The sequence below is a fragment of the Vibrio splendidus genome (assembly GCF_002873455.1).
GTDB classification, from domain to species: Bacteria; Pseudomonadota; Gammaproteobacteria; order Enterobacterales; family Vibrionaceae; genus Vibrio; species Vibrio splendidus_J.
Window position 1 is genome coordinate 1 of the sequence record NZ_MCUN01000015.1, and the last position, 56,875, is coordinate 56,875.

Genomic DNA, 56,875 nt, shown 5'->3' on the forward strand with positions numbered 1-56,875 from the left:
GAGGTTTTTTCGAATCTGAAGTAATAAAAAGTTTTAGGGGTGTAGCTCCAATTGGCAGAGCAGCGGATTCCAAATCCGCGTGTTGGGAGTTCGAATCTCTCCACCCCTGCCACATCTTCCCTTAGGGGATATGAAAAGCCTCAACTTCGGTTGAGGCTTTTTGCCATCTAGTATTATGAAAAATAGAGATTTTCAGATCTCCTACCTATCAACCCCATCAAAAGTTCATCGGAAACGTTCATAAAGCCTCTCCAAAACACTTCCGGTACATATCCTGCACTTACAGCTTCAACCTCGTGGTGAGCTATACAGCTATGAATAGCGCTTGCGGCTACCTAGGGCGAATATTGCCAACAAACACCTCTCATAGAAATTCGACAACGGTATGGTCCATATCCGGTCATGTAGCTGGAATCGGTGGTCGATATAATATTTATGGTTTGGTAGGAAATACGATTACATTATCTGGTATGCATCCTGACTGATTTTTGATATCCCACTCTTCGTTTACGGTATTCATCTCTAAGGTGGTGATATCTCCCGACATAGACTGCTTAAGTTGTCGTATACGCTCAGAGATACTTCTAACTTGCTTTTCATCGTATCCACAGTAGTTTTGTAACCAATGAAACAACATCTGGTTCGCAGGATAAATCATGTATTTAAGCCCTTTATATTGCTTAGGCATGCTATTCATATCCGCATCAAAGCACATAACTTGTTCAGTATCAGGCAAGCATCCGGAGTTTTCAGCTGTATCCTTAAAGAACCAAGTTATTTCGTTGAGATGTGACTGTAAACTTCTGTCCGAACGAGTAAAGAAGCGGTACTCGTTATTCAACCTTAAGAATTTCTTCAACATCGGGTCAAAAGTATCATCATTCATGATCATTAGATCTTCGCCAAAATACTGTACTAAGTTGGCTATACGTTCAATAAAGTCAGTGATAAATCGTTGGTGCTCACCTTTCTTCAGGTCTACGAAGGTCATTACATAGCGAGTATTTTTCTCTATAGCAAAGATAATAGGTTTACGCTGGACTCTGATCACATGTACTAACCATTCGCTGATTTCTTTGGGCGTATTGCCGTCGTTATCTTTTAGATGGTAGATATCATCTGATATCAATTTACAGGGAGTAGGATTGATTGGTGATATCTTTTCTCCTTGTCGAGTTACGGTGAAGAAATCACTAGCAGCTTTAGTACAGTTGAAAATCAGCATGGTATGTTTTTTCTAGTTGTTTAAGTTGTATCAGATTAAAGGCTGTTTCAATAAAAGCCAACCTGTAGATAGTACGTAAACGACCATGGAGTTATGATTTTCGTCATTAGTATATGCTGTAACCTTTGTCTGTACTGACCACCAACGATAAATCTCAGTCCTTGTTATAGCAATGTAGGAGTGTTGCCGATGTTCGTTTATTCATGCTGTGGTGATGATTAGAAGTGAGATTACAACGCTGAGCAAAACGAGAATGACGGCAATATACTATTGCTAAAGACGGCTTCTGAAATTTACCCCTGAGTCCCACCATAACAATCTACCTCAACGGCTTCCACATACGACCTCCCTCACATTCGAGTATAAGTGTCCCTTCAAACATATATAAAAATTAAGTGACTGATAGAAATAGGAGTATTTTGTCATGACGCTTAATAGAACAATCAACCTGACCAATTTGATAATGAAAACCTTATCTGGTCCCAGTGCTGATTCTCGCTCTAACGATTTGGAGTGGTCTGACGGTGGAGGAGATAATAGTGTAATTGGTTTGAAGGTGCTCGTTGGACGTACTCAAAATCGACGATTCCATTTACGTTATGTATCACCAGTGAGCCGGAAGAAATCAAGCATCACCATTGCTAGGTGGCCTGATCTCACGGTAGAAGAAGCAAGAGCTAAAGCGCGTAAGCTCAAGGTACAAATCGCTGAGGGTATTGATCCAAAGATTGAACGAGATTCTCGCTCTGCCGTTGTGATGCCTGATGTTTTCACATTCTTCCACGAGACCTATTTACCGTGGGCTAAAACCCGTAAGAAGTCATGGAAAGATGATGAAACACGGTTCTTGCGATGTAAGTCAATCTATAAAATTCCCATGGATAGGCTCTCAGCACACGCAATCATGAAGCTTCAATCCCACCTCACGACTGAAACTTACAAGGGTAAACCTTACTCTGTTGGGACAAATAATCATGTTATCGCGTTAGTTAAGGTGATTTGCTCACTGTCTTCTAAGGTTCTTGATACCCCAAACCATGCGACTAAGGTTTCTTTGATGCCTGTTAATAATGCTCGGACTCGTTTTCTCGATGTGAACGAGACAGCTCTACTGATAAAGGTTGCTCGTACCTACTACTGTAAGGTGAAGGGCAATCTGATTGCGCTGTTGTGGCTAACAGGTTGTCGAATATCTGAATTGATGGAGAGGCAGTGGGGTGACGTTTCGTTTGAGGATAGGACACTATTCATCAAAATGACCAAGAATAAGAAACCACATTTGGTGTATCTATCGCCATTAATGTTGGAGTTGTTTTCTGAGCTTTGGAAGTTGAAGCAGCCCGGTAATCCGCATGTCTTTCCCGGTAGTCGAGAAGGGACTCATATCTCACCCCCACGTAAAGCGTTGAAGTTGATACTGGATCACGCTGGTATCGATCCTGAAGGTGTTGTTTTCCACACTGCGAGGCATTCGGTAGCGAGTAATCTACTGAACTCTGGGATGGATGTTACGTCGGTTCAGCGTGTTTTAAACCATTCAGATATGTCGAGTACCTTAATTTACCGACATTTTGATAAAACAGCATTAGAACGTGGAGCGAATGCCTTGTCTGATATGGTCGAGAGAGCAAGTGAGAATCTAGTGTTACCCGAAGCTAAAGTAGTTTGACCTATATATTCTATTAACGATAGCCCCTGAATAGTTAGTTCTATTCAGGGGCTTTTTCATATCTGGAATTTAGATGGAGAGATCGAATGAAAATTGTGAAAAGTCTTATTGATGCTGAACAGTTGGAGTTGCCCTTACCGATTAAAGAGCAATTGATGTATCAGCTATTGCTTCCTTGGTCTGGTGATCGTGATGAGGCTGAGAAATTTTGGGAGGAAGTTTCCACCTGCCTGATCTTGATTGAGCGAGGTGATACCGATCAAGACTTAGCTGACGTAGATGAAGATACCGAGGTCATTCTGTCATATGCGATAGAAAACCCCGAGTTTGTCATTTTGCTACCAGATGAGACTGAACCCTATGTCTTTGCGTGCTGTGTCCATGCTGACGATGGGAGTGGCAGTTTTGTTATGGGTTCCACGAGTAACGCTACCCAAGCGATTAAAACGTTAATTGAACTGGCTGAATAAGGAGAATTTTGTATGAGCCAAAAAGTTGAAAAGGAGAACGAGGTCGATTCGTTCACCATTGTTAAAGAAGGTCAGAGTCCAAAGCTTAGCCCTAAGTCTGAGAGCTTTCTAGAGTATCAGATTGCCTACAAGGAAGATGATCAGGAGTTCTATATACGTGTTTCTAAAAACTCGTCGTCGGGGTTGTTCTCGAACTGCTGGGTGCGTCTTGAAGCTATCTTTACACTGCTCGATGATCAGGTAGGTAAAACCCTCAAGTCAGCAGCGTTGAAGCCAGTAATAACAGGTGGAAGTAGTAATTCGTGTGGGTTCTTAGCGGCTATCCTGCGAACTATCTCTATCCTCGATCCTGTACCCGATAATGTGTTCTTACATCAGGTGTCTGAGCGCTATGAAGTGGTGAAGACTGAGCTTCGAGCACTAGCCTCTAACCCTGACTAATCTTTCATACCTAGCCTCGTCCTGAGGCGGTTTACTTAATTATTACAACGAGAATTTATTATGAACTTAACTCTTCAATTTGATGTTGAGCGATTTTTGCTACCGATTAGCATAGACCTTCAAAATGCTTTAAACCGTATTTGTAACGAGTCGGGAAAGGTGTCGTCCTCAACTCAAGCTGTAACCATCAACTTTCGAGAGCGTGCTTACTGTCCTGAAAATGGAGGATACCACCCTGTCGAGATTCGTATCACTAGGCTTAATGACCAATGGGTTTTCGATTACATCACGGATTTTAGTTACTGTGGGTTGATGCCTGAACTTGAGAAAGAAATCGACTTTGATTTTGGTCATGGTGTGGCTTACATCCGTTACATGGGTGAAGTTCCCATCACTGAATCCAGTGTCGCTGAGTTCTATTCGATGTGGGAGAGTAATTTTCTGTCGTATTTATCGATGGACTGCTTCGATGAAATTAAGGTAATGGCGGAAGATGTATAGTGCTTATTAGTGTTGTGATGAACAGGAACTTGACCGGAGCGAGTAAAGGAAAAATGCTCTGTGGTTTTGTCCTGTTCATCAGTTCATGTGGGTGAATGTGTGATGGGGTATGAGCTCTTAATTGATAAACCTAACACAAGGATTGTACATCCGTTGTACCGTGTTGGAACGTTTATGTACTGATGGAAACTCCCATTGCGTCGGGGGCAATGGGAGGGAATTTGGTGGTGCTAATTTGAAAAGTGTTATCTAGCGGATAATGATTTGGTGAGATCTTATCGGTGCCTCAGCTATAAAATTACTGATAAATATGTCATTAATAGTACCCAGCCCGGTGGCAGGTTATTATTCTGTTTAGTTACGTTTGGCGAAAAACAGCATCGTTTTGAGTCTTCCCTTAACTGGTATCGGTTCCAAGTTAGGTAAAATACCCCAGTACCCATACCTAACATAGAAAGCTTAAAAAGCGCTGTATAGTGGTATCTTTATGACATGGAGCGACTACAACAGAGAGCAGAAACAACATTATGTATTGGTGGTTGCATTCCATCTCAACGAACCATCAACAAACCCAACGACGTACTTCAATTAGCTCACTGCCTTCTACTTGGTTGAGTCCAGATACGCTTGGAGCTCTTGCTTCAACAAGTAACGTATCCAGTCAGGTGAGAGCACCTCTGCATGAGGTAGCCACGTTTTGAGTTTGCGTAGTAATTCTGGAATGTTCTTGGTTTTGTGACTAACCAACACATCACCGGAATCTAGTTCTTTCAACACCCTGAAGTCATCGGCATTACCTTCATTTAAGAAAGCTCCCACGCCTTTAGCACTCATCTGTATAAGAACTTCAACGGGATTGAGTCGTTCATCTTCATATCCACAACCATTCAGCTTCAGCTCAACGCTAGGGTCAGGAGAGTATTTATCCTCGTAACGCATTAACTCACGAATTTTAGCCACTCTGAGTGACTCTAGGCGGTTTCTGTGTGTCCCGACAATGAACCACAATCCGCGTTCATTCAACAGTTTGTAGCTGTGGAACTCATCGTAGGTTTTCCCTTCATGGCTAAAGCTAATCACGTTTCGTCGTTGTATCGATTCGATAAGCTTCTCGAACACCGAAGCACATTCACTAATGTCCTCGACTTGTGGGTTCTTGAAGAGAAAGGGTGGGGTGGTTTTGTTGTTCAATACGCCATTGCTTAGATAGTGCTTACCTGAAAACAAAGTATCGAATCCCATGTTTAACAGCAGGAGAGATAGCTCGTTATTGGTCTGTCTGCCTAAGAACTTAGGGTCTAACGAGTAACAAGCACCGTCACGTTGTATAGGTAGGTAATTTAACCGTTCATTGAAGTCACGATTTAGCGTCCTTCTTGCTACCCCAAATTCACGACTTAAATCTTCTAGATGCAATTTCTCACCTGTATTTAAACGGGTAAGGATAATGCCAAGTCGTTTCGCTAGTTTGTCATGCTCTTTCATTCTACGCATTGTAGATAGGTCGCTCGTCAGGTGGTGTCGCACTGAGAAAGAACCTGATTATTTCTAGCTAATTTTCATAAGGTTACTGATATTGCTATAGCTTTCATTAGCTACCTCTAGGTATGCCTTACAAGGCATTCATCAATCATTTCAATATTTCTACACCTGAGCGACACACCCTGTCGTTCACCCTCTTTAAACTAATCATCAATCACGTTAACGCCGTCTCTTATAAGCGGCGTCATTACGTATTTAAGGAAAAACAAAAATGAAAACATCAATCATCCTGCTAGGTTTAACTTCGCTTTTCGCATCTTCAGTATTCGCAGGTGGCACGTTCGGAGGGAATCCGGGCGATATCTCGAAAATGAAAGAACTACTAGAGCCACAATGGAATGGTAAAGCAGGTATTCAGAACACATCATCTTACGGTGTCATCGTGCAATGGAAAGCCGATGTCTGCGGAACAATGAATGGTCATGTTACTGATGTGACTCAATGCGGCTCAGATACCCCGAAAGGTAAAGCACAATAAGTTTTGTTGCGGAGCTTGGCTCTAGATATCTCAGTTTCGAAATTGGAACTCTCTAGGCTGAGGTATCAATGAGCTCCGCAACACTCTAATCAACCAACAAGAAGGAGCCTTTACATGGCGATTAAATCAATTACAACACTCGTTACAACCTGTCCTGCATGTGGTGAACGTGCTTATGATGATGGTAGCTGTCAGGTGTGCGGTCACTCTCACTAAAGTTGTATTGGTAAAAATCTATGGGGCGTATTCTTAATTGAGTACGCCCCTTTTTCATATCTATAGGAAAGGAGAATCGTGATGAAAGCATATGATCGAGTCATGCCTCAACAACGATGGTTTAAGCCTAGCGTTTCAACTGGATTGAAGGGAGCACAGTACGGGACTGCACTGGGAGCGAGGTTTGGGGCTCAAGGCGTTGTCCTCGGTGGTGCAATCGGGTTTGTCAGTGGAGCCTTAATCGGTGGTGTTCTGGATGAGCTAGACGTTCTCTAGCTATTGAAGGAGTGGGGGTAACTCTGCTTCTTTTTTCTTACGTTGATGATTCAGAGTTCGTATTGACGACGGCTTCGATATGTCGAGTTCAGCTGACATTAGAGATAAATTTCACAACTAGTGTTAGCAATGTAGAAGTGTTGCTGATGTTCGTTTCTTTATCTAGTCACGATGATTCACTTTGTCATTGCTGCGATCATTCCGTTCTAAATTCAGCACTGTCCCATTGCACTAAAAACAATGTGTGAAATTTAGTGTAACAGGGTTTGGTTTTGTTGCTTCTAAGTAGTACAGCTTTACGTTGTTCAGACGTATCCAGTCTATAAGAAGAGATTTGTTGGTTAATATTTGTTCGATCAGATAAGGAAGAGAAATTATTTTAACAAATGGAGTCTTGTTTATGCATTCAGAATTATTTCGTATGTTTTTTGTTCGAGGAAGTTTTACGGCAAGAAGAAGGCGCAAACCGTCTTCATTAAAATATCGCTATTCACCATTTTGGTTTTTTAGTCATTTCAAATTTAAATAGTCATTGTTTATCAGTAACTTGCGTTTATTTGTGTGTTGATCATATATGTTTGATAGGGGTATGCTAAGCATTCTTTAAACAACAGAGGTACTGAAAAAATGACACGTAAGACTAAGAAAAAGGGGGTCATCTTGACACTTGATAAACATACTTTGGCATTGAAGCTGATCGCTTCGATTATCCGATTGAAAGATTTATACATCCTTCTGGATGGCAAGGGACGTCAAATCTCCTATGTCAAACTGACGGGTGAAGAAGGTAAGGCGGTTGCTGATGCCGACGTATGTACCCAAGAGATTATTAAATCAGACAGTTTTATTGAGCTAGGTAACGGTAATCACGTTCGTTGCTCTACTATCGAGGCGGTCGAGACTTGTAATGGCCGAGAGCACAAGGGCATTCTGATCAGAGGTGAGGGTGATGCGATATTGAATTTCTTACCTATCCCTCAATCGGAAATCCGCGAGAAGGTAGCTGATGCATTGCATGATGCGCTGGTTTCTTATGAAGCGGGTAAGTTTGTACAACCAGATCTAACTAAAATTCTATCAACTCACTAATCGTAAACAGGTAAATGATATGAACACTCTAAAACTGAAAGACTTAATCGAAATGATCAAAAAATGTGGTGAAGACTGCCCACGAGGGAATAGCAAAACTATGGGCGGGCTACTTACTCACTGTATCGAGAGTTGCGAATATGAACATGGAACAATGCAGCAATCTGCTTATTTAATGAAGTATGTGCGTACCTGTATGAATAACAACGTTGAAAAGAAAGGTGTCGATACCATTGGTTATGTGCAACTAATCAAGTTTGTTAAGTCATGGGCTCGTACAGCAAAGTTTAAGTAAGAACTGCCTCGCTGTAACACTGTCTAGCAAACCACTGCCTTCGTGCGCACCATTCTATACCAGTCTTTTCTAAACTAGTCTCATCTCCGAGCACCTCTTTATTACCAATCTTTCTATATCCGATAACCGACGAAGTGTGTCCGGTCATGGATGTACTTCGTCTTTTTTTATTTTAACGAATGGATAAACAAAAGATGAAAAAGTTAGAAACGTTTCCGAAAACAGCCTATGAATTGATGCGAGAAACTGAGCGTGAGTTAGAAGACTTCCTGCAGTCCACATTCTTCGATACCAAATCATTGCTTTTAGATGATCAAGTTAGCAAGTTCGAAGCCGAGCTGCGAGGGCGTGAAGAAGCTAAAAAAGAAATAGATGAACGTATTAACCAATACTTAGAGGGTATCAAATCTGCTCCTTGGGCGGCAATACGTGGTGAAGGTAAAGCTATCCACATATCGATAGATTCCGAGTGGGTCTTTAACCATGAGACGGGTAAGAACGATATTCTTTGCTACTCATACAGTGTTCGCATTGGTGATAAGTCGTTTAGCGGTGTGAAACATACCGACATGGCGAAACTGATTAAGCAGTGTCGTGATCAAGGTCTGTCGAAAGAAGATGAAATGGATAAGCGTAAGCAGCTTACCAAGAAAGGTTACAAGATCGGCTTTGACAAATTCATCCAAGAATTACTGATAAAAGCTAAAGCACGTGGTTTCATCGATGAATGGCCTGAGCATACCTTTATCTACGCCCACTTCTTACGTGCCGATATCGCTTCTTTCGAAGAGTTTTGGAACATTGGTAAAAATAACAAGAACCATAAGAACGCACTGACAACGGTTCAAGGTACTGTCACATCTGGTCGTGGTGCTTACGGTATCGCTCTGGACTCCATCGGGCGCAGTAAATACAAAATAGAAAACACCAAGTTCTACTCTTCATCAAATAACGCTTTCGAAACCAAAGTTCGCTTCGTAGATACCATGTTGCTGAGTAGCAAGGCGTCGCTTGATGAGATCGGTGAGTTGGTTGGTTTTCCTAAGATGACGCTACCGGGCAACATGATAGAGCGAATGGATGACCTGTATTGTAAGGATACTAGTCTGTTTAATCGGTACGCTATTCGCGATTCTTATCTTGCTTTGGAATATGGTTTACGGATGCAGAAATTCGCGTTGGTTGATCTTCGTGAAGATATTGGTCTGGAGCTGAATAGCCTGCCTTCGACATTAGGCAATCTTGGTGTGTCGTTGTTCCGTGATTCATGTGGTGGTGCGGCTGAGATGCATCAGTTCTTAGGGTATGAGAAGCGCAAGAATCAGTACTACCATGCTAAAAGTAATTCTATCCGCAATTCCGTTGAACTGGCGAAGACTGTGAGCCGTGAGTATACCGATGCACTAGCTGTGTCCGCATTTTATGGTGGCGCTAATTTTGGCGCGTACTTTGGCCCCACGGAGGTCGGTGATTACAACGATTTCGACCTTTCCGGAGCTTACACCACGGCTCTCGTCGATATTCTCGAAGCAGACTATTTGAATTCGTTTGAGTCTAAGGATATTGAAGATTATCTCGGTCATAAGATGGGCTTTGCTTATGTTCGCTTCAAGCATGATGACAAGGAAAATTTTGGACTTTTGCCTTGTCGCACTTCACTTCGAGGGATCTACTATCCACTTGAAGGTGAAACGTACGTAACAGCGCCGGAACTACAATTAGCTCATGATGCTGGCGTAGAGATCGAGATACTCCATGGTCAGGTGATCCCGTGGAAGAATGGCTCTACATCTAAGTTTAAAGAGTTTACCAAGACGATTCGTAAGCAACGAGCTAAGTATAAAGAAAAGGGCAATGAGTTGTACGAGAAGCTTTGGAAGCTCATTGGTAACACTCTTTACGGAAAGGTTGGGCAAGGCTTACGTGATAAGTCTGGTTTCGATTTAGCCTCAGGTTTAAGTAGTAAAATTCCGTATTCACCAGTGACTAATGCACACGCAGCGGCACATGCGACGGGTTTTGTTCGCGGAACCATGTTAGAAGTTATGCGCAAGCTTAACGAGCGTTACGGGGATGATATAAAGATAATTTCAGCGACCACCGACGGCTGGCTTTGCAATGCTACAGAAGAGCAATTAGAGCAATGCTTAGATGGTCCATTAGCGCGTCGGTTCCAGCAGATCTGTACCGAAGTCAGTGGCGAAGACATGATGCAACTAAAGCACCATGCTAAACAGATTATCTCTATGAAGACTCGTGGACAATTGACTGCTGAATTGGGTGATACAAAACCGGTATGTGCTAAAGCAGGGATAAAAGCACCGAAAGGCGTAGATGAAAATGAGTGGATGGTTGAGCTGTTCTTAGATCGTTATCCGGGTCAGAAGGTTGCACGTAAACATTTAGCATCAGCACGTGACCAATGGTTAAAAGAGCTCGATCTTATTTCTATCCATACCGAACAGACACTTAACCTCGAATATGACTTTAAGCGTCGTCCTGTAAACCCTCGTATGGTGGAAGTTCGCCACCCTGCTAGCGGTGAAATGGTAGAGCACCTATCTTTCGATACGGTTCCATGGAATACCGTTGATGAGGGTTTAGATGCTCGTACTTACTTCGACGAGTGGCGTGTAAACAACTGCTTAAAGAAAATGGAAGATTGGGACAATTGGATGGACTTCTATAAGGTTCGTAGTTATCTCAAGGGAACTGGTGTTAAATACCTAGAAGATGGCTCAGAGGGCATTTTCAAGGTACAGATGTTACGAGCTATCACTCAAGGTAAATGGGGGCTACCAGAGGCTCCAAAACGCGCTCCACGAGGTCATTACGATAAGATGGTCGCTATGTTTGAAGTTGACGGTATTGAAGGTGTCACTAAACAAGATTTGGCTAATTCGAAGGGACGTAAACTACTGGAATCTAAACTGCCTGTAACGCCACGTATGTTGCCACTCCTATCATGGTTAGTGCGTAAGTACCCAATGGTCGATATGACATTGATTTTCCATCCTATCGAGGCTGATGAAGCGGTTTCCATGCTAGAAGAGTACAACCGAGAACATACTGAAAAACTAGTAGCGTAGTATCGCGTAACACTTACAGAGCCAGATTCCGAAAGGGGTCTGGCTTTCTATTTCAGAACTGGTGGTAGCAGTGAGTGGAACGATTGCTGTCATTCTTTGGTGATATTTCGATGCTTTAGCTGATTTGATTAGACTAGTGATGCTGTGGTAATAACGACAGCAATATACATTGCTAAAGACTTAGTCTGATATTTAGCTCTTAACCCCTCAACAACAGGAGTTATAGACTCTACCTCATAACTATGAACCCTATTTCCCTCGTTACACTTCTATGTCATTACCTTTCACTTTTTGTACTGTAACGCTTTAAAATACTTCTCAAGGTAAGTCACAAGCATCTTGTCTAGAAAATTGCCTATTCGATATCTTAGAAAAGGTATCTTTCTCTATCTATGTGGATGAGCAATGCACTACAATTGTGACAATTTTTGATATGAATATTAGCGTAGTTTGAAGCGATGGTCTGTCTTCATTACTCGCAGCTACTTTGAGCTGACTAAGAGCGTAGGATTTTAAAATGACAATGATTAACCAAGATGAAATTAATAAAGCGGTCTGGGCTGCTTGTGATACGTTTCGAGGTACGGTAGACCCTTCAATTTATAAAGACTTTGTCTTAACCATGTTGTTCTTGAAGTACATTTCAGACGTTCACCAAGATAAGGTTGATGAACTCACTGGGCAATTTGGTGATAACCCTGAAATGATTGAAGCGATGCTATCGAGTCAGTCGTTTAAGATCCCATCAGGTTCGACATTTTGGGACTTGTACGCACAGCGTCATGAAGCTGGTAACGGCTCTCGTATTGATAAAGCTTTACATGCTATTGAAGAAGCTAACGGTACTAAGCTGAAAAATGTCTTCCAAGATATCAGCTTTAACACCGACAAGCTGGGTGATGAGAAGCAGAAGAACAGCATCTTACGTCATATCTTAGAGGACTTTGGTAAGGAGACACTTAACTTACGCCCTAGTCGAGTGGGTTCTCTAGACGTTATTGGTAACGCATATGAGTACCTGATTAAACACTTTGCGGCTGGTAGCGGTAAATCGGCTGGTGAGTTCTACACACCACCAGAAGTGTCAGACTTGCTCTCTATCATCCTAGAGCCTCAAGAAGGGGATACTATTTGTGATCCTGCTTGTGGTTCTGGTTCTCTATTGATGAAGTGTGGTAAGCAAGTCCAGAAGAACTTTAATGGCTCTAAGCAGTACGCTTTATTCGGTCAGGAAGCGATTGGTTCTACTTGGTCTTTAGCTAAGATGAACATGTTCCTACATGGTGAAGATAATCACCGTATCGAATGGGGTGATACCATCCGTAACCCGAAACTCCAAGAGAGTTCTGGTGGATTGATGCACTTTGATGTGGTGACGGCTAACCCTCCATTTTCATTGGATAAGTGGGGTCATGAAGATGCTGCTAATGATGAATTTGGTCGTTTCCGTCGTGGTATCCCACCTAAGACTAAAGGTGATTACGCGTTTATTTCGCATATGATTGAGACGTTGAAACCTCAGTCAGGTCGTATGGGGGTAGTGGTGCCTCATGGTGTGTTATTCCGCGCATCATCGGAAGGTAAGATCCGTACGCAGTTAATTGATGAGAACTTACTCGATACCGTCATTGGTCTGCCTGAAAAGCTATTCTTCGGTACAGGTATCCCTGCTGCAATCTTGTTATTTAAGAAGAACAAGACAGACAACAAAGTATTGTTTATCGATGCTTCACGTGAGTTTAAGTCGGGTAAGAACCAGAACCAGTTAACGCCTGAGAACATCCGGAAGATTGTAGATACCTATAAAGCGCGAGAGTCGACAGATAAGTATTCTTACCTAGCTACTTTGGAAGAGATTGCCGAGAACGACTACAACCTGAATATTCCTCGTTATGTCGATACCTTTGAGGAAGAAGAAGATATTGATTTAGTTGCGGTACGTACTGAACGTTTAGCATTGCAGAATGAACTGGCTGACCTTGAAGCTGAAATGGCAGGTTACCTAGAGGAGTTGGGTTATGGTGCCTAATGGTTGGTCGATTAAAATACTAGAAGATCTTGCCTCTGTAGAGCGAGGGAAGTTTTCAGCTCGTCCTCGTAATGATCCGAAATATTATGGTGGTGAAATACCTTTCGTTCAAACTGGTGATATTGCGTCAGCTAACACTTATCTTTCTTCATTCAGCCAAACCCTGAATGAAGAAGGTTTAAAAGTGAGTCGTCTATTTCCTAACAATTCAATATTAATTACCATCGCAGCTAATATCGGAGATACGGCAATCACTTCATTCGAAGTAGCGTGTCCCGATAGTTTGGTAGGAATACAACCAAAGCAAGATGTAGATTGCTTTTGGCTCAACTCTTTTTTAGAAACCTGTAAAGATGAGCTAGATGGAAAGGCGACTCAAAACGCACAGAAAAACATTAACCTTCAAGTTCTAAAGCCTTTAGAGATTTTAACTCCACCATACGAAGAACAACGAAAAATCGCCAAAATCCTCTCAATATGGGACAAAGCTATTGCCAGTACTGGAAAGCTGATTGAAACCAGCAAGCAACAGAAAAAAGCCCTGATGCAGCAGTTGTTGACGGGTAAGAAGCGTTTGGTGAACCCAGAGACAGGTAATGTGTTTGAGGGGGATTGGGTTCAAGAAGAAATTGATAATTTACTTAGAGAAGTTAAGCGTCCCGTAGAGTGGGATGATGATGCTGATTATCATTTACTTAGTGTGAAGCGCCGCTCCGAAGGGGTTGTTTTAAGGGAAGTTTTGAATGGTCACAAGATTCTCACCAAGAAAATGAATCTAGCCAAAGAGGGCGACTTCCTTATTTCCAAAATGCAGGTTGTTCATGGAGCTTCAGGCTTAGTTACGAGTGAATTTGATAATTGCCATATATCAGGCTCTTACATTTCCCTAGTACCAAAGAATTCTGACTCATTGGATATAGAGTTTTTCTCGTGGTTAAGTAAACAAAAGAAAATGTACCATCAAGCATTTCTTTGTAGCTACGGTGTACATATCGAAAAGATGACGTTCAATTTCAAGTTGTACTTGAAGGAGAAAATTTCATTACCTAGTAATGTCTCTGAACAACAAAAAATCGCCTCAGTCCTAACTGCTGCCGATAGAGACATTGAAGTTTTAGAAGCGAAACTTTCTCATCTAAAACAAGAAAAGAAAGCACTGATGCAGCAATTGCTAACAGGTAAAAGACGGGTTCAAGTTGAAGAATCCGTAGCAGCATAACTTATCCAATCAAGCGTAGTCAGTCATGACTACGCTTTTACTTATTACGTCTATCCCCATGCTCCCCTCAGGCTTAAAAGGAATAACACGGCATGTCACAACCTATTGCGAATTTTAAAGAAGAGCAGAGTGCGAAAATCCCTGCTTTAGCCTTGCTGACTCACTTAGGGTATCAATTCATACCACCAAGTGAATGTTCGATTCAGCGAGGTCGGTTGTCTACCGTTATTCTACCCAAGGTATTGAGGGAAGTTTTATCTAAGAAAACCTTCTCGTTCATGGGGAAAGACCACCCTCTATCAGTAGCGTCTATCGATAAAATAGTGCATGAGTTAGCCTCTCCTGCGATGAATGAAGGGTTAAAAGCTGCTAATGAGAAGATCTATAACATCTTGACGTATGGTATTGGTGTTACTGAGTTCATTGATGGGAAAAAAGCGAATCCTACCATTCAAATTATCGAGTGGGAGAAGCCAGAGCGTAACGTCTTCCACTTTACCGAAGAGTTAAAGGTAGAAAATACCCACGGCACCGATCATCGTATTCCAGACATCGTATGTTTCGTTAATGGATTACCGTGGGTTGTCATCGAAGCTAAGCGTCCTGATTCCTCTAAGGAAGGTAAGCCGACGGTAGCAGAAGGTATTTCCCAAAATATCCGTAACCAAAAGGTCGATGAAATCCCTCACTTGTTTGCTTACAGTCAGTTACTGCTTTCTATCAATGGTCACGATGGACAGTACGCGACATGTGGTACGCCTGAGAAGTTTTGGGCTAAATGGAAAGAAGAAGAAATCGTTGAAGCTGAGTTCGCTAGGTTGAAGAATAAACCGTTATCACCGACTCAATTTGAGGCTATTTTTAAGTATCGTTCAGCGAAAGTAGCCGACGAATACTTAACTCTTATCGCAGGCGGTGAGTTGGTCGTGACTGACCAAGACCATTTACTCGTGAGTTTATTACGTCATGACCGACTATTAGAGATGACAAGGTTATATACGCTATTCGATAAGAAAGCAGGGAAGATAGTCGCTCGATACCAACAGGTTTTCGGGATCAAGGCATTGGTTGAGCGAATTACTACCTTTGATGATAACGGAGCTCGTAATGGTGGCGTGATATGGCACACCACAGGCTCAGGTAAGTCATTTACGATGGTGTTTCTCTCTAAGGCACTCATATGGATAAAAGAACTTGCTAAGTGTCGTGTTGTCGTTGTTACAGACAGGGTTGACTTAGAAGGGCAACTTGCTCGTACTTTTGCATCTGGCGGTGCTTTATCGGATAGAGATAAAAAAGACGCGATGGCAACGACAGGTAAGCGGTTAGCGGAACAAATAGGTAAAGGTAATGAACGAATTATCTTTTCTATTATTAATAAGTTTGGTACCGCTGTTGAGATGACCGAGTGTTACAACGACAGTCCAGATATGATCGTGCTGGTGGATGAAGGGCATCGAAGCCAGAACGGTGAAAACAACATCAGAATGCAGCAAGCGCTACCCAACGCAGCATTCGTCGCGTTTACAGGGACTCCGTTACTTCAAGATGATAAGACAGAGAATAAGTTCGGTAAAATCATCCACTCTTACACCATGCAACAAGCTGTTGAGGACGAAACGGTAACCCCTCTTTTATACGAGGAACGTATTCCTGAACTGAGCACCAATGATAAAGCGATAGACGCTTGGTTTGATCGAATCACAGATAAGTTAACGGAAAACCAGCGTACTGACTTAAAGAAAAAGTTCGCACAGAAGGGACAGATATATCAATCGGAAGGTCGTTTAGAACTTATCGCGCATGATATCTCAGACCATTTTCAGAACTTTAAACAACAAGGTTTAAAGGGACAGTTAGCTTGTGACTCTAAAGCCTCTGCAATCCAATATAAGCAGTTACTCGATCAAATCGGTAAGGTGAGTTCCGTCGTTGCAATGTCGCCTCCTGATTCTCGTGAGGGGCATGATGATGTTGATACAGAGAGCAAAGACCTAGTACAGAATTGGTGGAAACAGAACGTAGGAAATCAAGACGAGAAAGCGTATACCCAAAGCATTATCGATGACTTCAGTAAGGATGATGGACCTGATTTAATGATAGTAGTCGATAAGCTACTAACGGGGTTCGATGAGCCTAAGAATACGGTTATCTATATCGATAAACCGTTAAAACAACACAATCTAATTCAAGCAATCGCACGAGTTAACCGTCTCCATAGTAAGAAGCAGTTCGGTTACTTAATCGATTATCGAGGTATCTTGAAAGAGCTGGATGCCACTATTGAGAAGTACCAAGACCTAGCGGAACGCACATTAGGTGGGTTCGATATTGATGATCTGCAAGGTTTGTACAACCGAATGGATACCGAGTACAAAAAACTTCCAGGTTTATACTCAGACCTGTGGGCTATCTTTGACAGTGTGGTGAATAAACAAGACGGTCCAGCGTTACGTCAGGTACTTACACCTAAGATGCAAGATATCGAGGGTCAAGTTACCGATACCAACCTTAAAAAGCGTAACGACTTCTATACGGCACTGACTCTCTTTACTAACTGCATGAAAGTTGCTCTACAGTCGGCAACTTACTTCGAAGATAAAAGCTTCGATAACAAGCGTCAATTGTACAAAGACACGTTAAAAATGATGTCTCAGCTTCGAAAACAAGTACGTGAAGATGCAGAAGAAACCATTGATTATGACGCTTATGCTGATGACATTAGAACGTTGCTCGATAAGCATATTGGTGGTGTTGAGATTGAAGAGTCTAAGGGGGCTTACCTCGTAGGTAATATGGGTAAAGATGCGAAACCAGAGCAGATGACCGACGATGAAGCTCGAAATCAAAAAGATAAAATCACAGGTCGCATCACTAAGATGATTGACCAAGATTTAGCTGATGATCCTTATGCTCAAGAATATTTCTCTAAGCTGCTCAAACAAGCAATAGAGAAAACGAAAGAGATGTTCGACGCACCTGTTAAACAATACATGCTGTTCGCTGATTTTGAAGAGCAAGTCAAAGAACGAAAGGTCGAGGGTCTTCCAACGGATCGCTTTAGTGCTTTAGACCCCAAGATTAAGCGTCATGTACAAGCTTATTATGGGTTATTCCTGAAACAATTAGGTGAACCACTACCATTGACTGAAGACCAGTGCTTTGATTACGCGATTAAAATTGATGAGATTGTAAGGAAGTCAGTTGCCGAGTTTTCTATCAATCCGCAAGAGATAGAGAAGCAAATCACGTTAGGCTTACTCCCACTACTCTTTAGTGATTTGGGGATAGATAAAGCGCAAGCATTGGTTAATGAGGTGATCAAAATTACTCGACTAGGTTTATCAGGACTGAATCAGTAATGGCTGAGACTCACTCTAAAGAGCATGTTAAAGAAGAGTACAGCTTTATCTACGGGGATGAAGCTGTTACTTATTCTGTGGTGCGTAAGCCGCATATTGAGGGGAAGAAACGTAAGGTGTCGATAAAAGTACACCCCAATTGCGAGGTGGTCGTTTTCACTCCTGAAGATGCTGATAAAACCGATATCCATGAAGCGGTAATGAAACGTTCTAAATGGATATTCGATGCGCTTACCGAGTTTCGTCACCATTTAGAGTATGTACAGACAAAGCATTACGTCAGTGGTGAAATGCAGTTTTATCTTGGTCGTCGCTATGTTCTCAAAGTTGTTGAAGATAAAGAAGCTCTAAATACAGTAAAAATGGGGCGTGGTAAGTTACTCGTCACGTTAACTAGGTTTAATGAGGATAAGCCAGCGATGGTGAAAGCCTTGGTGAACAACTGGTATAAGGTTCGAGCTGAACGAATTTTCCATGAACGTTTAAGTCATCTACTACCTCAAGCTACATGGGTAACGGGTATCCCAAATTTTCGTATTATGGCAATGCAGAAGCAGTGGGGAAGTTGTTCAGCGAAAGGTACGCTGATACTTAATCCTCATTTAGTGAAAGCACCTAAAGAATGTATAGACTACGTGATATTGCATGAACTCTGTCATATCGCAGAGCACAATCACAGTGAACGGTTTTGGCGGTTATTGACTCAGGTAATGCCAAACTGGAAAGAAGTAAAGAGTCGTTTAGATGGTATGGCGGAGCTGTATCTTAATACATAACCGAGTGACAAATCATTTATCTCCAATACCCTCTAACACCCTTTCGTTTTCCATACCAGTTTAGGTACTTGTTTTTATTAGTGGTTTAAGAACTAAATCAGAAGCTGTTGTTAGCAGTGAGTGGAACGATTGCTGTCATTCTCTGGTGATGTGCTGAAGATTTGATGCACTTGGTTGTGTTGCTAAACCCTGTTGAGAATGACGGCAATATACATTGCTAAAGACTGCATCTGATATTTACTTAAAATGTACTTACATTCAATGGTTTACGTTTTTACTTTTGGAGTGTTTTGGATTTTTTAAGTACTACGCTGATAGTATTTTGAGATGATTTTGTCTAGTTCTGACGGATTAGTGGCGTGATAACTCGAAAAAAAGTAGAGCTCTACTGTTGACGTGGTGTGATGATCTGACTAATATTGTCGGTAGAAGTTGAAAAGAGTAGAGCTCTACTCTTTTCAACTAAATAAGAAGATATGAGAAGAGTTGGCGCTATTGCTCATATCAAGACCTGATAACTATGAGAGGAAATCAAGATCATGAATACAGAATATCAACAGACAGACCCTAAAGCTAGTGCATTCAAGTATAAGGTTTCAGTCTTTATACTTATTGCATCTTCCATTATCGGAGGGAAAAGCCCTATCGATATGAGTTTTGATGTGAAATTTAACTTTAATAACAATACGATAGGTAATGCAGTGTCGATGGTTACTGAGGCGCCTTCTACTACTACAAAGGAAGATGTCCATGAATAAGACAGTAATGCTTAAAGATATTGCCCAAGTTAGAGTTGGTAAGTCGTTTAAAACAGCCGTAGTAGATGACAAGGTTAATGGTGATGTTCTTTATTTGTCTATAGGGGATATCAATGCTGGTAAGTCTGTATCTGAAAGCTCACTCGATCGGCTTGTTAGTGAAGAAGGGGATGAGCGGTATCAGCTTAAACCTTCTAGTATTTTACTTCCAATGAGAGGGTTAGCTATGACCCCTTTTTTGCTGAAGGACGACTTTAGTTTACCTGTGATTACTTCTAGTCATGTTGCGATTATTGATTGTGATAGAAGTATTGCAGACCCTTACTACATCCGATGGTTCTTGAGTAGCCGTGCTGTTAAAAGGTATTTTGATACCCTCAATGAGGGCTCGAATATAAAGAAAATAACGAAAGCATACCTTGGAAACGCCCCGGTTGAACTTCCTAGCTTAGCGGTTCAAAAGCAGATAGGTCAGGTGCAGGAAAATTGGTTGCTACAGAAGAAAGCGCATGAAAAGCTCATTGATAATGGGGATGTGTATTTTAATGAAATTTGTTGGAAGTTGGCGACTGGGTCTGTGGTGTAATTTCTGTGGTGGAAATTTCTTAGATTATTAGCTTGCGAGTTTCCCATATGTGACCTGCCAACATAGTCAGAGTAGTGGTTTGGTTATGTCTTTAATGCAGCGAAATATTATGTTCCAAATCCGCGGTTCTATCATAGGCAAGGGCTAATGAATTATTGGTGGTGATAGGTTTTAGCTATTAGCTTGCGAAATTCCCATATGTGATCTGCCAACATAGTCAGAGCAGTGGTTTGGTTATGTCTTTAATGCAGCGAAACATTATGTTCCAAATCCGCGTGTTGGGAGTTCGAATCTCTCCACCCCTGCCATATTTAAAGCTCCAGCAGAAATGCTGGAGCTTTTTTGTATCTGTCACTTTTTCAAAGTGACGTTGAGGATCAGAGTGTCAGCTAAGTCGACTATATTGATCCCCATCGAAGCAGAAATTCTTGAGTCTTTTTGATTTATATTTGTTCGATTTTTAATCGATAATTGCCTACTTTGAATAGAATATCCTCTTAGAAATGTAAGTGCTTACTTACTTCAGTCTCTTTTATAAACAGTCAACAGCACAATCTATACTTCTTTGTGAGAATTATTCTCAATATTTTGTTACATTTTGGTCGTTATTATTAAAAGGCAACAAATATGGATATTTCCCGTCGTAAGTTTATTCAATCATCTTTTGCTATATCAGCACTAACAGTCCTACCTGCTTGCTCAATGAAGCGGTCATTTGATGAGCAAGGAAAGTATGTTTATGACTTAACTGCTGAGCCCTCTACAGCAGAGTTAGTGAAGGGATTTAATACCAATATTTTGGGTTTCAATGGGCAGGTTCCTGCTCCGACGATTCGGTGTCGACAGGGTGAGAAGGTAACGATCCGCTTTACGAATAAGCTATCAGAGCCGACAACGATTCATTGGCATGGCCTTAGAATTCCAATCGGAATGGATGGGGTTCCCTTCCTAAGCCAACCACCGATCATGCCAGGTGAAACATTCATTTATGAATTTACGCCGCCAGATGCTGGTACGTTTTGGTATCACCCACATATGAATAGCGTTAAACAGCTTGGTATGGGCTTGGTCGGTCTTATTATCGTAGAAGAAAGCACTCCCGTGCAGTTTGATGAAGAGCATGCACTGATGCTTAAGCATTGGCACATCGATAAACAGGGTCAATGGAAAGACTTAATGATTCCACGACTAAGTGCTCGTATGGGTACTCCAGGAGAGTGGAGTAGCGTCAATGGTGTTCATGAACCTGTATACCAGTTAAAGCAGCACGCAACAACTCGACTGCGTATCGCGAATGTCGATAATACGATCACTTATCCTATTGCTGTCGAAGGGGCTGAGGCATGGGTGATTGCCATTGATGGTAATCCTGTAAAGACGCCATATAAACTGACTCAACATAAAATCGGCCCAGGGATGCGCGTGGATATTGGACTGATAGCGCCCAAAGTGGGCGGGCGAGTTAATGTTCTTCAAATGAAGGGCCGCTTTCCTTTCTCTTTATGTGAGTTCGAGGTAGTAGATTCCCCCCTTATTGAAGGGCGTTTATTGCCATTGTTGCCTCTTAACCCTGTACCTAATCTAGATCTTGCTAATGCTGAAGAGATCGATTTTGTGTTCGAGTGGGAAGGTGCGGTATCACCAGTTTCTAAAGATGGGAAATCGATGCCTAAGTTTTGGCTTACTAATAAAAGAGCATGGGAAGGAATGAGCAAAGACAATATTCCTGAACCGTTGACGACTTTAGAGTTAGGTAATACTTACATATTCGATCTAAAGAACGTCACCCAATACCATCACCCGATCCATATTCACGGTCATACATTCACTGTATTGGAACTTGATGGTAAAAAAATTGAAGAACCTTTCCATACCGATACAATGCTACTTGGAAAAAACGGCCGAGCTAAAGCTGCATTTGTTGCAGACAACCCAGGACGCTGGATGTATCACTGCCATGTTATAGAACACATGAAAACGGGTTTAATGGGATATATCGAAGTTAAGTGACACCTGTAACGTTTAATATTTGCGCGTGCATTCTTAGTTTCTACCCTCGCTTTTATCGGCGGTAAAGCTAGAATATAGGGACTATTGTTTGGGAGGATTCATGGGTCAGTTATCTATTTTAGGTTTTATTGCCATTGGTGGCGCATTTGGTGCTTGTTCGCGTTATTTGATTTCAGAGTTATGTGTGGTGATACTAGGGCGTGGTTTTCCTTATGGTACACTGACCGTTAACGTAATTGGCTCTTTAATTATGGGTTTACTCATTGCCGCGTTTGAGAATGAGATGGTTGCGACAGAGCCATGGAGACAGATCATCGGTCTTGGTTTCCTTGGAGCACTGACTACATTTTCTACATTTTCGATGGATAATGTGCTTCTCATGCAGCAGGGCGCTTTCTTTAAGATGGGGCTCAATGTGCTACTCAATGTGGTTCTCAGCATCTCAGCCGCATGGATCGGCTTCCAACTTTTGATAAAGTCTTAAAACTTTCTTACGATTTGTTAACAACTCGGCTTGGTTTATCCAAGCCGTTTTTATATACTCGATCGAACTTGTCGGAGTGCCATATGGCTGAGACCGTTAACTCGGGATCCGTTGAACCTGATCAGGCTAATACCTGCGAAGGGAACAAGAGTAGATATCTAACTAGAATCCTTCTAGAGATCTATCTCCAGATCACAACTGTATTTTCTTGTTGTAATCCCTCTTGTAGCATCAAATCCGTCAAGCATTTTTATCCCTATAAATAATGGCTAAAAGCCAAGGAAAAATGCTATGTCGAGTCGTAAACAATCAAGACTGGAAGCGAAGAATTTCATAGATTCTTTATCCGTACAACCTTATCCAAATTCAACAAAAGCTTATATCCAAGGATCCCGAGAGGACATTCAAGTCCCTGTCCGAGAAATATCATTAGCAGATAGTCTTGTTGGTGGTACCAAAAAAGAGCCTGTATTCGAACCTAATGTACCCATTCAAGTTTATGATACCTCTGGTGTTTATACAGACCCTACACATCAAATAGATCTGTATAACGGTCTTCCTAAGTTGCGAGAGCAGTGGATTGATGAGCGTGGTGATACGGAACTGTTAGACGACGTAAGCTCTGTTTACACCAAAGAACGTTTAGAAGATGAAACTCTAGACGACCTTCGCTACGGCAACCTGCCTAGAATTCGTCGCGCGACAGACAACCAATGTGTTACTCAGCTGCACTATGCTCGTCAGGGTATTATCACACCTGAAATGGAGTACATTGCCATACGTGAGAATATGGGCCGTCAGAAGTTTGCTGATGAGCAGCTTAATCATCAACACCCTGGCCATAACTTCGGTGCCAACCTACCGAAAGAAATTACCCCTGAGTTCGTGCGTAAAGAGGTTGCTGAAGGTCGAGCTATTATCCCTTCAAACATCAACCACCCAGAATCAGAACCGATGATTATTGGTCGAAACTTCTTGGTGAAGGTGAACGCTAATATCGGTAACTCTTCAGTAAGCTCTTCGATTGAAGAGGAAGTTGAGAAGCTAGTATGGTCAACTCGTTGGGGTGGCGATACCGTAATGGACCTTTCTACCGGCCGTAATATCCACGAGACTCGCGAATGGATTTTACGCAACAGTCCAGTGCCTATTGGTACGGTTCCTATGTATCAAGCGCTTGAAAAAGTGAATGGCGTTGCGGAAGACCTTAACTGGGAAGTGATACGTGATACCTTGATTGAACAAGCCGAGCAAGGTGTTGATTACTTCACTATCCACGCAGGCTTACTGCTTCGTTACGTACCAATGACCGCTAAGCGTGTGACTGGCATTGTTTCTCGTGGTGGTTCTATTATCGCGAAATGGTGTCTTGCTCATCACCAAGAAAGCTTCCTTTATACCCACTTCCGGGAGATCTGTGAGATCTGTGCGAAGTACGATGTCGCACTGTCATTGGGGGACGGCCTACGTCCGGGTTCTATTGCAGATGCTAATGATGAGGCTCAATTCTCGGAGTTACGGACTCTAGGTGAGTTGACTAAAGTGGCTTGGGAATACAACGTTCAGGTGATCATTGAAGGCCCAGGACATGTGCCAATGCACCTAATCAAAGAGAATATGGACGAACAGTTAGAACACTGTCATGAAGCGCCTTTCTATACTTTAGGTCCACTGACGACAGATATTGCCCCTGGTTACGACCATATTACCTCTGGTATTGGCGCGGCCATGATTGGTTGGTACGGTTGTGCGATGCTGTGTTATGTCACTCCTAAAGAACACTTAGGCTTACCAAACAAAGAAGACGTGAAGACTGGCTTGATTACTTACAAGCTGGCAGCACATGCAGCAGACTTGGCAAAAGGACACCCAGGCGCACAAATCCGAGATAATGCATTATCTAAAGCACGTTTTGAATTCCGTTGGGAAGACCAATTTAATCTAGCTTTAGACCCTGAAACAGCCCGTTCTTTCCATGATGAAACTCTGCCACAAGAATCCGGTAAGGTTGCTCACTTCTGCTCAATGTGTGGACCTAAATTCTGCTCGATGAAGATCTCTCAGGAAGTCCGAGAGTATGCGAAAGATACAGAACAAGTAGCCGCGGATCAGGCTATCGAGATTAAGATGCTAGATAACCCGTTGGAAGGGATGCGTCAGAAATCACAAGAGTTCCGTGATACTGGCTCTGAACTTTACCACCCTGCAGTAGGTGCAAAAGAAGCTCAATTAGAGGAATAATGACAGTGAAGATACTCATCCCATCTCAAAATATTGAGTTAACGGGAGAGGTGCAGAACTGTCTATTGGTTGCTAAGCGACAAGGCTTGGCAACCGATGCAGTTGAGTTGGGTGTAAGCCCAACTCAATACTTCTCTATCGTTGACACTCAGCAGGCGTTATCTATTGGCTTTGCTCATGATGTTGATTCATTGGCGGAGTGTCAGCTAGCGGAACTGAACCACGTTGTTGATTACAGTAGTTCAGTCGCGCTAACTGACGTTTGTGATGCCTTTACACAAACTCTGAATACCATCTACATCGGTGTCTCAGATGCTTCAGCTGTACTGGATATCTGGTCACACCGGGGTGCTAATCGTGCTATCAAGAGTGAAACTACAGCTCATCAGGAGTTAGATAATCACGGCCACTTTGCTTGGTTGCTTACTTTGTTGGCACTGGAATTCCCATTAGAGGACGCATTGGTTTTAGCTCGCGCATCGTCCAATGTTTCACGTGGAACATGGCCAGCACATTACCAAAACTTTCCAATTCCAACTCTTGAAGATCAACGATTGAATATAAGCGTTGGTTGGGCTAATCAAGGGACAGTGCTTTCTTTTCCTGAGCTGAGTAAGAATAGTCTAGGTTTATACCCCGTAGTTGATGATGTCGAGTGGATCGAAAGATTACTCAAGCTTGGAATCAACACTGTCCAACTACGTATTAAGAACCCGCTGCAAGCGGACTTAGAACAACAAATCACACGATCTATCGAGCTTGGTCGAGAGCATAACGCTCAAGTTTTTATCAATGATTACTGGCAGCTTGCACTCAAGCATGACGCTTTTGGTGTTCATCTGGGGCAAGAGGATATTGAAGAATCAAACCTCTCACAGTTGAGCCAAGCGGGTATAAAGATTGGTTTATCGACTCATGGCTATTACGAGTTGCTCCGCATTGTTCAAATCAACCCAAGCTATATTGCGCTAGGGCATATCTTTCCAACAACAACTAAACAGATGCCATCGAAACCTCAGGGTTTAGTTCGTTTATCTCTGTATCAACAGTTGATTGATACTATCCCATACACAGAAGAACTTACTGGTTATCCGACGGTTGCTATTGGCGGTATTGACCAATCGACAGCTGAGCAGGTGTGGGAGTGTGGGGTATCGAGTTTGGCGGTGGTACGTGCGATTACATTGGCGGAAGACCCACAGAAAGTGATCGAATTTTTCGAAAAACTGATGGTACCTAAATCTCCAACTATCAAGGAAGAGGTTATACAGGAGCCTAGCTATGTTGAGTGACTTTGAATTCATTCGTTATCAACGACAAATTGCGTTACCTGAAGTGGGTGAGCAAGGGCAACGCAACCTACTAAATAGTCATGTGTTGATCATCGGTTGTGGTGGCTTAGGTAATGCTACGGCTCTTTACCTGGCTGCTTCTGGTGTTGGAAAGATCGTGCTGGTCGATGATGATTGTGTCGATTCATCGAACCTGCAACGACAGGTCGCGTTCAGGGAAAATCAGTTAGGTTCGCCTAAGGTTGAAGCGTTGAAGCAACAACTGAGTGAGCTCAATGGTCGCAGCCAAGTAAGAACCATCAATCAACGAATGAGTGAAAGTCAGCTTGAGCTTGAAGTGATGTTAGCTGACTTAGTGTTGGATTGTACTGACAACTTCGAGTCACGCCAGCAGGTTAACCAAGCATGTTTCAGCACGAAGACCCCTTTGATTTCGGGTTCTGCAATTGGCTGGAAAGGCCAGTTTATTGTATTTGATTATCAGAATCAGAAAGGGTGCTATCACTGCTTGTTCCCGTTCAGACATCATCCACAAACGACTCGTTGTAGCGATAGCGGCATCATAGGCCCAGTTGTTGGCACCATAGGTAACCTTCAAGCTTTGGCTGCTATTCAACGTCTAACTCGTGGTGAGTTTCAGGTCGCAACACACCAACTCAAACTGTTCGATGGCCAGACGATGAATTGGCAAAACCTTATGGTCACTCAAGATAGTGAATGTCCTGTGTGCAGTGCGTCTGTAGTTAAGCATTTAGAAGAAGAAATCCAATGAGCCATATAACGATCTCGATAAACGAACAATCAGAACAAGTAGCACACTCATCGTCTCTAGCGGACATTATCCAAGTTCTAGCATTACCCGATCTAGGTTGTGTATTTGCTATCAATAATGCGGTTGTCCCGCGTAGCCAGTGGCAACAAACGGTCGTTAATGAAGGCGACGCTATATCTCTTTTCCAAGCTATTGCAGGGGGCTAACCATGTTAACCATCGCAGATAAAACGTTTCAATCACGTCTGTTCACTGGAACCGGCAAGTTCGCAAATAAGCATTTGATGGCGAGTGCTATCGAAGCGTCAGGTTCTCAACTGGCGACCATGGCACTAAAGAGAGTTGATATTCGCTCTGAGCAAGACGACATTTTACAACCCATCATTGATGCTGGCGTGAACTTACTACCGAATACGTCAGGTGCTAAGAATGCAAAAGACGCCGTCTTTGCTGCGCATTTGGCTCGTGAAGCACTGGGTACAAATTGGCTCAAACTGGAAATTCACCCAGATCCAAAGTACTTGATGCCAGACCCAATTGAAACGCTTAAAGCCGCTGAGCAACTGGTTAAAGATGGCTTTGTTGTGTTGCCTTACTGCCATGCCGACCCAGTATTGTGTAAGCGCTTGGAAGAGGTGGGTTGTGCTGCGGTTATGCCGTTAGGTGCGCCGATTGGTTCAAACAAGGGTATTGCGTCTGCAGACTTCTTAGAGATCATTATCGACCAAGCGAATGTCCCTGTGATTGTTGATGCGGGGATTGGTGCGCCATCTCATGCTGCTCGTGCAATGGAAATGGGCGCAGACGCTGTGTTAGTGAATACGGCTATAGCTGCATCTCAACAGCCTGTTGAGATGGCGATTGCTTTTAAGCTGGCGGTTGAGGCGGGTCGAATGGCTTACCTTGCTGGACTTGCAGGAAAAGTATCTCACGCGGTTGCTTCGAGCCCGTTAACTTCATTCCTAGACGAGTAGTATTGCTATGACGTTTGTTGATCGATTTAAACAGCTCAACTGGGATGACATTGGTATGTCTATCTTCAGTAAAACGGCAGCGGATGTTGAACGTGCTCTGAGTAAATCCAAATGCGACTTAGAAGACTTTAAGGCTCTGATCTCTCCGGCGGCAGAACCTTACTTAGAGCAGATGGCACAACAATCGTTGGCGCTAACTCGCAAGCGGTTTGGCAATACGATGTCGCTTTATATTCCCTTATACCTATCTAACCTGTGCGCTAACGCGTGCACGTATTGTGGTTTCTCAATGGAGAACCGTATCAAGCGCCGCACGCTTACTTTGGATGAAATCGATGCCGAAAGTGCGGCTATCAAAAAGATGAAGTTCGATAGTGTTTTGTTGGTCACCGGTGAACACGAAACTAAGGTCGGGATGAATTACTTTCGACAGGTGTTGCCGAATATCAAAAAGCAATTTAACTACCTTGCGATGGAAGTGCAGCCGCTTGATCAACATGATTACGCCGAGCTTAAAACGTTAGGTTTAGATGCGGTGATGGTTTATCAGGAGACTTATCAGCCACGAACCTACGCTGAGCATCACTTACGCGGTAATAAAATGGACTTTGAATATCGTCTTGAAACCCCCGATCGCTTGGCAAAGGCGGGGATCGATAAGATAGGGATTGGTGCCTTGATTGGTTTGGAAGATTGGCGAACCGACTGCTTCTTTGTTGCTGCTCATTTAGATTACCTAGAGCGTACTTATTGGCAGACACGTTACTCGATTTCATTCCCACGTCTTCGCCCGTGTGAAGGTGGGGAGTCTAGTGGAGGCTTACAGCCTAAGTCGGTCATGAATGATAAACAGTTGGTTCAGCTTATCTGCGCATATCGACTCTTGAATCCTGAGGTCGAGCTATCCCTTTCTACTCGCGAATCGGCAACCTTCCGCGACAATGTGTTGCCATTGGGAATCACCAGTATGTCGGCAGCTTCTAAAACCCAACCTGGTGGTTATGCTTCCGGTGAAGAAGAGCTCGAACAATTTGAGATAAGCGACGAGAGAAGTGCTGCCGATGTTGAGTCAATGATTCGTCAGCGAGGTTTCGACCCAGTGTGGCGTGATTGGCACAGCGCCTATTCTGGTTAATCAACGTTTGGTTTATGTTCCACGTGAAACATCTTAATGATACAGGCAAATAAAAACGGCTACCCTTGGGTAGCCGTTTTGCTATTTGCTATTTAACTTATTAACCTAGCAAGCTCGTTTTGGTTCAGTTAATAGCTTAACGAAGCATTATGCGTGAGCTAATGGTGTAGTTGATTGGCGTAGCCATTCCAGCGTATCACCTTCAACTAATGGGCTAACATCGTTCCATACTTTTTGATGGTAGTCGTTCAGCCACGCCAGTTCAGGTCGTGTTAGCAAATCAACATTGATGTTGCGCTTATCGATAGGGCAACGTGTTAGCGACTCAAACGTTAGTACTGAAAAATCACCTTGAGTTGGAAGTTCAACAACCAGTTCTAGGTTTTCGATACGGATACCAAATTCATCAGCACGGTAGTAACCCGGCTCGTTTGATAACACCATACCTTTAACAAGAGGTACGTCGATTAGCTTCTTAGAGATGCTTTGCGGTCCTTCATGAACACTTAGGAAATGACCAACACCATGACCAGTACCGTGGTCGTAGTCGAAGCCTTCTGCCCATAAGTGCTGACGCGCTAGGATATCAAGTTGGAAACCACGAGTGCCTTGTGGGAAACGAGCTCGTGCGATTCCGATATGACCTTTAAGTGCGAGAGTGAACTGTTGAATCATTTCGTCGCTTGGTTGGCCAATCGCGATAGTACGAGTGATGTCGGTTGTACCATCTAAGTACTGACCGCCTGAATCGACTAGGTACAGAGTATTCAGTTCTAGCTGACCTGGTTCAGGCTGGTTCTCATGGTTGTAGTGACACATTGCAGCGTTGCCGCCTGCCGCAGAAATGGTATCAAAACTTAGATCCATCAGCGTCGGGTCTTGCTCGCGGAATGATTGTACTTTGTCTGCTAGTACAGCTTCGTTGTGCAGGTTACCTTGCGCGACTTCTGCATCAATCCAAGACAGGAATTTCGCCATCGCCACGCCATCTCGAATGTGACACGCTTTCATACCTGCAATCTCAGTTGCGTTTTTAGCAGCTTTTGGCATTAGGCATGGGTCTGCTGCTTCAATGATGTGAGCGCCAGCGTTTTGCAGAACAAGCGTGTACCAAGCATTACTCGTGCCTGAATCGACAGACACATTGTTACCTTCTAAAGACTGAAGGCGCGCTTCAAGCTCTGATGGGTGAGAAACGCGAATACCATTACCAACGTGTGCTTCAAAGCCTGCTGGGATGCGTGCTGGGTCTAGGAAGAAATCGACGCTTTCATCAGCGTGAATGATTGCATTAGACAGTACAACAGGTAGGCGAGATACGTCTAAACCACGAATGTTAAGCAACCAACAGATTGAGTCTAGCTCGGTAAGGATAGCGGCGTCCGCCCCTTTTGCTTTTAGTAAGCTAGCAATCTCCGCACGTTTACTTTCACTTGATTGACCTACGGCGTCTGTTGCCATTAGGCGAACATCAGATACAACAGGCTCAGGACGGTCAGACCAAAGCTCATCAATCGGGTTTGCTGATAGCGTTGTTAGCTCAACTTTCTCTGCTAGTTTTGCTTGTGCGCCTTTCAACCAAGCGGCGGTGTGCATGCGTGGGTCGAATGCAACCTTACTGCCTTGTGGCAATGAATTGATGATCCAATCTAAAGCCGGTTCTTCAATAAGGTGGCGATACTCAAATAACTCTGCTGGTACCTGCTTACGAACCTGAACGGTGTAGCGACCATCTACAAAAATAGCAGCAGTTTCACGAGTGATAACAGCGGCACCTGCAGAGCCAGTGAAACCTGTTAACCAGTGAAGTCGCTCGTTATGAGCGGGAACGTATTCACCTAGATATTCGTCTTCATGTGGAATGATAACGGCATCTAGGTTGTTTGTTTCAAGCCAAGCTCGAACCGCAGCAACGCGTTCAGCAGTGATATTGTGCATTTGTGTTTATCCTTATTGTTAGGGTCCTTGTTAACACTCACAATCGATATACATGCGAGGGGACTTATTAGGTCAATAAGCTAGCGCTTTTGTTCGTTTGCTGCAAACGCTGTACGCCATTTTTATCTAAGGTGCAGAGTTTTTTCTTTGATGATATCTCGCAACCAAGTTAACGCAGGGTCATTTTCTCTGTCACGGTGCCAAAACAGAGTGTATGCCATCGGTGGAAATTCCATCGGTAAAGGCACTACCACTAAGTCGAGCTGCTTGGCGACGAGGTAAGTAAAGTGGCTTGGTGCGGTAAACACAAAGTCGGTGTAGGTACACAAGCTTGCTGCGCTATTGAAGTCTGGAACAGAAATAGCGATATCGCGTTGATGGCCAAGATCGGCAAGCTTGTAGTCGAGCAACCAGCGGTCGTTACCATCACACCTTACTTGTACATGACGCTGGGCAAGGTAGGTTTCCAGATCCCACTTACCGTTCAGAGCAGGGTGGTTACGCCTTAACACGCACATCTGTGCATCGCGGTAGATCTCTTGTTCACAGATGTCGTCTGGCGGCAGCATAGTTAAGCGCGCATCGTTGATGTCGATATCTTTGCCTGTGAGTCCGATATCTAACTCACCAAGCTGCAGCTTCTTAAAGGTTTGTTCTGTCCACGCGTGGGTGTTGATATTGACCTTAGGTGCTTGTCGAAATATCGCCGGTAAGAAGTGCGGAAGAATCAGCGGGTACACACTCTCAACGGCTGCAATGTGAAAGCTGTGGTCACTATTATTGGGAATGAATGTCTCTGGTTGAGTAAGCACATCAAGTTGATTGATCAACGTTTCTAACCGAGGCTTAAGGAAAACAGCTTTCGGTGTTGGTCGTAATCCATGAGCACTTCGTGTGAAAAGGGGATCATTAAATTGCTCACGAAGCTTGGCTAGCGACTTACTCACAGCCGATTGACTCAAGCACAATCGATGCGCAGTGCGCGTGACACTCAGCTCTTCCATCAGTACCTGCAAGCAAACCAATAGATTGAGGTCGAGGCGTGATAGTTTCTCGATATTCATGTGAGTTTCCTATTTGGAATAATGCTAATGAGTATATGCCATTTTTGTTCATATCTTTAGTTGGTTATTATGCACCTAAATTAACTCATTCGGAGAGTCTTGTGCCTTCTAACGCGCTTCCAACCCCTAGTAAACTGCAGGTTGCTTTATTGGCAATGCTGGTTCTATTTAGCCCTTTGGCTATTGATATCTACCTACCAGCTCTGCCACAAATTTCAACAGCGTTTCACGTGGAACACGCACTAGCACAAGATACGATTACTTGGTTTTTATTCGCCATGGGTGTCGGGCAGTTATTTGCAGGCCCTTTGGCTGATAAGTTAGGACGTCGAACCGTTGCATTGGGAGGTGTTAGCATCTATGCATTGAGTGCTTGCTTGGCGTGGGCAGCTCAATCGATTGATATGATGCTAATAGCTCGGCTGCTACAAGGCTTAGGAGCTTGTGCGACTTCTGTAGCCGCCTTTGCGACGGTTCGCGATCTATTTGGCCCGCAGAAGAGCGGCCGAATGATCAGTTACCTTAATGGTGCGATCTGTTTTATCCCTGCACTGGCACCGATTCTTGGGGCTTGGTTGACTCAACAGTTTGGCTGGCGCTCGAACTTCAGCTTTATGGCTGTGTTTGCTGTAGTGGTTGGCACTATTTTGTTTTTCCAAATGAAAGAGTCTAATCCGGCGACAGAAAAGGTCGCGGTGTTCAAATTAGAGCGTTACTGGTCGGTATTGAAAACACCGTCTTTCATCTTTCACGCAACCTTATGCTTGATGGCGATGGCGGTCATTCTTGCTTACGTTACCTCTGCACCTGTTGTGCTGATGGAAAACCTAGGTTTGTCGATGAATGAGTTTACGTTCTGGTTTGGTATTAACGCGGCTATCAACATCATAGCTGCATTCACTGCACCGAAATTTATGGACCGTTTTGGTACCTATAAAGCGCTAGTCGTCGGCATTTCAACATTGGGTCTAGCTGGCGTTATTATGTTGGTGCTTGCTGAGCATGCTAGCGCGATCGCATTCATGCTGCCGATTTTCCTATCTTCAGTTGGCTTCGCTTGGATTCTTGGTGCCGCAGCCGGTAAGGCACTTGAACCTTTTGGTGACCGCGCAGGTACCGCAGCTGCGTTGCTTGGCTTGTTCCAAATGAGCGGTTCAGGACTACTTGTTGGTACGATGCAACGTCTTGATTTAACGTCGCAAGTGATGATTGCGCTGCAAATGTTCCTCATTGTTCCGGCATTGTTAGTACTTGCGAGCAAAGCAGGTAAGTCGTGGCACACGACGTTTGCTAAGGCATAAGTCTCAAGGGTGACAAAATATACAAATGGCGGTTTGCGAAACGTTAAAACATGGTATATTTGTCACTCATTGAAACGTTAGTCCCCAACGGAAAATACTGTAATGTCATTAACAACCTACGAAATGGCGCGCATCTTAGAACAAATGGAAGATGCACCTGAAAAGGTCATGTTTGGTAAATTGCTTAAAGAGCTAGGAAACCAAAGTGAAGAGCGTATTCGCAGTGCGGCAAAACAAGTTCCAATCGACACTTTGCGAGATATCATTTACCAATTTCAACGCGTGGTTGAATCTCGTAAAGGTGAACAAGTTCAGCTATTAGCAAAAGAGCTGGCAGAGCAAGGTATTTCAGCTGAGGAATTACAAGCTTTTCTGAGCAAGTAGTTTTTCACCAGTTAAAAAGAAACCACTCAATTGAGTGGTTTTTTGCGTTTTGGATTTGCGAGGAGGACTAGTTGCTAAATTGCTTCTTCAAGATTCTATCCAACGAAAATGGTCCAGCTCCCCATACCACGACGATAAGAATCATTAATCCCCAAAGCTGATGATCGTAGAAGCCTTGCGCCCACAATACAGGGTATGACACGACGGCCATGATATTGAAAACGAATAGTGCTGCAGCCATAGGTCGTGTTAATAAGCCAAGTGCTAAGAATACCGGCAGAATCAATTCAGCAGCGGTACCCATGTAAGCAGCTAATTCCCACGGCAAAAGCGGCACTTGGTATTCCAATTCAAATAAGTAAAGAGTGCTATCCCAAGTGGCTATTTTAGTCAGCCCTGAATTAAAGAATACCCATGCCACCCAAAGGCGACAAAATAGCAGCAGCACTGGAACAAAAAGTGCCTGTGATTTCTCAATCAAACTGTCGTATTGAGCCATCATGTTCGTGACTGTGTTGTTATCCATATTATGTCTCCAATTCGGCATTGATTGAAAAGCCTGAGATGACGTTAAGCGTCATGACAGTATTCAGATGTTGTAAGAGTAAAGGGTCTATCGCTGAGAGCGTTTGACCCGATTGCAATTCAGTTAATAGTTGGTGGCTTTCTTCCGTCAAACGATGCCTTTCAATCTGTGAATTCTCGGCTCGGATTAACACCCCAAATTCAGGTTGGTTGATGTCTAACCCATCGAGTTGTTGCTGATAGATGGCGTGTTCAAGAGCGATAATCGTATAGCTAGAATTGACCAGAGTTATTGAATCTCTGAGATGAAAGACTAAAGCGCCTTGTTGTTCTTGTGGTACCTCAGCTAAACGAGAAAGAGGACGTTGGTCGACATGTGATTCTGAAACGCATCTCACCAAGCTATCTTTTTTCCATTCATACAAAGCCATTTCACCGAGATAAGGTGCAGCCTCGATAACCGCAGGAAAGGCTTGGATAGTGTGTCCAAAGTGTTCACCGTAGCCGCTGACATCTCCAGAGGTTGATGGATAACTTAATACATGCTGACGAGCCATCTGTTGGAAGCACTCTTCACCAACCAGCATTTCAGTGAGTGGGTAGGTTGCTGCCAGTACCTCACTCAAGCCAATCACAAAGTTATTGCGGTAAATCTGTATGCGCTGTTCATCCGTAAAATGGTCGCTCACTATACCGCAGTGCTCACCACTGTTTTGGTAGCATAGGGCGTTAGCAAACTCCAATTGAACATCTGCTAGGGAGTGGCTCATGATGCGCGACTCCTTTGGTTGAACTTGTCGTGTTGATACAAGATATCACTGGCTTTGGTTGCTTCAGCCAATAAGATTTGTGGTTCTGGGATATCTAGATCCCATTCAATCAAGGTATGGCGCAAACCATGTTGTGCTATCCAGTCAGTATAGAGTTTCCACACTTCGTCACAAACAGGCTTGCTGTGTGTGTCTATCCAGATCTCACCTTGTTCAAGCTTCTTCTTGGTAAAACCTGCCAAGTGAATCTCTTCCACTTTGTCTGCAGGTATCCCACTGAGATACTTTTCACAGCTGAAGCCGTGATTAAAAGATGAGACAAAAATATTATTGAAATCGAGTAATAGGCGACACTCTGTGCGCTTCTGTACCTCGGCTAAAAATTCCCACTCTGGGATGGTTGAATGCTTGAAGGCAAGATAACTCGATGGGTTCTCAATCAGCATAGGACGTTGTAGGTTGTCTTGGACCTCGATGACATTACGACAGAAGACTTCTAACGCCTCTTCGGTATAAGGCAGCGGTAATAAGTCATTGAAGTAATGACCGCCGGTCTGACTCCAGCTGAGGTGGTCAGAAACCAAGAACGGCTCGATATCATCAATCAGATCTTTTAACTGCACCAGATGATGTTGATTGATGCGTTCAACAGAACCTAGAGACAACCCAACACCGTGGCAACTTATGTTGTGGGCGTTACGTATTTCTCTGAGTTGTTGGCGTTGCGGTGATTGAGCTAAAAAGTAGTTCTCGCTGTGAACCTCTAACCAACTCACTAAAGTTGGATTTTGGCTAAAGAAGTCTAAGTGAGGTGTTCTAAGGCCAACCCCTGCATTGGGATGAAGAGTGTCAGTCACAACGGTTCTCCTAATAGGAAGTGGAGGTGAGCCGAATTTCAGCTCACCATACTTAGCAGCTCAATTATGATGATTGAGTGTCACCACCTGATAATTTGCCACATAGTCCTTTAGGAACGACCACGAATGCATCGGATTGGTTGTCTTCTTTGGCTGTACCCGCACATGAACTTGTTTTGGTAGCACAGTCATTTTGGCCAGCTTTTGCCACGCCGTAGCATTTCTCTTTTGCTGCTGCTTCCGCAGGTGCTGATGTAAGAACTGCACCGCCGAACGCTAGTACACTTGTGATTGCAGCTGTAACAGCAAGATTAGAATTTTTCATAGTCATTCCCTCTAGGACTTAATAGTATTTTATATCGCAGGTTAATGGATTGTTAACTTGCTTACTAAAAAGGATAGGAAGAACTAGGAAATAATTTCACGACATTATAAGAAATATCAATATTAATGATGTATTACCTTTTAAGTTGCTGATTATATAATGTTATTTTTTGAATGTTTTTTCTTCTTATTATCCTAAACGCAGCCTAGTGTTTAGGTTATAATCAACTTTTATGTATAAATACCCAGTAGTGAGCATATCCAATGATAGATCCTTCGCTTTTACTCGATGGCCTAAACGACAAACAACGTGAGGCGGTCGCAGCACCTTTAGAAAACCTACTTATTCTGGCAGGTGCTGGCAGTGGTAAAACGCGAGTGTTGGTGCATCGTATCGCTTGGTTACAAAGCGTAGAGCAAGCATCACCGTTCTCTATCATGTCGGTTACCTTCACTAACAAAGCGGCAGCAGAGATGCGTGGTCGTATTGAAGAGTTGATGATGGGTAGCTCGTCGGGCATGTGGAACGGCACCTTCCACGGTATCTGTCACCGCATCCTTCGTGCTCACTACCTAGATGCAAAACTGCCAGAAGACTTCCAGATCATTGATTCAGATGATCAGATTCGTTTACTGCGTCGCTTAATCAAGGCGCAAAACCTTGATGAAAAGCAGTGGCCTGCCAAGCAAGCTTCTTGGTGGATCAATGGCAAGAAAGACGAAGGGCTGCGCCCAAGTCACATTGACGCCTACCATGATCCAATAACTCAAACGTGGTTAAAGATTTACTCTGCTTACCAAGAGGCATGTGATCGTGCTGGCTTGGTCGACTTTGCTGAAATTTTGTTGCGATCGCATGAACTATTGCGCGATAAGAAACACATCCGCGAGCACTACCAAGCTCGCTTTAAACATATTCTTGTCGACGAATTTCAAGATACCAACAACATCCAATACGCTTGGCTACGTATGATGGCGGGCCCGGATTGTCGCGTGATGATCGTGGGTGATGATGACCAATCTATCTATGGCTGGCGTGGCGCTAAAATTGAAAATATTCAGAAGTTCTTGGATGAATTCCCAGGTGCTTCAACGGTTCGACTCGAACAAAACTACCGTTCAACCAAAACCATTCTTCAGGCGTCGAACGAGCTTATCTCGAACAACACCGAACGTATGGGTAAAGAGCTGTGGACCGATGGCAACGATGGTGAGCCAATCTCTGTTTACTCAGCTTATAACGAGTTAGATGAAGCGCGTTTCACGGTCAGCAAAATCAAAGAGTGGCAAGAGAAAGGCGGTGCGCTAGAAGATACCGCGATGCTTTATCGTAATAATGCCCAGTCACGTGTTCTTGAAGAAGCTTTAATTCAAGGTGGTTTACCTTACCGAATCTACGGCGGCATGCGATTCTTCGAGCGTCAGGAAATCAGAGATGCTTTGAGCTACCTGCGTTTAATGAGTAACCGAAGCAATGATGCGGCATTCGAACGTGTCGTAAATACGCCAACGCGTGGCTTGGGCGATAAAACGCTAGAAACGATTCGTCTTGCGGCGCGTGATCGTGGTGCAACAATGTGGGAGGCCAGTGTTGCTCTGATAGAAGAGCAAGTGTTACCAGGCCGTGCTGCAGGTGCTTTGAGCCGCTTTATCGAGCTTATCAACGCGCTTGAAGATGACACGATAGAACTGAGGCTTCATGAGCAAACCGACCACGTGATCAAATCGTCGGGCTTGTTTGCGATGTACGAGCAAGAGAAGGGCGAGAAGTCGAAGGCACGTATTGAGAACTTGGAAGAATTAGTAACGGCAACGCGTCAGTTTGAAAAACCTGAAGAAGCGGATGAAATGAGCATGCTAACAGCATTCTTAACTCATGCGGCTTTGGAAGCAGGCGAAGGCCAAGCTGACGAGTTTGATGATGCGGTTCAGCTTATGACCCTCCACAGTGCCAAAGGCTTAGAGTTCCCAATGGTATTCATGGTTGGTGTTGAAGAAGGTATGTTCCCAAGCCAGATGTCTGCAGAAGAAGCGGGGCGTTTAGAAGAAGAACGTCGCCTGTGTTACGTAGGCATGACTCGTGCGATGGAGAAGCTCTATATCACTTACGCTGAAATGCGTCGTTTGTACGGTCAGGACAAGTACCACAAACCATCACGCTTTATTCGTGAACTACCAGAGACATGTCTGGATGAGGTTCGTATGAAAGCGCAAGTGAGCCGTCCTGCAAGCAGTGGCCGCTTTAGCCAAACCGCCGTGAAAGAGAACTTTAACGAAACAGGCTTTAGTTTGGGTTCTCGCGTTAAGCACCCTAAGTTTGGTGAAGGCACCATCATCAACTTCGAGGGAAGTGGCCCGCAGAGCCGAGTTCAAGTCGCGTTTAACGGCGAAGGCATTAAGTGGTTAGTAACGGCTTACGCTCGATTAGAGCAGCTTTAATCTGCTACTTCGGCATCTAAAAATCGTTCATTATTAAAAACTAAAAGAGCAGCCAATGGCTGCTCTTTTTTATTGCTCGGTACTATGCTGAATAGGCTGAATCGAGCTTAAGGCATTTCTGCGTAAAGTGGGACTTACAATGCTGCAAGTGCCGCTTCGTAGTTTGGTTCTTCAGTGATCTCTGCAACCAACTCGCTGTGTGTCACCACACCTTTTTCATCAACAACGACAACGGCACGTGTTGTTAGGCCTGATAGTGGGCCTTCAGCAATCGCTACGCCGTAATCTGATGCGAATGCAGGAGAACGGAAAGTTGAGGCGTGTTGAACGCCCTCAATGCCTTCTAGTTCGCAGAAGCGACCTGCAGCAAACGGTAGGTCAGCAGAAATACAAACAACAACTGTGTTCTCAAGATCTGCTGCTTTTGCGTTGAACGTACGTACGCTCGTCGCACACGTTGCTGTGTCGATGCTTGGGAAGATGTTTAGAACCACTTTCTTGCCTTCAAGAGAAGTAAGAGTCAGTTCAGAAAGATCGCCTGCAGTCAGTGTAAAGCTTGGTGACTTTTCACCTGTTTGTGGGAATGTGCCCGTTAGAGGTACAGTAGCGCCTTTGAAGGTAACGTGTGACATGAATTTGTCCTTAGTTTAATTATGGTTATGAAACTAGTTGAGCCTAGTAAGACTTACGTTACTCGGAAGTGCTTAAGAAGTGAATGCTTTAAATGTCAAAATTGTAATTAAAGGTCTTTGATTTATTTGTTTGAGAGAGGAATAAATGAAACGACAGATAAAGAAAAACCCCGAGAGCTTGCGCTCATCGGGGTCTATAGTCTTACTCGCAGCAATCCGGCTACTAAGTGTGCTCCATGCATCAAATCCATGATAGTGTGCTGTTATCCTTCAGCGTATTCCTTTCGTCGCCATCCTAGCGGTGTCCTTGATCTTATCCTGATCTGCCAACAATCCTCGTTAGCGCGCGTCACTTGTTCCTTGAGCGGTGTCCTTTACATCATCCTGATGTTCAGTCCTTTCCTCGTCCAGAGGTGTCCATTGTCTTTCCTTAGTAGCAACCATCCTAGTTACTATTGCGTCCATTCAATGTCCATTTCGCTATCCATGCCGATTATTCATCCTGAGCAATCGAATCTTCATCCTGAAGATAACCAAGTCCTTGGCGTTTCCTGTTCCGTGTCAGCATCCTTCCGACACCGTTTATTTTACCGATTCCTTACTTATCAGCAATGGTGCATAAGCGAATTTCTATATAATTATTTGAGTGATAAATGTACGTTTTGTTTTATTTCAATAGGTTAAAAATATAGTGTGCTTATTTTCTCAGTTAAATAGCGATATTACTCACTGCCTTGTGAGAGATCTCGCACAAGGCAGCGAGTAAAAAGGGAGGGTTATTCCTTATTGGCCAATAGCCGCACCTTCACGACGAGGGTCTGCAGCGCCTTCAAGGCCATCTTTTGTGAGACGAATCGCGTGTAAACCGGAGTTAAGATCGCGAACATTTACCTCGAATCCCATCTTTTCTAGCTCAGGTTTGAAGTTTTCCGCCGATGTTCCTTTTTCCAAATCTAAGGTGCCGAAGCGGTTTAGGAAGTGCGGTTGGTTGATGGCTTGCTGAATATCCATGTCCCATTGGGTATGCGCAATGATCGCTTGTGCCACATAACCTATGATACGGCTGCCACCCGGAGAGCCAATCGCCATGTAAGGTTTATCGTCTTGCATGATGATGGTGGGTGCCATTGAAGAACGTGGACGCTTACCCGGCTCAAGTCGGTTGGCGATAGGCTTACCATCGTTATGGGTCTTGAATGAGAAGTCCGTTAGTTCGTTATTGAGTAGGAAGCCTCTCACCATCAAGCGTGAACCAAAGGCATTCTCAATAGTGGTGGTCATCGACACGACATTGCCATCGCTATCAACAATATTGAAGTGGCTGGTGGACGGCAATTCAATAGAAACATCTTGGCTTTGCAGCATTGCGTGATCCCACGGTGGGGTGCCCGACGGTGCGCTTTCTAATGCCTTGCCTGCGGTAATTAACTGAGCACGGTCCTGCAAATAGTCAGTATTCACTAACCCTTGGATTGGCATCGGTACGTAATCTTGATCGGCCATGTACATACCACGGTCTGCAAAGGCTAGGCGAGAAGCGTCTGCTAACACCTGCCAAGATTTTGCGCTGTTTGGCCCCCATGATTTCAGGTCAAACTGCTCGGTCATCGTTAATATTTGCCCAACCGTTAATGCACCTGAACTTGGTGGTCCCATTCCACATACTTGATAGCTTTCATAAGCAGAACAAACGGGTTCACGTTGCTTGATCGAGTAAGCGTCGAAATCTTTCTGCGCTAATACACCCGGGTTGCCTTTCGCAGTTTGCACGGTATTGATTATGTCGGCAGAGATCTCACCTTGGTAAAAGGCCTTAGCACCGTTCTTAGAAATAGCGTTTAACGTTGCCGCGTACTCTGGGTTCTTAAGTTGTGTGCCCGCTGTTTTCGGGCTGCCATCGGCATTGAAGAAGTAGGCTTTGGTAGTGGCAAAGCGGCTTAGTCGTTGTTGGTCGTTTTCAATCAAGGTGGCTAAACGTGGGCTGATGGTAAAACCTTCTTCAGCCAGTTGAGTAATGGGCTTAATCAGGGATGCCCATTCGAGCTTGCCGTATTTCTGGTGGGTATCCCACAGCAATTGAACCGTGCCGGGCGTGCCAACAGAACGACCGCCAACTACGGCATCATAGAATTTAAGCGGTTGCCCGTTTTCGTCTTGGAATAGACGTGGTGTGGCATCAAGCGGCGCGGTTTCACGGCCATCGTAGGTTTTGAGTTGCTTGTCCTTGCCATCAAAATAAACAAGGAACGCACCACCACCAATACCTGATGACTGAGGTTCTACTAAGCCAAGCATAAGTTGTACGGCAACCATGGCATCAATGGCGTTACCACCACGAGCAAGCACATCAGCTCCAGTCTGTGTTGCTAATGGGTTGGCTGCTGTGACCATCCAGTCATTGGCTTTAACGAGTTGTTTGGTTTCTAAACCACTACTTTGTTCGGGTGCGACAGAATCGGCAGCTTGATTTGCCCAACTGACGTGAGAGGCAAAAAGTAGGGTAGAAGTGGCGAGGGTTGTTAGTTTTGTTTTCCACTGCATGATCTTCTCCTTTTAATATGCAGAGCTAGATTGGCAGTGGAAAGATGAGATAGCCAGAGCGTTGTTAACGAATTGTAATCTTGATTCGAATTTAAGCGATTAAACCGGACAGTGACTGCCAAAGAATACTCGCGCCAATAAGACTAAATAACACGCCACACAAGCCATCGATGTATACCGTTGCTTCGCTGAGTTTCTTCTGCAGTGTTTTGGTTGAAAGCATCCACGCCAGCAGTGAAAACCAAAACAGTGAGAGGCCAAATAGGATGATCAGAGCAAAGCCTTTACCTGACAGAGACATGTCGGCAGGCACTAGGCTCGACATCAAGCTGACAAAGAACACCAAAGCTTTTGGGTTGAGAATATTGGTCGCAAATCCTTTAGAGAATGCTTCCCGCTTATTGGTCAGAATCAGATCTTTAGAATTGACGGTATCGGCATCATCATCGTGGTTTTGAATGATTTGCCAGGTTGCTTTAAGTGCACCGTAACCTAAATACAGTAAGTAGCTACCACCAGCGAGTTGGATAATGGCAAATAATGTGGGTTGCTGGTGGACTAGGTAACTAATTCCCGTCAGGCTCAGCAATGAGTGCAGCAAGATCCCGCAAGATAAACCAAGCGCAATGTACAAGCCTGTCTGGCGTCCGTGACGCGTCGCATTTTGCACGACTAACGCAAAATCAGGGCCGGGGCTCATCAAAGCGATGAAGTGGATAGAGGCTAGGGTGATAAGTATGGTGACTTCGTTCATCGTCAGTTCTCAATAACGTTGCCGCTATTTTTAAATAAGTAATCGTATTGAGCGTAGCTTACCGTGATTTGAAATCGAGCAATTGTAAATTATCAACACTTAGTTGATTTGTGAAGGGGGTACGCCGAATGTGGTTTTGAATGCCTTGGAGAAGTGTGCCTGATCATAGAAGCCGACTTGGTGCGCGACCTTGGTACCACATATCCCAGACTTGATTAGGCGCATGCTCTGTTCCATACGTAAACGGCTCAGCCATGCATAAGGCGTAATGCCCATTCTGTTTTTAAAATGGCGTTGGAATTGAGTCGTGGTTAAACCACACAACTCAGACAGTTGTTCTAGTCGCACTGGTTGATCCAAATTCGCCATCAAATAGTCTTTTAGCGTATCAATCGATTGATTACCCAGTTTGATGTCGCTTTTCGATCCAAATTGCGCATAACGATCGACAATCGTCGAGAATCCTTCGAAAGGTAAGCAATCTTGAGCAAGCTGGCTGATGTTTTGATTGATTAGCAGTCCGTGTAAGTTACGTAATTGTGAAAATGCAGCTTGATCGGAGAGGATCAACTCAGAAAAGCCTAATGTGTGACCATTTTTCTTGGGATCGGCAAGATCTTGAAACCATTGGGGAGAAACAGCAAACACACTGACTTGATAACCCGAATCGAGTTTGGAGTGCCCATCATGCAGTTCATCGGGTGGCATGATAACAACTTGTCCTGCACCAACATTATGACTTGTCCCTTTGTAGACGAATTTCTGCTGTCCTTGGGTAATTAAGCCAATGTGAAAGTCCAAATGATAGTGGCGTTGAAAGGCAAACTCTTGGTACTGAGCTTGGATTAGGCTGATATCTTCTGTTGGGGTAGAGTAGTAGTGGACTTTATCCATGGTACGAAAAAGCCTGGTCAAATAGTCATCAATTCAACCAAGCTTATCTTCGTATTAAGGGATTGTCTTGTAAAAAACGATCAGTGTTACTGCTTAGCGCGTTTGTTCTTTCTGTTGTTACGCAAACCGTCAAAGCTGAATATCACCAACGCTCCCCAAATAAAGGCGAAGGTAATTGCTTTATCGCTGGTAAATGCTTCGCCATAAATCAGCACTGCTAACAAGAACATTAAGCTTGGCCCGATGTACTGGAAAAAGCCGAGCGTCGATAACTTCAAGCGTGTTGCTGCGCCTGTAAAGCACAGCAATGGAATGGTTGTAATAACACCTGCAGCAACCAGTAATAGGTTGAGTTGCATCGGGTTCATTGAGAAGTCCGAGGTTGGGCTATCAGCAATAAACAGTAGATAAGTAGCCGCGAGTGGCAGCATTACCAGAGTCTCAATGAACAAACCGGTTTGTGCTTCTAAGCTCACCTTTTTGCGCAGTAGGCCGTAAAAACCGAAGCTAAAGGCTAGGGCAATAGCGACGATCGGTACTGAGCCAAACGCAATCAACTGGATTAATACGCCAATCGCAGCCAGAGCAACCGCAAACCATTGTAGTTTACGCAAGCGTTCGCCTAGAAAGAGCATCCCGAGCAACACGTTAATCAGTGGGTTGATGTAATACCCCAAACTGGCATCAAGCATGTGATTGGAGTTGACCGCCCAAATAAAGATTAACCAGTTAGCGCCCACTAAAATAGACGTCGCCACTAAATAGAGCATTTTTGGTTTTGAGGTCAAGGTGTCGCGTACTTTACGCCAGCTATGGCCAATGTGTAATAAGAAAGCGAGTAGGAAAAAAGACCATACTACACGGTGGCTAAGGATCTCTAACGGGGAAACGTCACTTAAAGATTTGAAATATATAGGGGCGATCCCCCACATGGTGTAGGCGCCGACGGCAAGCAAAACTCCCTGGCGCGTACGTTGTTGTTGTTCCTGTGTCATGCATCTTTCTCTAGCACTGAGTGCTTATTAATAAGATTTATAAGAGAGTTGGTCAGTATAGGAGCGATAACCCTTTTCACCTAACAATTTGCGGTTTAATTCGCCAGCGTTCCCCTCTACAATGTGCGCCTTGCTTGCGAATGATGCTGGCTGATTTTATACCTCGATTAGGAACCACAATGACCGCCACTCTGATTGCTGAGCAAATACCGACTCCCGCGAATGATGCGCAAACCATCTTACAAGATGTGTTTGGCTATCAAGAGTTTCGCGATGGTCAGCAAGAGGTCATCGATCTTGCCGTTGAAGGTAAAGATAGCTTGGTTATTATGCCAACCGGCGGCGGTAAATCTTTGTGTTACCAAATCCCAGCATTGGTTCGTGAAGGGCTGACTTTGGTTATATCGCCACTTATCTCGTTGATGAAAGACCAAGTTGACCAGTTGAAAGCCAATGGTGTTGCTGCTGAGTGTATAAACTCATCGATGCCTCGCGATCAACTGTTGAGTGTGTTCAATCGCATGAACTCAGGTCAGTTGAAGATGGTTTATGCTTCGCCAGAGCGTGTGTTGATGCGTGACTTCATCGAGCGCCTGCAAGGCTTGCCGCTTTCGATGATAGCGGTGGATGAGGCGCACTGTATCTCTCAGTGGGGACACGATTTCCGTCCAGAATATGCCTCGTTAGGTCAGCTTAAACAGTACTTCCCTAATGTGCCTTATATGGCGCTGACGGCAACCGCCGATGACGCTACTCGCAAAGATATTATCTCGCGTTTGCAGTTTGTAGATCCGCACACTTACTTAGGCAGCTTTGATCGCCCTAATATTCGCTATAACCTAGTTGAGAAGCACAAACCCGTGTCGCAGGTGGTTCGCTACCTAGAAACGCAGAAAGGCAATTGCGGCATCATCTACTGTGGTAGCCGTAAGAAAGTGGAGATGGTGACCGAGAAGCTGTGTAATAACGGTATTCGCGCGGCGGGTTATCACGCAGGGATGGACACCGACGAACGTGCTTACGTTCAAGAAGCTTTCCAACGTGATGATATTCAGATAGTAGTCGCGACCGTAGCATTCGGTATGGGCATCAACAAACCCAACGTGCGCTTTGTGGTGCATTTTGATATTCCACGCAATATCGAATCTTATTATCAAGAGACTGGCCGAGCGGGTCGTGATGGCTTGCCTGCAGAAGCGATGATGCTGTTTGACCCGGCTGATATGGGTTGGCTACGTCGTATGCTTGATGAAAAAGAAGAAGGTCCACAGAAACAAGTTGAGATGCATAAACTTAACGCGATGAGCGCCTTTGCCGAAGCGCAAACGTGTCGTCGTCAGGTACTGCTCAACTACTTTGGTGAATATCGCGAGAAACAATGCGGCAACTGCGATATTTGTCTAGATCCCCCCAAGCACTTTGATGCAACCCAAGAGGCGCAGAAGGCGTTGTCTTGTGTGTACCGTGTTAATCAGTCATTTGGTATGGGCTACGTGGTTGAAGTGATGCGTGGTATGCAAAATATCCGCGTCCGAGATAATGGTCACGATAAGTTGTCTACTTACGGTATCGGCCGCGACCACAGCCACGACTATTGGATCAGCATCTTCCGTCAGTTGATTCATAAAGGCTTGTTGTTCCAGAACATTACTCGTAACTCGACTTTACAGTTAACCGAAGAAGCCCGCCCGTTACTGCGAGGTGAGATGTCTTTGGAGTTGGCTGTACCTCGCTTGGATACTGCAGTGCGTAATGCTAAGTCCGATAAGTTAAGTAGCAAGAACTACGATAAGAAGCTGTTTGCAAAGCTGCGTAAGCTGCGTAAGTCGATTGCTGATGAAGATGGCTTGCCTCCTTATGTGGTATTCAGTGATGCGACCTTGATTGATATGGCTGAAATCCTACCCACATCTTATGGCGAGATGCTGGCCGTGAATGGTGTCGGTCAACGCAAACTCGATAAGTACGCTGATCCATTCTTAGATTTGATTCAAGAACACATCACCACACACGGCTAATTGGCTGATTGTTAGCTTTCAGAAGCGTTTAGCTTATAAGAATGATTAGCTCATAGAAAAAGAATAAGGTTGATAGGGACATGACAACACAAACAGAATTTGGCTTAAGAGAGTATTTAGCTGAAGAAGGACGTTTATTGATTACGTCTCCAAGTTTTGATTTTGATTCTTACGAAGTGTTAGGTGAGAAGCTGGTGGCGTTACTGTCAGCGTCTGTTGTCGAAAAACAATGGGACGCCGATATGCATTCTTGGTTGATTGATTTTGAAGATTGTCGGATGTTTTTAAAGTCTGAACACTACAGTGAATCAATCTGGTTTGAGTCGTTAAACGCGGAAGATAGTCGAGAAGAGTTTGATTATCTCGCGACGCTTTTCAAGCGCGGCTTCTAACTTCAAGCGTGGTTTCTAACGTTTAGCATAGCTTCTAAAAACATCGCTTTAAAAAACAGAGCTTCTAGCGTCATTCACCAATAAAAGTGAGGATAAACGTTTGCGTTTGCTCTCACCATTGCAGCCAATATTGATTAATGTATAATCGCCCGCCGCTCAATAGAGCAAATTATAGAAACATTTTTAATTCACATTATTGGTAAGAGCTTTCTTAGTTTATTCGAAGAAATGACTCGATTTGGGTTCCCTCACCCCCAAACCAAACTAAAAAGGTACAGCATGAGTAACTTTACCCCTGCGCAACAGCGCAAAGCCCTAGCACTATTAGTTTTGTTCCATTTGGTCATTATTGCGTCAAGCAATTATTTGGTTCAGCTACCTTTTACCGTCTTCGGTATGCACACCACTTGGGGTGCTTTCACTTTCCCGTTTATCTTTCTAGCGACCGACCTGACCGTACGTATTTTTGGCGCGCAGCTTGCTCGTAAAATCATTTTCTTAGTGATGTTACCAGCGCTGGCCGTTTCTTATTTATTGTCTGTGGTGTTCTTTGAAGGTTCATTCCAAGGCTTTAGCCAACTAGGCGAGTTCAATTTGTTTGTTGCACGCATCGCGGCGGCAAGCTTCATGGCTTATCTGCTCGGTCAGATCTTGGATGTGCATGTGTTCAACCGCTTACGTCAAATGAAGCAATGGTGGGTTGCGCCAACGTGTTCAACGTTATTCGGTAATGCCATTGATACCATCGCGTTCTTTGCGATTGCTTTCTACCAAAGCCCAGATCCATTCATGGCTGAGCACTGGACTGAAATTGCGTTGGTCGACTACGGATTCAAGCTTATCATCAGCTTAGGTCTGTTTGTTCCTATGTACGGTGTGCTTCTAAATTACGTAGTTAAGAAGTTAACCGCAGTGAACCCTGACTTTAAAGCGACAGGTGTTAACGCTTAAGTTTGAGATTTGTAACGCAAAGCATTAATGCAGCGATAAGAAAAAGCCCAAGTTAGTCTACTAACTTGGGCTTTTTTAATTTCTAGCGTCAGATATTAATATCAGAGGCATTCAATATTCAGTGGCCAACCAATATCGGTTTGTCTATTCGACTCGATCTCTAGCTCTGCAGCGGTGAGCGGGTTGTCTGCTAGCCATTGCTTAGAAAGCGTCAAGGTCAGGTTGTTACCATCAGTTGCAAGCTTAAACTCAGGCTCTAGTGCTGGATTACGACGGTGGGTCAGTAAAATAGCTAAGCGCAAAATTCGTAAAATACGCTTGCTGCTGGTACCTGAGATTGCATGTTGCTCTGGCAATGAGGTTAACTGTTCACGGTAGCGACGTGTTAACTCACCTAAGTAGTGCTTTTGCGCTCGAGTGAAGCCAGGCAGGTCTAAGTTCTGTAGTAGGTAAGCGCTGTGCTCGCCGCCTTTTTTGAAATCGATAGTTAAACCAATCTCATGAAGCTTAGCTGCAGTTTGTAATAGCACACCAGCTTGAGGTTCTGAAACCCACGCTTCGGCGCCTGCTTGCTCTAACAGAGTTTGTGCAACTACAGCCACTTGTTCACCGTAGCTTACGTCCATTTGGTAGCGTGATTGCACGCTCTTGATGGTACGAGCGCGAATATCTTCTTGGCGAAACTCATCAACCATCTCGTAGGCTAAGCCTTCACGGAGTGCGCCACCTGCGAGTGTCATTGAATCTATTTCAAGCAACTCAAAAATAGCAATAAGAATAGAAAGACCACTAGGGAACACTAATGCGCGTTCAAGGGTGAGCCCTTCAATTTCTAGCTCTTCCAGGCGTTCAGTAATCATGGCTTGTTTCTGTAGACGCTTAAGTTTGGCATGAGTAATAACTTCATCCATGCCTTGCGCCAACATGATTTCTTGCAGTGCTTGTACGGTACCACTGGCACCAACACACACGTCCCATCCAATATCGGTGTAGCTATCTAGGATAGGAGCCAACGTAGACTTAGCCGCTTCAATGGCATTGTTAAAGTTGGTTGCGTTTAATTGGCGATCTTTAAAGTGGCGCTCAAGCCAAGTAACACAGCCCATCTTGAGGCTGGTCAGTGCTTTCGCTGAGAAACCTTCACCAATGATCATTTCGGTGCTTGCACCACCAATATCAACGACCAGTCGGCGGCCGCTGCCACCAGAAGTGTGTGCTACGCCTTTATAGATAGTCGCAGCTTCTTCTTCACCAGAGATAACATTGATGTCGTAACCAAGAATCTGGTTCGCTTTCTCTAGAAATATATCCACATTGATAGCTGTACGTAGGGTCGCTGTACCCACAATGCGGATATTTTCTTTCGGAATATCTTGCAGTCGCTCTGCAAAGAGACTCAAACAGTCCCAACCGCGCTGCATAGCTTCTGTACTAAGCGCATTATTTTCATTTAAGCCTGCTGCTAAACGCACTTTGCGCTTAATTTTAGCCATGGTTTGTACGCTGCCATCGATGTGACGCACAACGAGCATATGAAAACTATTCGACCCGAGGTCGATTGCAGCATAAAGCGGGGGTGACACTGTTTGACTCATAAGCGACTAAGCTTCCTTGTTATGACGCGGTTGGCGTGGGCGACGGTTCTGGTTTGGTTTACGGTTACCGTTGCGTGGGCCATTGTTGTTTGAGCGGCGTTGTTGCGGGTTACGTGTACGTAAGCGCATCGGTGCTGGCAGATCTTCTAGTAGTGCAGAAGCATCGTAGTCAGACATTGGGATAGCGTGCTCAATGTACTCTTCGATTGGTGGCAAGTTGATTGCGTAATCTTCACAAGCAAAGCTGATCGAGTGACCGCTTTCACCAGCACGACCTGTACGGCCGATACGGTGAACGTAATCTTCGCAATCATCAGGTAGGTCGAAGTTGAATACGTGTGTAACTTGAGGAATGTGTAGGCCACGAGCTGCAACATCAGTTGCGACAAGAAGGTCAACATCACCTTTGGTGAACTGCTCAAGAATCTTTTCACGTTTCTTCTGAGGCACATCGCCAGTTAGCAGGCCAACACGGTGACCATCGGCAGCCAAGTGGCCCCAAACTGATTCACATTTGTGCTTAGTGTTAGCGAAGATGATTGCGCGATCTGGCCATTCTTCTTCGATTAACGTTTGTAGAAGAGCCATTTTGTGTTCGTTAGAAGGGTAGAACAGCTCTTCTTGAATGCGGTGACCTGTTTTACGCTCAGGCTCAACAACCACGTGCTCTGGGTTGTGCATGTGCTCGAACGCTAGCTCTTGTACTCGGTAAGACAGCGTCGCAGAGAACAGCATATTCAGGCGATCTTTAGGTTCTGGCATACGACGGAACAAGAAGCGGATGTCTTTGATGAAACCAAGATCGAACATGCGATCAGCTTCGTCAAGAACAACGGCTTGAATGTGGTTAAGGTTAAATACCTTTTGCTTGTAGAAATCGATGATACGGCCAGTAGTACCAATTAAGATATCTGCGCCTTCTTCGATCTTACCTAGCTGCTTGTCGTAGCTTTCGCCACCGTAAGCGAGTGCTGCTTTGATACCCGTGCTTTCAACCAGAGAGTCAGCATCGTTGTAGATCTGAATCGCGAGTTCACGCGTTGGTGCCATAATAATTGCACGTGGCTGGTTAGGCTTACGCCCTTCATGCTCAGGTGTTTTTAGCAGGTGGTTAAAAGTAGCAGTTAGAAACGCAAGCGTTTTACCAGTACCCGTTTGGGCCTGGCCTGCAATGTCTTGGCCGGTGAGCAGTACCGGGAGCGCCAAGGCTTGGATAGGGGTACAATAATCGAACCCTTTTTTCTCCAATCCTTCAATGACTTGAGGAAGTAAATCCAAGTCGGCGAACTTTTGCTCTGTGATATGCGTCTTTTTCATTGCTATAGAATATCAGCTTAAGCTTGCAATACGAAAGTAAATACATTCCAATAGGGCATCTATTTACTGGTTATCATCCAACCAGTTCTAAAAAATACATTGGAGTGGAAGATGAGTGATAAGATTTTGCAGCTAACTGATGACGGTTTTGATAACGATGTAATCAATGCTGCAGGCCCTGTTCTTGTTGATTTTTGGGCAGAATGGTGTGGTCCATGTAAAATGATTGCGCCGATTCTTGATGAAATCGCAAACGAGTACGAAGGCAAGCTCACAATCGGTAAATTAAATATCGACCAAAATGCTGGAACTCCACCAAAATTTGGTATTCGTGGCATTCCAACGCTGCTTCTTTTCAAAGATGGCGGCGTAGCAGCAACTAAAGTTGGTGCATTGTCTAAAACTCAACTTAAAGAGTTCTTAGACGCTAACCTATAATCAGGTCAGCATTTGAAAAGAAACCGCGCAGTTAACAAATGCGCGGTTTTGTTTTTTCTAAGCTATGGACTAGTCTTAGTTTTAGTGCTAATTTATCGCACGTTAATTGAACAAATTCTCTTCTTGGTCGAGCCTGTGACCAAATCCTTCTTAACTTAAGAAAACAGATCCTATTTTGACTAAACAAACTTCCACCACTATGAATCTTACTGAACTGAAGAACAGACCTGTGTCTGAACTTGTTAAACTTAGCGAAAGCCTAGGTCTTGAAAATCAAGCTCGTCTAAGAAAACAAGACATTATCTTCTCCATCCTTAAAGCGCATGCAAAAAGTGGTGAAGACATCTTTGGTGATGGTGTTCTAGAAATTCTTCAAGACGGTTTTGGTTTCCTGCGTAGCGGCGACAGCTCATACCTTGCTGGGCCAGATGATATTTATGTATCACCAAGCCAGATTCGTCGTTTTAACCTTCGCACAGGTGATTCTATTGGCGGCAAAATCCGTCCACCTAAAGATGGCGAGCGTTACTTTGCACTACTTAAAGTAAACACGGTTAACTACGACAAGCCAGATAACGCACGTAACAAAATCCTTTTTGAAAACCTTACTCCTCTTCATGCCAACGAACGTATGGTGATGGAAGCGGGTAATGGTGCAACTGAAGATATCACTGCTCGTATTCTTGATCTTGCTTCTCCAATTGGTAAAGGTCAGCGTGGTCTGATTGTTGCTCCGCCAAAAGCGGGTAAGACAATGCTTCTGCAAAATATTGCTCAAAGCATTGCTCGTAACCATCCTGAGTGTGAACTAATGGTTCTACTTATCGATGAGCGTCCCGAGGAAGTAACAGAAATGCAGCGCCTAGTTAAAGGCGAAGTAATCGCATCGACGTTTGATGAACCAGCATCTCGCCACGTACAAGTAGCAGAAATGGTAATCGAGAAAGCGAAGCGTCTTGTTGAACATAAGAAAGATGTGGTAATCCTGTTGGATTCTATTACTCGTCTAGCTCGTGCTTACAACACTGTGATCCCTTCATCAGGTAAAGTTCTTACTGGTGGTGTTGACGCGAATGCTCTACATCGTCCAAAGCGTTTCTTCGGTGCAGCACGTAACGTAGAAGAAGGCGGTAGCTTAACTATCATCGCAACAGCACTGGTTGATACTGGTTCTAAGATGGATGAAGTTATCTACGAAGAATTTAAAGGTACAGGTAACATGGAACTGCACCTTAACCGTAAGATTGCTGAAAAACGCGTCTTCCCAGCGATTGATTTCAACCGCTCAGGAACTCGTCGTGAAGAGCTTCTTACCAAGAACGATGAACTACAGAAGATGTGGATTCTGCGTAAGATTGTTCACCCAATGGGCGAAATCGACGCAATGGAATTCCTTATCGACAAGTTAGCAATGACTAAAACGAACGATGAGTTCTTTGACGCAATGCGTCGTCAGTAATTTTGATTAGCTGATTATAATTAATAAGCGCTGCCTTCGGGTGGCGCTTTTTATTTGCATTTTATAGCGGCAGCTTGCAGAATGAGCAAAAGTGTTAAAAGGAAGTTAAAATGCAACATGGACTGTTGTCATCATTACTCCTGTCTACTTCACTGTTATTTTCCCCGGTTGGCATGAGCTATGCTGCCGAGATGTCTCCACTTACAGTAGAGTCTTGGCTTGAGAATGATCAAGTAAAACTGAAAACTGCTGAATTACTCGAGCTTGTCGTGCGTGACGAAGTTAATTCGTTGCGCTTTGCGCTTGAACGTCTGACATTTCCTCAACAAGAGGTGGCTCGTTACCAACTCTTGAAGAAGATTGAGCAACAAAAAATCGCACTCACTCCCAAGATGTCTATCTTCATCGAGCAACAACTTGCTCTCACGCCGACTTACCAAGTTTTAGAGCGTGGTGATGGCTATGAGTTTACGGTACCTGCCTTTAATTACCCTTCGATTGCTAATCGATTAATCAAACAGTGGCACCAAGACCAAACGACCTTGGTGTTTGTGTTAGATGCAGAGAAACAAGAACTCGATCTAAAAGAGTGGCTATCTGGCCCTGAGCATCAAGTTCAAACGCGAGAAGCACTGTTAATCAGAGAGCTAGACAGTTTGTCTCCTGAAGCGGTTGATTATCTGACTAAGCAACTCACGGCATCCTCTATTGTTAGTTGGCTCCCTTCTACTGAGGTGGTGGTTCGACTGGCACAGGTCAGTGAAGACCCTGAAGTCTACAAGATTCTATGGCGAATGAAGGCTGATTATCATAGCCAAGCTGAGCTAGTACGCCTTGCTGAAACCAAACAAGAGTTCGCACTTAAACAAGTAATGGCATCGACTAAGAATCCTCGTTTGAAAGATGAAGCGATTACTTTACTTACCAAGGTTAACCCGCTACCTGAAGAGGTGAAGCAATTCCTTGTCTCTAGGATGGCGATTGCCGATGAAGCGCCATTAGTCGCCCGTGAATTAGCCAAACAAGGTCATACGCGATGGTTGCAAGATCTTGTGAATGATAACCCTCAGGTGAAGAGCTCTTTGATCGAGCAAGCATTACCGTAAAGTGGATTTTGTCTCTCAATAACCACACTAAAAAGGGGGATCTCAGCGTCACCCTTTTTGATATACTGAGTGCAGAATAATCAGCATGTAGAAGTCCTATGAGTTTTAAAGATTTACGTGATTTTATCGACCATCTTGAAAGTATTGGTCAGTTGAAACGCATTTCTCACCCAGTCGATCCAGACTATGAAATGACCGAGATTAGCGACCGTACTCTACGTGCTGGTGGCCCGGCTCTTCTGTTTGAAAATCCAATAGGCTATGAGATGCCTGTTTTAACCAATCTATTTGGTACACCTAACCGTGTTGCTATTGGTATGGGTCGTCAGGAAGTGAAAGAACTGCGTGAAGTGGGTAAGTTGTTAGCTTATCTAAAGGAACCTGAGCCACCAAAAGGCTTTAAAGACGCTCTCGATAAACTGCCGGTGTTTAAACAAGTCTTAAATATGCCAGCTAAACGTCTTCGTAAAGCGGCATGCCAGCAAGTGGTGTGGCAGGGGGATGACGTCGACTTAGATAAAATTCCTGTGATGAGCTGTTGGGCCGACGATGTCGCGCCATTGCTAACATGGGGTTTAACGGTTACTCGCGGCCCTAATAAGAAACGCCAGAACTTAGGCATCTATCGTCAGCAAAAGATCGGTAAGAATAAAGTTATTATGCGTTGGTTAGCCCACCGTGGTGGGGCACTTGACCTGCGTGATTGGATGGAAACCAACCCAGGTAAACCATTTCCGGTCTCTGTAGCATTTGGAGCAGATCCTGCCACCATTCTTGGTGCGGTTACGCCAGTGCCGGATACTTTATCGGAATACGCATTTGCAGGCTTACTACGTGGTAGTAAAACAGAGGTCGTTAAGTCAGTCAGCAACGACTTAGAAGTCCCTGCAAGTGCGGAAATCGTGATGGAAGGTTACATCGATCCGAAAGAATTCGCGGACGAAGGGCCTTACGGAGATCATACTGGTTATTACAACGAGAAAGAAAAGCATCATGTGTTCACTATTACTCATGTAACCATGCGTGAGAATCCTATTTATCACAGCACCTATACTGGCCGCCCACCTGATGAGCCTGCGGTACTGGGTGTTGCGCTAAATGAAGTGTTTGTTCCTATTCTTCAAAAGCAGTTCCCAGAGATTGAAGATTTCTATCTACCGCCTGAAGGTTGTTCATACCGAATGGCAGTAGTGACCATGAAGAAGCAATACCCAGGTCACGCTAAGCGAGTGATGATGGGTGTATGGTCTTTCTTACGCCAATTCATGTACACCAAATTTGTACTAGTGTGCGATGAAGATGTGAATGCACGAGATTGGTCTCAAGTGACCGCTGCCATGAGTGAACATATGGATCCGTCTCGTGATAGCTTGATGATAGAGAACACACCTATCGATTCACTAGACTTTGCATCGCCAGTGGTAGGTTTAGGTTCAAAAATGGGTTTAGACATTACTAAGAAGTGGGATGCGGAACTGGCATTATCACCTGATGCTAAATCTTTACCCATAGATAGTCAGCATATTGAAGGTTGCCTAGCTGAGTTAACCGAAACCTTCCCTGAAATTATTGATATTCACTTACAGAATGACAATGCGAGCATGGTCGTTGTGTCTATCGATAAGCAAGCTGCAGGTAATGGTAAGAAAATCATTGAAGCGGTTTGGTCTCAGTTCGATGAGAACAAGTTTGTCATCGTGTGTGATAGTGACGTTAACGTTAGTGACTGGAATGACATTATCTGGGCGGTGACTACAAGAATGGATCCGGCGAGAGATACGTTATTCCTGAAAAACCAAACTGGACATTCAAAAATGGGTCTAGATGCGACGAACAAGTTTGAAGGTGAGTGCCTACGTGAGTGGGGTGTTCCAATCACCAAGGATCTAGATGTTGTTAGAAAGATTGATAGCATTTGGGAACAACTAGGAATCTCATGAGCTTCCAAGTAATCTTATACCCAGAAAATATCAGTTTTACCGTAGAAAAAGGGCAAACGGTTTTGGATGCTGCGCTCAACAGCAATATCAATTTTCCAAACCGCTGCCAAGTTGGTGCATGCGCTATGTGTATGTGCAAAAAATTAGAAGGCCAAGTGAGTTACCACCTTGAACCCATGCTTACAGAGAAAGAGCAGCAACAAGGTTGGATTTTTGCTTGCCAAGCATTTGCAGAAAGTAATTTAGTTCTAACCTTTGCCAATTAAGGGTTAGCGAGAGGAAGAGCATGACTATTAAATGTAAAGTGAAGTCTATCGAGCCTTTGGCTTGTAATACTTACCAAATCCTACTTCACCCAGAAACACCGGTCGCTTTTAAAGCGGGCCAATATCTGATGGTTGAAATGGGCGAGAAAGATAAGCGTCCATTTTCGATTGCAAGTAGCCCTTGTCGCCATGAAGGCGAGCTTGAGTTACACATTGGTGCAGCTGAGCACAATGCTTACGCTTCAGAAGTGGTTGAGGCAATGCAGAAAGCGCAAGCTGAAGATGGCGAGATAGCTATTGATGCTCCACACGGTGATGCGTGGGTTAAAGAAGAAAGCGATCGTCCTCTGTTGCTCATTGCTGGTGGTACTGGCTTTAGCTACGTGCGTTCTATTCTCGATCACTGCATCGCGCAGAACAGTAAAAAAGAGATTCATCTATACTGGGGTGCAAAAGATGAGTGTCAGCTGTATGCGAAAGAAGAACTTGTCGACATTGCAGAAAAACACAGCAATGTGCATTTTGTACCAGTAGTAGAAGAAGCACCTGAAGTTTGGCACGGTCAAACGGGTAATGTATTAGAAGCAATCACGCAAAGTTTCGAATCATTAGCTGATTTCGATATCTACATTGCGGGTCGTTTCGAAATGGCAGGCGCTGCAAGAGACATGTTTATTCAGAATAAAGAAGCAAAGCGTGACCATATGTACGCAGATGCTTACGCATTTATCTAAGAATTCTTTTGGATTTTGAACGAAAAGAGAGCAGAAATGTTCTCTTTTTTCTGTTTAGGTGAACTATTAGGCAGTTAACCCCTATTTATTCATTTTTTATGAAAAAGTAGTTGCTAAGCTGAGTGGGTTCCCTATAATGCGACACCACTGAGACAGCAGACGCCACAAGGCTTCAGCAACAATCAGTCAGACGGAAAGCGACAAGAAATTAATTTTCAAAAAGTGTTTGACACTGAATGTTAATTCGCTAGAATGGCCGTCCACTTAGAGAGGCTCCTTACTTAAAAGGAACGCTCAATAAGTGAAGCTCTTT

Annotated in this window: 50 protein-coding genes, 1 tRNA gene and 1 riboswitch; of the genes, 36 read left to right on the forward strand and 15 right to left on the reverse strand. The window is 44.0% G+C overall.

Annotated elements, in window-relative coordinates; translation table 11 throughout:
- Positions 1-35: 35 nt before the first annotated feature.
- Positions 36-112, forward strand: a tRNA-Trp gene (locus tag BCU75_RS14955).
- 321 nt (positions 113-433) lie between these two features.
- On the opposite strand, the gene BCU75_RS14960 is transcribed toward BCU75_RS14955, so the two are convergent.
- On the reverse strand, positions 434-1,225 hold the full coding sequence (locus tag BCU75_RS14960; protein WP_102474318.1) for a DUF6933 domain-containing protein: 792 nt from the start codon (positions 1,223-1,225) through the stop codon (positions 434-436).
- 424 nt (positions 1,226-1,649) lie between these two features.
- Between BCU75_RS14960 and BCU75_RS14965 the strand changes: the two genes are divergently transcribed.
- The 4 genes from BCU75_RS14965 (at position 1,650) to BCU75_RS14980 (ending at position 4,306) form a co-directional block, all read left to right on the forward strand.
- A complete protein-coding gene (locus BCU75_RS14965) occupies positions 1,650-2,894 on the forward strand; it encodes an integrase family protein (RefSeq protein ID WP_102474319.1) in 1,245 nt (414 codons plus the stop codon).
- A gap of 86 nt (positions 2,895-2,980) precedes the next feature.
- Entirely contained in the window at positions 2,981-3,364 is a 384-nt protein-coding gene (locus BCU75_RS14970) for a hypothetical protein (protein WP_017086969.1), read from the forward strand.
- Between the two features lie 12 nt (positions 3,365-3,376).
- Positions 3,377-3,805, forward strand: a complete 429-nt coding sequence (locus BCU75_RS14975; RefSeq protein WP_102474320.1) for a hypothetical protein — start codon at positions 3,377-3,379, stop codon at positions 3,803-3,805.
- 60 nt (positions 3,806-3,865) lie between these two features.
- Positions 3,866-4,306 (forward strand): DUF2787 family protein, encoded by a 441-nt coding sequence (locus tag BCU75_RS14980; RefSeq protein WP_102474321.1) that lies wholly within the window; start codon positions 3,866-3,868, stop codon positions 4,304-4,306.
- A gap of 603 nt (positions 4,307-4,909) precedes the next feature.
- Here the strand turns inward: BCU75_RS14980 and BCU75_RS14985 are convergent.
- Positions 4,910-5,791 carry a helix-turn-helix transcriptional regulator gene (locus tag BCU75_RS14985; RefSeq protein WP_102474322.1) on the reverse strand — a complete coding sequence of 294 codons (882 nt, stop codon included), beginning with the start codon at positions 5,789-5,791 and terminating at the stop codon, positions 4,910-4,912.
- 268 nt (positions 5,792-6,059) lie between these two features.
- On the opposite strand from BCU75_RS14985, the gene BCU75_RS14990 reads away from it, so the two are divergent.
- From BCU75_RS14990 to thiH, 19 genes are all read left to right on the forward strand, one after another.
- Positions 6,060-6,326 carry a hypothetical protein gene (locus tag BCU75_RS14990; protein ID WP_017084382.1) on the forward strand — a complete coding sequence of 89 codons (267 nt, stop codon included), beginning with the start codon at positions 6,060-6,062 and terminating at the stop codon, positions 6,324-6,326.
- A 297-nt stretch (positions 6,327-6,623) separates the two neighbouring features.
- Positions 6,624-6,818 carry a hypothetical protein gene (locus tag BCU75_RS14995; RefSeq protein ID WP_102341145.1) on the forward strand — a complete coding sequence of 65 codons (195 nt, stop codon included), beginning with the start codon at positions 6,624-6,626 and terminating at the stop codon, positions 6,816-6,818.
- Between the two features lie 660 nt (positions 6,819-7,478).
- The gene (locus BCU75_RS15000; RefSeq protein ID WP_241905385.1) at positions 7,479-7,907 is read left to right on the forward strand and encodes a hypothetical protein; all 429 of its coding nucleotides are present in this window, start codon (positions 7,479-7,481) and stop codon (positions 7,905-7,907) included.
- A gap of 19 nt (positions 7,908-7,926) precedes the next feature.
- Complete coding sequence (locus tag BCU75_RS15005) at positions 7,927-8,202, forward strand: hypothetical protein (RefSeq protein ID WP_102474324.1); 276 nt, start codon at positions 7,927-7,929, stop codon at positions 8,200-8,202.
- Positions 8,203-8,396: 194 nt separating this feature from the next.
- Positions 8,397-11,291, forward strand: a complete 2,895-nt coding sequence (locus BCU75_RS15010) for a DNA polymerase (protein WP_102474342.1) — start codon at positions 8,397-8,399, stop codon at positions 11,289-11,291.
- A gap of 517 nt (positions 11,292-11,808) precedes the next feature.
- On the forward strand, positions 11,809-13,320 hold the full coding sequence (locus tag BCU75_RS15015) for a type I restriction-modification system subunit M (RefSeq protein ID WP_102474325.1): 1,512 nt from the start codon (positions 11,809-11,811) through the stop codon (positions 13,318-13,320).
- Positions 13,310-14,539 (forward strand): restriction endonuclease subunit S, encoded by a 1,230-nt coding sequence (locus tag BCU75_RS15020; protein ID WP_102474326.1) that lies wholly within the window; start codon positions 13,310-13,312, stop codon positions 14,537-14,539. The genes BCU75_RS15015 and BCU75_RS15020 overlap by 11 nt, the downstream gene beginning before the upstream one ends.
- Before the next feature lie 92 nt (positions 14,540-14,631).
- Positions 14,632-17,901: a type I restriction endonuclease subunit R gene (locus BCU75_RS15025; RefSeq protein WP_102474327.1), complete on the forward strand. Its 3,270-nt coding sequence runs from the start codon at positions 14,632-14,634 to the stop codon at positions 17,899-17,901.
- Positions 17,901-18,677 (forward strand): M48 family metallopeptidase, encoded by a 777-nt coding sequence (locus BCU75_RS15030; protein WP_102474328.1) that lies wholly within the window; start codon positions 17,901-17,903, stop codon positions 18,675-18,677. Before BCU75_RS15025 ends, BCU75_RS15030 begins: the two co-directional genes overlap by 1 nt.
- A gap of 539 nt (positions 18,678-19,216) precedes the next feature.
- Positions 19,217-19,435 carry a hypothetical protein gene (locus BCU75_RS24265; protein WP_157933910.1) on the forward strand — a complete coding sequence of 73 codons (219 nt, stop codon included), beginning with the start codon at positions 19,217-19,219 and terminating at the stop codon, positions 19,433-19,435.
- Complete coding sequence (locus BCU75_RS15035; RefSeq protein WP_157933911.1) at positions 19,428-20,021, forward strand: restriction endonuclease subunit S; 594 nt, start codon at positions 19,428-19,430, stop codon at positions 20,019-20,021. The genes BCU75_RS24265 and BCU75_RS15035 overlap by 8 nt, the downstream gene beginning before the upstream one ends.
- A gap of 627 nt (positions 20,022-20,648) precedes the next feature.
- On the forward strand, positions 20,649-22,031 hold the full coding sequence (locus BCU75_RS15040) for a multicopper oxidase family protein (RefSeq protein ID WP_102474330.1): 1,383 nt from the start codon (positions 20,649-20,651) through the stop codon (positions 22,029-22,031).
- A 100-nt stretch (positions 22,032-22,131) separates the two neighbouring features.
- On the forward strand, positions 22,132-22,515 hold the full coding sequence (gene crcB / locus BCU75_RS15045; protein WP_102474331.1) for a fluoride efflux transporter CrcB: 384 nt from the start codon (positions 22,132-22,134) through the stop codon (positions 22,513-22,515).
- A gap of 62 nt (positions 22,516-22,577) precedes the next feature.
- Positions 22,578-22,676, forward strand: a riboswitch (TPP riboswitch).
- Between the two features lie 130 nt (positions 22,677-22,806).
- Positions 22,807-24,756: a phosphomethylpyrimidine synthase ThiC gene (gene thiC, locus BCU75_RS15050; protein ID WP_102474332.1), complete on the forward strand. Its 1,950-nt coding sequence runs from the start codon at positions 22,807-22,809 to the stop codon at positions 24,754-24,756.
- Complete coding sequence (locus BCU75_RS15055) at positions 24,756-26,048, forward strand: thiamine phosphate synthase (RefSeq protein WP_102474333.1); 1,293 nt, start codon at positions 24,756-24,758, stop codon at positions 26,046-26,048. The genes thiC and BCU75_RS15055 overlap by 1 nt, the downstream gene beginning before the upstream one ends.
- Positions 26,038-26,820, forward strand: coding sequence for a HesA/MoeB/ThiF family protein (locus BCU75_RS15060; protein WP_102465080.1), 783 nt, complete (start codon positions 26,038-26,040; stop codon positions 26,818-26,820). Before BCU75_RS15055 ends, BCU75_RS15060 begins: the two co-directional genes overlap by 11 nt.
- Positions 26,817-27,026: a sulfur carrier protein ThiS gene (gene thiS / locus BCU75_RS15065; protein ID WP_010440653.1), complete on the forward strand. Its 210-nt coding sequence runs from the start codon at positions 26,817-26,819 to the stop codon at positions 27,024-27,026. Before BCU75_RS15060 ends, thiS begins: the two co-directional genes overlap by 4 nt.
- Before the next feature lie 2 nt (positions 27,027-27,028).
- Positions 27,029-27,793, forward strand: a complete 765-nt coding sequence (locus tag BCU75_RS15070) for a thiazole synthase (protein WP_102465081.1) — start codon at positions 27,029-27,031, stop codon at positions 27,791-27,793.
- 7 nt (positions 27,794-27,800) lie between these two features.
- The gene (gene thiH, locus BCU75_RS15075; protein ID WP_102465082.1) at positions 27,801-28,928 is read left to right on the forward strand and encodes a 2-iminoacetate synthase ThiH; all 1,128 of its coding nucleotides are present in this window, start codon (positions 27,801-27,803) and stop codon (positions 28,926-28,928) included.
- A gap of 147 nt (positions 28,929-29,075) precedes the next feature.
- Here thiH and BCU75_RS15080 read toward each other — a convergent pair whose 3' ends face one another.
- Positions 29,076-30,866 carry an aminopeptidase P family protein gene (locus BCU75_RS15080; protein WP_102474334.1) on the reverse strand — a complete coding sequence of 597 codons (1,791 nt, stop codon included), beginning with the start codon at positions 30,864-30,866 and terminating at the stop codon, positions 29,076-29,078.
- Between the two features lie 122 nt (positions 30,867-30,988).
- Positions 30,989-31,930, reverse strand: coding sequence for a LysR substrate-binding domain-containing protein (locus BCU75_RS15085; protein WP_017061320.1), 942 nt, complete (start codon positions 31,928-31,930; stop codon positions 30,989-30,991).
- A gap of 101 nt (positions 31,931-32,031) precedes the next feature.
- On the opposite strand from BCU75_RS15085, the gene BCU75_RS15090 reads away from it, so the two are divergent.
- Both BCU75_RS15090 and BCU75_RS15095 read left to right on the forward strand, forming a co-directional pair.
- Positions 32,032-33,231, forward strand: a complete 1,200-nt coding sequence (locus BCU75_RS15090) for a multidrug effflux MFS transporter (RefSeq protein WP_198592541.1) — start codon at positions 32,032-32,034, stop codon at positions 33,229-33,231.
- Positions 33,232-33,333: 102 nt separating this feature from the next.
- On the forward strand, positions 33,334-33,615 hold the full coding sequence (locus tag BCU75_RS15095; protein WP_016787602.1) for a hypothetical protein: 282 nt from the start codon (positions 33,334-33,336) through the stop codon (positions 33,613-33,615).
- Between the two features lie 67 nt (positions 33,616-33,682).
- Here BCU75_RS15095 and BCU75_RS15100 read toward each other — a convergent pair whose 3' ends face one another.
- From BCU75_RS15100 to BCU75_RS15115, 4 genes are all read right to left on the reverse strand, one after another.
- Entirely contained in the window at positions 33,683-34,141 is a 459-nt protein-coding gene (locus tag BCU75_RS15100) for a DoxX family protein (protein WP_102465085.1), read from the reverse strand.
- Between the two features lies 1 nt (position 34,142).
- Entirely contained in the window at positions 34,143-34,910 is a 768-nt protein-coding gene (locus BCU75_RS15105) for an HvfC/BufC N-terminal domain-containing protein (RefSeq protein WP_102474335.1), read from the reverse strand.
- Entirely contained in the window at positions 34,907-35,767 is an 861-nt protein-coding gene (bufB, locus tag BCU75_RS15110; protein ID WP_102474336.1) for an MNIO family bufferin maturase, read from the reverse strand. Before bufB ends, BCU75_RS15105 begins: the two co-directional genes overlap by 4 nt.
- A 64-nt stretch (positions 35,768-35,831) precedes the next feature.
- Positions 35,832-36,092 carry a BufA1 family periplasmic bufferin-type metallophore gene (locus tag BCU75_RS15115; protein ID WP_016783738.1) on the reverse strand — a complete coding sequence of 87 codons (261 nt, stop codon included), beginning with the start codon at positions 36,090-36,092 and terminating at the stop codon, positions 35,832-35,834.
- Positions 36,093-36,355: 263 nt separating this feature from the next.
- Here BCU75_RS15115 and uvrD point away from each other — a divergent pair, with 263 nt between their 5' ends.
- Positions 36,356-38,530, forward strand: a complete 2,175-nt coding sequence (uvrD, locus tag BCU75_RS15120) for a DNA helicase II (protein WP_009848185.1) — start codon at positions 36,356-36,358, stop codon at positions 38,528-38,530.
- Positions 38,531-38,664: 134 nt separating this feature from the next.
- On the opposite strand, the gene tpx is transcribed toward uvrD, so the two are convergent.
- From tpx to rarD, 5 genes are all read right to left on the reverse strand, one after another.
- A complete protein-coding gene (gene tpx / locus BCU75_RS15125; RefSeq protein WP_102474337.1) occupies positions 38,665-39,162 on the reverse strand; it encodes a thiol peroxidase in 498 nt (165 codons plus the stop codon).
- 783 nt (positions 39,163-39,945) lie between these two features.
- Entirely contained in the window at positions 39,946-41,703 is a 1,758-nt protein-coding gene (gene ggt, locus BCU75_RS15135) for a gamma-glutamyltransferase (protein WP_102474338.1), read from the reverse strand.
- Between the two features lie 91 nt (positions 41,704-41,794).
- The gene (locus tag BCU75_RS15140) at positions 41,795-42,457 is read right to left on the reverse strand and encodes a LysE family translocator (RefSeq protein ID WP_076675907.1); all 663 of its coding nucleotides are present in this window, start codon (positions 42,455-42,457) and stop codon (positions 41,795-41,797) included.
- Positions 42,458-42,556: 99 nt separating this feature from the next.
- Entirely contained in the window at positions 42,557-43,351 is a 795-nt protein-coding gene (locus tag BCU75_RS15145) for a helix-turn-helix transcriptional regulator (protein ID WP_076675905.1), read from the reverse strand.
- Between the two features lie 86 nt (positions 43,352-43,437).
- Positions 43,438-44,346 (reverse strand): EamA family transporter RarD, encoded by a 909-nt coding sequence (rarD, locus tag BCU75_RS15150; protein WP_102474339.1) that lies wholly within the window; start codon positions 44,344-44,346, stop codon positions 43,438-43,440.
- A 179-nt stretch (positions 44,347-44,525) separates the two neighbouring features.
- Between rarD and recQ the strand changes: the two genes are divergently transcribed.
- The 3 genes from recQ to BCU75_RS15165 all read left to right on the forward strand — a co-directional run bounded on the left by recQ (position 44,526) and on the right by BCU75_RS15165 (position 47,707).
- The gene (recQ, locus tag BCU75_RS15155; RefSeq protein ID WP_076675901.1) at positions 44,526-46,364 is read left to right on the forward strand and encodes an ATP-dependent DNA helicase RecQ; all 1,839 of its coding nucleotides are present in this window, start codon (positions 44,526-44,528) and stop codon (positions 46,362-46,364) included.
- A gap of 80 nt (positions 46,365-46,444) precedes the next feature.
- Positions 46,445-46,756 carry a DUF3630 family protein gene (locus BCU75_RS15160; RefSeq protein ID WP_102474340.1) on the forward strand — a complete coding sequence of 104 codons (312 nt, stop codon included), beginning with the start codon at positions 46,445-46,447 and terminating at the stop codon, positions 46,754-46,756.
- Between the two features lie 279 nt (positions 46,757-47,035).
- Positions 47,036-47,707, forward strand: a complete 672-nt coding sequence (locus BCU75_RS15165) for a 7-cyano-7-deazaguanine/7-aminomethyl-7-deazaguanine transporter (protein WP_004736638.1) — start codon at positions 47,036-47,038, stop codon at positions 47,705-47,707.
- Between the two features lie 101 nt (positions 47,708-47,808).
- Here BCU75_RS15165 and gppA read toward each other — a convergent pair whose 3' ends face one another.
- Both gppA and rhlB read right to left on the reverse strand, forming a co-directional pair.
- Entirely contained in the window at positions 47,809-49,302 is a 1,494-nt protein-coding gene (gppA, locus tag BCU75_RS15170; protein ID WP_102467368.1) for a guanosine-5'-triphosphate,3'-diphosphate diphosphatase, read from the reverse strand.
- A gap of 6 nt (positions 49,303-49,308) precedes the next feature.
- Positions 49,309-50,619 carry an ATP-dependent RNA helicase RhlB gene (gene rhlB, locus BCU75_RS15175; protein WP_004736636.1) on the reverse strand — a complete coding sequence of 437 codons (1,311 nt, stop codon included), beginning with the start codon at positions 50,617-50,619 and terminating at the stop codon, positions 49,309-49,311.
- A gap of 111 nt (positions 50,620-50,730) precedes the next feature.
- Here rhlB and trxA point away from each other — a divergent pair, with 111 nt between their 5' ends.
- The 6 genes from trxA (at position 50,731) to fre (ending at position 56,562) form a co-directional block, all read left to right on the forward strand.
- Complete coding sequence (gene trxA, locus BCU75_RS15180; protein WP_004736635.1) at positions 50,731-51,057, forward strand: thioredoxin TrxA; 327 nt, start codon at positions 50,731-50,733, stop codon at positions 51,055-51,057.
- 199 nt (positions 51,058-51,256) lie between these two features.
- On the forward strand, positions 51,257-52,516 hold the full coding sequence (gene rho, locus BCU75_RS15185; RefSeq protein ID WP_010440702.1) for a transcription termination factor Rho: 1,260 nt from the start codon (positions 51,257-51,259) through the stop codon (positions 52,514-52,516).
- 110 nt (positions 52,517-52,626) lie between these two features.
- Complete coding sequence (locus tag BCU75_RS15190; RefSeq protein WP_102474341.1) at positions 52,627-53,622, forward strand: hypothetical protein; 996 nt, start codon at positions 52,627-52,629, stop codon at positions 53,620-53,622.
- A gap of 98 nt (positions 53,623-53,720) precedes the next feature.
- Positions 53,721-55,562, forward strand: a complete 1,842-nt coding sequence (gene ubiD / locus BCU75_RS15195) for a 4-hydroxy-3-polyprenylbenzoate decarboxylase (protein ID WP_076675895.1) — start codon at positions 53,721-53,723, stop codon at positions 55,560-55,562.
- Complete coding sequence (locus tag BCU75_RS15200) at positions 55,559-55,828, forward strand: 2Fe-2S iron-sulfur cluster-binding protein (protein ID WP_076675893.1); 270 nt, start codon at positions 55,559-55,561, stop codon at positions 55,826-55,828. The genes ubiD and BCU75_RS15200 overlap by 4 nt, the downstream gene beginning before the upstream one ends.
- Before the next feature lie 20 nt (positions 55,829-55,848).
- Entirely contained in the window at positions 55,849-56,562 is a 714-nt protein-coding gene (fre, locus tag BCU75_RS15205) for an NAD(P)H-flavin reductase (RefSeq protein ID WP_076675891.1), read from the forward strand.
- Positions 56,563-56,875 lie beyond the last annotated feature (313 nt).

What these genes read in the sequence shown, in the direction of transcription:
- BCU75_RS14960 (WP_102474318.1), bottom strand. Translation starts at nt 1,225, where the DNA reads ATGCTGATTTTCAACTGTACTAAAGCTGCTAGTGATTTCTTCACCGTA.
- BCU75_RS14965 (WP_102474319.1), top strand. Translation starts at nt 1,650, where the DNA reads ATGACGCTTAATAGAACAATCAACCTGACCAATTTGATAATGAAAACC.
- BCU75_RS14970 (WP_017086969.1), top strand. Translation starts at nt 2,981, where the DNA reads ATGAAAATTGTGAAAAGTCTTATTGATGCTGAACAGTTGGAGTTGCCC.
- BCU75_RS14975 (WP_102474320.1), top strand. Translation starts at nt 3,377, where the DNA reads ATGAGCCAAAAAGTTGAAAAGGAGAACGAGGTCGATTCGTTCACCATT.
- BCU75_RS14980 (WP_102474321.1), top strand. Translation starts at nt 3,866, where the DNA reads ATGAACTTAACTCTTCAATTTGATGTTGAGCGATTTTTGCTACCGATT.
- BCU75_RS14985 (WP_102474322.1), bottom strand. Translation starts at nt 5,791, where the DNA reads ATGAAAGAGCATGACAAACTAGCGAAACGACTTGGCATTATCCTTACC.
- BCU75_RS14990 (WP_017084382.1), top strand. Translation starts at nt 6,060, where the DNA reads ATGAAAACATCAATCATCCTGCTAGGTTTAACTTCGCTTTTCGCATCT.
- BCU75_RS14995 (WP_102341145.1), top strand. Translation starts at nt 6,624, where the DNA reads ATGAAAGCATATGATCGAGTCATGCCTCAACAACGATGGTTTAAGCCT.
- BCU75_RS15005 (WP_102474324.1), top strand. Translation starts at nt 7,927, where the DNA reads ATGAACACTCTAAAACTGAAAGACTTAATCGAAATGATCAAAAAATGT.
- BCU75_RS15010 (WP_102474342.1), top strand. Translation starts at nt 8,397, where the DNA reads ATGAAAAAGTTAGAAACGTTTCCGAAAACAGCCTATGAATTGATGCGA.
- BCU75_RS15015 (WP_102474325.1), top strand. Translation starts at nt 11,809, where the DNA reads ATGACAATGATTAACCAAGATGAAATTAATAAAGCGGTCTGGGCTGCT.
- BCU75_RS15020 (WP_102474326.1), top strand. Translation starts at nt 13,310, where the DNA reads ATGGTGCCTAATGGTTGGTCGATTAAAATACTAGAAGATCTTGCCTCT.
- BCU75_RS15025 (WP_102474327.1), top strand. Translation starts at nt 14,632, where the DNA reads ATGTCACAACCTATTGCGAATTTTAAAGAAGAGCAGAGTGCGAAAATC.
- BCU75_RS15030 (WP_102474328.1), top strand. Translation starts at nt 17,901, where the DNA reads ATGGCTGAGACTCACTCTAAAGAGCATGTTAAAGAAGAGTACAGCTTT.
- BCU75_RS24265 (WP_157933910.1), top strand. Translation starts at nt 19,217, where the DNA reads ATGAATACAGAATATCAACAGACAGACCCTAAAGCTAGTGCATTCAAG.
- BCU75_RS15035 (WP_157933911.1), top strand. Translation starts at nt 19,428, where the DNA reads ATGAATAAGACAGTAATGCTTAAAGATATTGCCCAAGTTAGAGTTGGT.
- BCU75_RS15040 (WP_102474330.1), top strand. Translation starts at nt 20,649, where the DNA reads ATGGATATTTCCCGTCGTAAGTTTATTCAATCATCTTTTGCTATATCA.
- crcB (WP_102474331.1), top strand. Translation starts at nt 22,132, where the DNA reads ATGGGTCAGTTATCTATTTTAGGTTTTATTGCCATTGGTGGCGCATTT.
- thiC (WP_102474332.1), top strand. Translation starts at nt 22,807, where the DNA reads ATGTCGAGTCGTAAACAATCAAGACTGGAAGCGAAGAATTTCATAGAT.
- BCU75_RS15055 (WP_102474333.1), top strand. Translation starts at nt 24,756, where the DNA reads ATGACAGTGAAGATACTCATCCCATCTCAAAATATTGAGTTAACGGGA.
- BCU75_RS15060 (WP_102465080.1), top strand. Translation starts at nt 26,038, where the DNA reads ATGTTGAGTGACTTTGAATTCATTCGTTATCAACGACAAATTGCGTTA.
- thiS (WP_010440653.1), top strand. Translation starts at nt 26,817, where the DNA reads ATGAGCCATATAACGATCTCGATAAACGAACAATCAGAACAAGTAGCA.
- BCU75_RS15070 (WP_102465081.1), top strand. Translation starts at nt 27,029, where the DNA reads ATGTTAACCATCGCAGATAAAACGTTTCAATCACGTCTGTTCACTGGA.
- thiH (WP_102465082.1), top strand. Translation starts at nt 27,801, where the DNA reads ATGACGTTTGTTGATCGATTTAAACAGCTCAACTGGGATGACATTGGT.
- BCU75_RS15080 (WP_102474334.1), bottom strand. Translation starts at nt 30,866, where the DNA reads ATGCACAATATCACTGCTGAACGCGTTGCTGCGGTTCGAGCTTGGCTT.
- BCU75_RS15085 (WP_017061320.1), bottom strand. Translation starts at nt 31,930, where the DNA reads ATGAATATCGAGAAACTATCACGCCTCGACCTCAATCTATTGGTTTGC.
- BCU75_RS15095 (WP_016787602.1), top strand. Translation starts at nt 33,334, where the DNA reads ATGTCATTAACAACCTACGAAATGGCGCGCATCTTAGAACAAATGGAA.
- BCU75_RS15100 (WP_102465085.1), bottom strand. Translation starts at nt 34,141, where the DNA reads ATGGATAACAACACAGTCACGAACATGATGGCTCAATACGACAGTTTG.
- BCU75_RS15105 (WP_102474335.1), bottom strand. Translation starts at nt 34,910, where the DNA reads ATGAGCCACTCCCTAGCAGATGTTCAATTGGAGTTTGCTAACGCCCTA.
- BCU75_RS15115 (WP_016783738.1), bottom strand. Translation starts at nt 36,092, where the DNA reads ATGAAAAATTCTAATCTTGCTGTTACAGCTGCAATCACAAGTGTACTA.
- uvrD (WP_009848185.1), top strand. Translation starts at nt 36,356, where the DNA reads ATGATAGATCCTTCGCTTTTACTCGATGGCCTAAACGACAAACAACGT.
- tpx (WP_102474337.1), bottom strand. Translation starts at nt 39,162, where the DNA reads ATGTCACACGTTACCTTCAAAGGCGCTACTGTACCTCTAACGGGCACA.
- ggt (WP_102474338.1), bottom strand. Translation starts at nt 41,703, where the DNA reads ATGCAGTGGAAAACAAAACTAACAACCCTCGCCACTTCTACCCTACTT.
- BCU75_RS15140 (WP_076675907.1), bottom strand. Translation starts at nt 42,457, where the DNA reads ATGAACGAAGTCACCATACTTATCACCCTAGCCTCTATCCACTTCATC.
- BCU75_RS15145 (WP_076675905.1), bottom strand. Translation starts at nt 43,351, where the DNA reads ATGGATAAAGTCCACTACTACTCTACCCCAACAGAAGATATCAGCCTA.
- rarD (WP_102474339.1), bottom strand. Translation starts at nt 44,346, where the DNA reads ATGACACAGGAACAACAACAACGTACGCGCCAGGGAGTTTTGCTTGCC.
- recQ (WP_076675901.1), top strand. Translation starts at nt 44,526, where the DNA reads ATGACCGCCACTCTGATTGCTGAGCAAATACCGACTCCCGCGAATGAT.
- BCU75_RS15160 (WP_102474340.1), top strand. Translation starts at nt 46,445, where the DNA reads ATGACAACACAAACAGAATTTGGCTTAAGAGAGTATTTAGCTGAAGAA.
- BCU75_RS15165 (WP_004736638.1), top strand. Translation starts at nt 47,036, where the DNA reads ATGAGTAACTTTACCCCTGCGCAACAGCGCAAAGCCCTAGCACTATTA.
- gppA (WP_102467368.1), bottom strand. Translation starts at nt 49,302, where the DNA reads ATGAGTCAAACAGTGTCACCCCCGCTTTATGCTGCAATCGACCTCGGG.
- rhlB (WP_004736636.1), bottom strand. Translation starts at nt 50,619, where the DNA reads ATGAAAAAGACGCATATCACAGAGCAAAAGTTCGCCGACTTGGATTTA.
- trxA (WP_004736635.1), top strand. Translation starts at nt 50,731, where the DNA reads ATGAGTGATAAGATTTTGCAGCTAACTGATGACGGTTTTGATAACGAT.
- rho (WP_010440702.1), top strand. Translation starts at nt 51,257, where the DNA reads ATGAATCTTACTGAACTGAAGAACAGACCTGTGTCTGAACTTGTTAAA.
- BCU75_RS15190 (WP_102474341.1), top strand. Translation starts at nt 52,627, where the DNA reads ATGCAACATGGACTGTTGTCATCATTACTCCTGTCTACTTCACTGTTA.
- ubiD (WP_076675895.1), top strand. Translation starts at nt 53,721, where the DNA reads ATGAGTTTTAAAGATTTACGTGATTTTATCGACCATCTTGAAAGTATT.
- BCU75_RS15200 (WP_076675893.1), top strand. Translation starts at nt 55,559, where the DNA reads ATGAGCTTCCAAGTAATCTTATACCCAGAAAATATCAGTTTTACCGTA.
- fre (WP_076675891.1), top strand. Translation starts at nt 55,849, where the DNA reads ATGACTATTAAATGTAAAGTGAAGTCTATCGAGCCTTTGGCTTGTAAT.